Raw genomic sequence first — 57671 nt, 5'->3', positions numbered from 1 at the left:
TCAGCTCCACGTAAATTCTTCCAAACTCTTTGGTTAGAATCACCTTTGGATAAGGCTTAATCATTTCTTTTACATGACGTAGTACCGTTTTCTCAAATCTGGCACGGTTCTTGCCCTTTAATATAAACTCTCCGAAACGCAAAAGCAGCATATCGGCATAATCAATACTATTGGCACTGCCTTTAGCAGATTCCTGATTTATCACACTCATTAGTTACTTCATACCTCCTTCAGCAATCTTTAAAGCTCGTACCGCAGTAATTAGTGCTTTCTCAAGCGCCGCGACATCTTCTTCAGTATGACTATCACCGAAACTGATGCGGATGCCTCCTGAAGCTACAGAGACATCTTTCCCCATAGACAATAGAACACGACTAGGTTCTGCCAGCCGGGAGGAGCAAGCCGATCGGGTAGAAACAGCCATCCCCAGTTCCTCCAGCTTACGGGCGAACACTTCCCCTTTCATGCCAGGATATGAGAAATGCACAATATGAGGGGCTCCATCCTCTCTGCTGTTTATAACAAATTCAGGAACGCTGTGCAAGAAGCGTAACAGTCGATTTCGAAGTGCCAATACTCGGGCATGGAAGGATTCGCGTTGTTCACCACTCATCCGCACTGCTTTGGAAGAGGCAACAATTGCAGGTACATTCTCAGTTCCGGCACGTAGTCCCTCTTCATGAGAACCACCTGAAAGTAAGGGAAACAGTTGAATTCCTTCTTTAATATAGAGAAGCCCCGCTCCGCGAGGACCTCGGATTTTATGAGGAGACAAGCTGTAAAGATCCGCTTTCCATCCTTTAAGGTCAACAGCAAGCTTACCATATCCCTGAACGCCATCCACATGAAATAGAGTTCGTGGATTTACGGATTTAATCAGCCTGCCAATATCCATTAGCGGCTGTACTGTTCCAATTTCATTATTTACATGCATTACACTTACGAGTACGGTATCACGCCGTACTGCAGCAGCCACTCGCTCTGGATCAATCATTCCAGTGCTGTCAGGCGCTACAAAAGTAATCTCCCAGCCATTTCGCTGCAGCTGCAGACAACTTTCATACACAGAGGGATGTTCTATTTCCGTAGTTATCAGATGACGTCCTCTTGACTGATATTGCAAAGCAGCACCTTTAATGGCCAAATTGTTACTCTCCGTAGCCCCAGATGTAAATAGGATCTCCTTTGGTTGTACAGATAACGCAGCCGCGCATACTTCTCGTGAGCGCCTGATCAGCTTTGCCGCCTCATTACCGGCGCGGTGTAAGGAGGAAGGGTTAGCATAATGCAGCTTCATAATTTGTTCCATCGTCTTCACCACGTCTTCATAGGGTGGTGTGGCGGCGGCATAATCCCAGTAAAGCATATATCGATTGTCTCCTTTACTTCTTTAAAGTACAGAATCATTCTTTTTTAAATTTTGAAAAAGGATCAAACGGTGATCCCAAATACCAGCATGTGGTTTAAGGGAACTACCCGTTTGATCCTTTTTATTATACAGCGTATTCCGCGCGAGCGCGTTCTATTTTAGTGAGATAAGACTGCGTCTCTTTTGGGAGCAGTGTAAGTTTCTCCAATAATTCCTGATCATTGCTTACCCCTAGATTAATTACCCTTCCAGGCCCTGCATTATAAGCTGCTAATGCCATCTTTTCCTGTCCGTCAAATCGCTTCAACTGATAAGACAGATAGCGTACACCACCATCAATATTTTGAGCAGGATCGAATGAATCAGAAACCCCTAAACCACGCGCTGTTCCATCCATTAATTGCATTAATCCTTTAGCACCAGCCGAAGAGACAACATTTGGATTAAAGGAAGATTCTGTATCAATCACAGCTTTTATCAAATCGACTGGCACCCCATACTTAGCACTTGCCGTTTGAATCAGATCATCATAGCTTGTTGGTTTAGTATCCGTTATTTCCCCGGAAATTACACTGTCGATGTTTTCAGCTGTTCCGCCGATCTGTTGCCATAACAGGCTACTTACAGAGGATGCATCCGGAAGTGACGTCAAGAAGTTTGTATCCCCGTCATTAGAGGAGTTAGAAGATAAAGCTTGAAGCATAGCTGCAAATTGAGAGGCCGACGCGCCCGATCTTTCCGTTTCATTCGCTGAGCTACTTTTGTCGGTTGCACTCTTTAAGCTTACCCATTTAAGCTGCCCTAACCCATTGGTTACAGCGGGATTAATCTCCATACCGGCGCACTCCTTTGATCCTGTTGAATCATATCTATTGGTCTAACCTTAGATTTCGATGAATTACGGCTTAATATTACATTTTATCCGAGATTATTGCTATATGCTGGAATGAAAAACAGACTTCAGACCCTGATATTTAGGTCTAAAGCCTGTTATAATTCAAACTTACCAGTTCATTTTTAACGAGCAAAGGGTATCATCACAAAGTAACTAAGTGTGGATACAATCCCTAAGCCCATCGCCCATGCCCCAAGCGTTTTTTGCTCCTTGGCATATGCATAATAACCAATCACAACTGAAATGGGCCCAAGAATGATGGACCAGAGAAACAAGGAGGCAATACCCATAGCAAGCCCAGTATAACCCATCGCTTTGCTTCCACTATATTCCTCTTCATTCTCCTTAGTTTCACTCGCCACACGTGGTGTTGTATCCCGGATCGGCATCGAAACCGGATTCACCTCTGCAGCATATTCCTCTTGATGTTCTCTGTCCCGGCGTGGATAGTCTACTCTGCGCGGACGCAAAACAACTTTTCTCGGACCGGATGGTCCATTTGATGAACTTGATTCATGTTCCTTTTCTCTGTCCATTAGGGCGGCCTCCTAGGAGTTCGGCTTAAATGTTAAACAGCATGTTGCAGACGATGTTGCGACTTGATCGTGGTGACCTTCATTCGTCATTTCTTCAGCATATTCTTCTTTAAATCCACTACCTGCGTGCTTGTCGATCTCAATAATGATTTCTTCTGCCCGGCATAAATTATGCTCGCCCCAATAATGACAATTGCTTACACTGCATTTGACTAATGGCTTTACACTCGACATATTTATCACCTCGGCTTCATTATGTCCGCACGATTTACCCCCTATTCGACAGGACAGTTTCCAGTTGATGTAACGATGCCCACGCAAAATATCCCCACAAAGTGGGGGGGTGCTTCGATGCGTACTCAGGTACTTTGTGGGGGCCTCAAATATATAAATTCTAAATACGTCAAAAAAGGATCAGCCCTCGTCATTATAAATTGACGAAGTGCTGATCCTTTACAGGAATTAGTTAACTGTTAAACCTGATTTTGCATACGTTTCTCAGTCAAATAGTCGTTTTCATAATAAGTAAGGTCATCGCGTAGCTCTTCATAGGTCTTGGTAATTTCTAGAATGATATCACGAGCCGGACGAACTGGCTTTTTACGGAAACGGATAGCATCCTGTCCAGTATAAGCATAACGTCCATCTTCAGAATAGCTTTCGTTCTTTGGATAGAAGAAGTTATTCACGCCATAGTGATATACATTATAAAGCGCTTTCTGCGCAAAAGATTCATCGAATGTAGCACGACGCAGCGCAACTCCCAGCTTCTCATAAGACATTTCCGAGAACACTAACAGATGACGAACATCGGACAGAAATCCTTGATAAAATTGTACAGTTTCTTCATCATCTTCTGTTACAAGCTGAGGCAATGCATGCTCGTTCAGAAAAATCTCCATCTTATCAATTACATCTTTAAGTTTGTCTCTCGTCGATTCACATAATTTCTGCACATTGGCTGCTGACATGGCGGTTGCTCCCCCTTATTATTCCCTGCTCTTGTAGTCAATAAAGTTAATCTTATGAAGAAATAGTCTTTAGACATATCTCTTTATTCTTGCAATATCAGGATGCAAACACAGAGAAGTCTAACCTTCTGAAAATTAAAAGAACATCTATCGACGTATCTCCTGCAATATCAGGATGCGAACTCAAGATGCTTATTCTCTCTGATATTATCATAAAAAACGTTTGGAAGGTATCCTTTTCTAAGATGCATAAAACATACGCTCTCTTCTAAACCTATAGCCATTACAATGCGTAGAGGAGCGGAAATCATGTCACGTAAAAATCTAACGGTTGCAGGTTTGGTAACAGCTGCGTTCACAGTTGTATTGTTTACCTTTGCACTACGTCCTGCCACTAATGGGACGACGACCAGAGAAGTCGCTAATGTTGCTGTACCAAATCCTGCTCCAACTTCAGCCCTACATTCAGCACCAAACCCATCACAGGAAAAATCATTAAAGAAAAGCTCCTTATCTCAAGATGTTGATGCGACGGATCATCTGAATAGAGTGGATGTCAGCAGACATTTGACTAAGCTCCTCTCTGAAACGGATGGAATGTCTTCGCTTCATGATAAATCAGTGTATGCGAAACGGTTGCAGCAGAACCACGGATTTATCACTATGCTTATGTGGATTGATTTTCGCAAGCATAAAACGGAAACCTTTAAGTCCTCTTCATTACCTCAAGGAACCGAACAGGAGAATCAGCAGCTGCAAAAATATCTTAAGACGGCGAAATCAGCGATCCATGGTCATCAATCCTATGAATCTCCAACCTTTACAATCGGTAAAGAGAAATATTACTTTATCGCTCAGCGGAACAAAGAAAAAAATATAGGCATCATTGCACTTATTAACCAAAAGGTGCTTGGTCGTGTGGCAGACCATCAGCTGAAGAACCTTCGGCTCATCCCTTATCCAAAGGAAGGGAAGTACCGTGTAGAATCCGTCCATACCGATAATTTAAAAGATATTACCGTTAAGACCGGTCATGATAACGAAAACGCCAGCCATTTTTATGAGAATGAAATTGTCGTCCGTTTCCGCAATAACTCCCCTACGCCGGGGCAACTTCAAACAATAACCGCTGATATCAACGGCAAAAAGCCACGTAAGCTTGGGTATGCCTATATTTTCCGTTCAGAGAAGCTGACTTATTATGAGCTCAAAGACTATTTCACCAATAAATGGCACCCCGAATATACGGAGCCTCACTATATGTATTTAACCAATGACACGATATCTAAAAACGCAGAGGGAACCGTTACTCCAAATGACATGTTATTCTCCACCTATCAATGGAATTTGCCGGCGATCGAAACGGAGCTGGGCTGGAATCTCTCTAAGGGAAGTAAAGAAGTGATCGTGGCCGTAGTGGACACCGGAGTCCAGATCAATCATCCTGATTTGAAGGGGAAGCTTTTGACAGGGTATAACGCGATTACCAATGGTTCCACTCCAGAAGATGATGTAGGACATGGCACACATGTATCTGGAATTATAGGCGCCCTGGTCAATAACGGAGAGGGAGTAGCTGGAATCAGCTGGTATAACAAGATCCTTCCGGTAAAAGCACTTGATAATTCAGGAGCAGGTACCACTTATTCTGTTGCAGAAGGAATCATTTGGGCAGCGGACAACGGTGCGAAAGTCATAAACTTAAGTTTAGGGAACTATGCGGATTCCCAGTTTCTTCATGACGCGATCAAATATGCCTACGACCGAGATATCGTCCTCGTATCTGCTGCTGGCAACGATAATACAGAACGACCAGGATTTCCTGCTGCGTATCCCGAAGTGATTGCAGTAGCTGCAACAAATGCTTCAGGGGAAAAAGCTTCCTTCTCCAACTACGGCGATTATATTGATGTCGCAGCGCCCGGAGAAAGTATAGCAAGCACTTACCCAGATAGCCAGTATGCCGCTTTATCCGGTACATCGATGGCCAGTCCTCATGTCGCTGCGCTAGCGGGTCTGGTGCGTTCACTAAATCCGAATCTGACGAATACGGAAGTTATGGATCTTATGACCAAAAATGCTGTTGATTTAGGTACTCCCGGGCATGACAAATATTTTGGCTGGGGTCAGGTCGATATCTACAAAACCCTGCAAGCCGCTAGCGGCAATCAGGTTCCCCTTCAGCTATGGCCACAGCATGTACAAAAGCAAATGAATCATTTGAAACAAAGATTAAGTAACTCTAAGTAACACCTAGCCACCACTCTGCAAAAATCTACCAAGCAAACGGAGAAATAATCGTAAGCCTTCCTCCATATCTGTTTCATTCATTTGTGAATAACATAAACGGATATACCGGGAAGGGGTCTCCGCGGAGTAACAAACATCACCCGGTAAAAAAGAAATGCTCTCCTGTTCGGCCAGCTCATGTAGCCTTCCGATATCAGGGGAAGCCGGCAACTCCAGCCAGAGGTTAAGACCACCCTCTGGGAGAATATATTTTACTCCAGGCGGCGCGTAAAGCTTTAGAAGCTTCGCCGCCTTTTCCATACGTGCACGGAGTGTAACTCGTAACTGAGCAGCATAGGCTTCATACTTGCCCGCTATGAATGGCAATACCGCCCTTTGTGTGAGCAGCGGACTCCCTAAATCACTTGCGGACTTCGCGGCGATAAGCCGTGACAGAATATTCCCACCAGCGGCTACACAGGCAATTCTGCAGCCGGGTGCAATAACTTTACTGAAACTCTTCATATAAACTACATGCCCTTCGGAATCCATCGATTTGATCGTAGGCGGCGGAGGCGCATGGAAATATAAATCACTAAATGGATCATCCTCAACAATAAGACAACGGTAACTGCGGGCTAATTCCAGCAGACGTTGTCTTCTTGCTATACTCATGGTTACTCCGCTAGGATTCTGAAAAGTAGGGATTGTATAAATTAGCTTAGGCGGTCTTTGATCACACATTCTTGTAAGAATATCCACCCGCATCCCTTCACTGTCCGTAGGTACAAAAATCATCTCTGCACCTCGTCCTGCAAAAACATCTATAGCCCCTGTATAACTAGGAGCCTCAAGATACACGGTGTCCCCAGGTCCGACAAAGGTACGAGCCACCAGATCAATGCCTTGCTGAGTTCCGCTTGTGATCATAACATCAGAGGAAGTAAGTGCAATTCCACGTGTTTTTAAATGATCGCTCATAATTCCTCGCAGCTCCAGATCACCTTGGAAGTTCCCATAGGTTGCCATAAGCTCCGGCTGCTGCATAACTAAAGATGCGAAGGAGTCACCAATATTTTTTAGAGGAAGTAACTCACTATGAATTGCAGCTATATGAAAGGGATACTTTACTTCAGAGTAATCAAAATTGCGCCAAAGCTGAGCTCGCGGCAAATAATCATCATATATATCCTGCCAGCGGCCATCTTCCTGACGTCGGGTGTGTTCAGGGTCGGCTACAAAGCAGCCTTTTCCTTGCCTGCAATAAATAAGTCCCCGCTTCTCAAGCACATTGTATGCCTTGCTTACTGTAACCTGGCTTACTCTCAAAGCTGTAGCCAAACTTCTTACGGAGGGCAGCCGGACACCTTGCTGGAGCAATCCTGATGAGATCCGCTGACTTAGGGTTTCACTGATTTGATGAGGCAGAGATTTACTGCTATTGCGAATCAAATCGATGTGCATGAACCCTCCACCTCCACTGTTATATTCAACGCTTTACTGTTATACAGTACTCCTATTATGATAGCACCAAATTGAAAGGTGGAGAACTCATTTATGGATATCAAATACTCGACCGCAGCCAATCATCTAGGATCATCAGCCGTTCGTGAGATTCTAAAAGTTACACAGGGCAATGACATCATTTCACTTGCAGGCGGGCTGCCTGGGGAGGATTTGTTTCCCTTGGAGGCCGTACGAGACGCTTATAACCGTGTACTCTCCAGTGACACCTCAGTGCTTCAATACGGATTAACCGAGGGCTTTACTCCACTACGTGATAAAATCGCCGAAAGACTTACTCGGCAAGGAATCCCTGTTACAGCATCTGAGATGATCTTGACTACAGGTTCCCAGCAAGCCATTGATTTATTATGTAAAATACTACTTGATCCCGGTGATGCTGTACTTGTTGAAGCCCCCACTTATTTAGCAGCTTTACAGGTACTCGGCTCTTACCGGGCTGATATTCATACGATAAATAATGACGAGCAAGGCATGCTGCCAGATCACCTGGAAGATCAAATACAAAAATTACGGCCCAAACTCCTATATGCAGTTCCGACCTTCAACAATCCTTCAGGAGCAACCTGGAGTAAGGAACGCCGTGAGAAAGTGGTGGAAATCTGCCGCCGCTACAATGTTCTTATCTTGGAGGATAATCCCTACGGCGAAATAACCTTTGAGGAGAATAAAGATCTTTATCCACCCTCACTAGCATCCATCGACAGAAGCTATGGCGGCGATTATTGTGTCGCTTACACTGGAACTTTTTCCAAAATCGTAGCCCCTGCCCTGCGTACCGGCTGGATTATTGGCGATTCCAATCTAATCAAGACCATCGCCAAAGCAAAGCAAGCCGCTGATCTGCATTCTAGCACCATTGACCAACGGGCTTTAGATGAACTGCTGCTGCATTTCGATATTGAGCAGCATATCCGCGTCATCTCACGAGAATATTATTCTCGAATGAAGCTCTTATCCGCGGAACTCCGATCGCAGAACTGGGAAGGCGCTCATTTTCTGGAGCCACGAGGCGGTATGTTCCTGTGGCTAACACTTTCCCAAGAGATCAACACGAAGGAATTACTTCCTCTAGCAGTAGAGAACGGTGTTGCTTTTGTTCCCGGTGAAGTGTTCTATTCATCACAGCCCCACAAGAATAAGATGCGTCTGAATTTCACCCATACGCCACCTAAGCTTGTACCCGTTGCTGTTCAGCGTCTGGAGAAGGCGTTGGTACAATGGCGGGAGAGTCAGGCCGGCATTCGTTCATAAGCATGACAAAACCCGGATTCTTCATCCTGTATGGGATTAGGAAGCCGGGTTATTTTTATTTCTCAGCCATGCTTAGCGTAATTTACTTCTTAGATACTTCTATGCTATCTTTATTGAGCCTAAAATATCCATTTTCAACGAAAGACATGATTCGACTGACACTTACCCCTGTTTGAAGGGATATATTTAATACCATCGTGTCGGGTGAAGTCTCTACGATACGCCTGATTCTCTGATACATCTCATCACAACTATTGCACATCCTCTTATTGTTTCGTTCATATAAATGTCCGCAGAACCCGCAAATCTGATAATTACCCATGTTATACATTTCCCTCTTTCTACATATCTTCTTGCCACGAGCATAAACACCTTCGGCGTCCTTATAAGGATGGTAAGCGTTGCGAGAAATATAAGGATAATGTATAAAATGAATCTTATACTTTCTTATATTTTAAAAAAGCGACGTGATCCGGTTTCCCGAGATACGCCGCCGCTTGTATGGTTGTTGTTGTTTATCATAACGTTGCAGTTAGGAAAGTTTGCCGTAAGCCGGGTTCTGTGCTCGTCGTGGTTCAATCGGGAACTACCCTCCCACCATAAGCGACAATCATCTATCTAGGCCGTACATTACTGCACAGCTCCAGCGACCAACCTAGACGCGCCTCAGGCTAAGGCTGCCTATTCCAATACAGGAATTTGCTGCGTCTCATTAGGTCTTGCTCCAGATGGGGTTTACCAGGAACGAAGTCACCAGCGTTCCTCGGGGTCTCTTACACCTCGGTTCCATCCTTGCCTGTGCCGCCCTAAGGCGGCCATCGGCGGTCCATTTCTGTGGCACTATCCTTCGACTCGCGCCGACTGGACGTTATCCAGCATCCTGCCTTATGGAGCCCGGACTTTCCTCCCGTGACGTCTACACGTCACCGGCGATTGTCTGTCAAACTTTCCGAACAACATTATATATTATACAGACATCGCATGTCTGGCACAAGCATTATTAAATGGAATTTTTATAGGAACTTAAATGGCTCCGTATTCACCTGCGAAGCATGTACAGCTGTATCATACCTATGCTCCACCAGTTTCCCAGTCATCCACGCTGCTACTTTCTCTTTCATGATCTTCTCCGCATTATGTCCTGGATCAATCAGAGTGATCCCAGCGAGCACGGCATCCTGTGCTGTATGATAATCAAGATCTCCTGTAACCAGCACATCTGCACCGCGGAAAATAGCACTGTTATAATACTTTCCACCCGAACCGCCGAGAACAGCGGCTTTACGAATCGGACGATCCAAATCACCCACAACACGTACATGGTCTACTTTCAGACCTTTTTTTACCGTCTCAACGAATTGCCCAAGTGTTGTAGGTTCTTTGAGCTTTCCAACCCGCCCAAGCCCTAAACTGCGGCCTTTAAGATCCATCGTGTACAAATCATAGGCAACCTCTTCATAAGGATGAGCCTTGAGCATAGCCTGTACCACTTTATTGCGGATACTGTGTGGCACGATCGTCTCAATACGGATCTCCTCAGCACGCTCCATCTTCCCTTTTTCCCCGATATAAGGATCTGTGCCTTCTCCCGGAATAAAAGTCCCGTATCCCTCAATATTGAAGCTGCAATGACTATAGTTGCCGATTGCCCCTGCTCCTGCATTCAAGATGGCATCTAAAACCTTCTGATGATGATCCTTTGGTACAAATACCACCAACTTAGACAATTGCTCTGAATGAATGTCTTTGATGGGTACTCCGTTCTCTATGCCCAGAGCTTCCGCCATCCAATCGTTCATTCCACCTTCGGTAACATCCAGATTAGTGTGACTGATGTATACCGCGATGTCATTTTTAATCAGTTTTTCATACATTCTACCCATTGGAGTGTCTGTTTGAATCCCTTGCAGCGGAAGGAAAATAATCGCATGGTGGGCAATGATTAGATTACAGCCGAGACTTATTGCCTCTTCAACGACTTCATCATTAACATCCAGTGCAACCAGCACATTGGTTATCTCTTTCTGTAAGGAACCTAGTTGAAGACCGACTTTGTCCCACTCTTCGGCTAAATGCTTCGGAGCCAGCTGCTCCATATATTGAATTACTGTTTGTCCTTTGGCAAGCATTGCAGCACCTCCGTAATCTCCTTGATCTGATCTCGAATTAATTTCCGTTTATTCTCCGCAGATTCGAGCTCTGAACGTGACAATGATGTCAAAATGCCTTCCAATTTCTGTATCTCCCCTTGCCACTTGGCAAAAAACACAGCATTCGGTGCTTGTAATAGAAATGGTCCCATCTGTAGCAAGGTATCCTGACCACGAACCATAGCGGAATCACCTAACGTTACCTCTCGATATACATGGGCATTCGTAATTCCGGCACTCGCATCCTCTGGTACAGCCGTTAATACTTCATATAACTTCCCATCTTCTTCGAGAATACTTTCAGCTATAAGAACCCAATTATTAGCTAGTAGCCAGCGACGCAAAATATCCTCGCCCACATTCGGCTGAAGGACCAGTGTTGTAACATCCTTAAGCTTACCTTGGCTCTGACCACGGTCTAAAATCGAGGCAATTAAAGCCCCTCCCATACCAGCGATCGTGATACAATTAACTTCACCAGGTTCCAGTACCTCAAGGCCATCCCCTCGCCGCACCGAGATCACCTTTCCTAATCCGGCCTCTGCAACGCCTTTACAAGCAGCATCAAAAGGACCTGGGTTTACCTCACCTGCTACTGCGAATATCGCCTTACCGCTTTCTACAGCAGCTACAGGAAGCAGCGCATGATCAGAACCGATGTCTGCCAACCTGCTTCCTTGCGGAATTTGCTTCAGCAATTGCTGAAGTCGATCTGATAATTTCACATTGTTCATGTTGCCACCCACGTTATCCATTTTTTTCGAAACAAGAACAGCAGGGCTAAGCCTACCGCAATTTTAAAAATTAGCATAAACGAAATCCACTGCGGGAAATTTTGTCTCAATAAAAGAGCATCGAGCTCAGGCATAACCCATAACGATACGCCCACTGCAAAAAATACATTAGCGGCGCCTTTTACTCTGTGATGTAAAAGCCAGCTTAGCCACACCATCATTACACATAATGGAAGCCATAAGAACTCAAGCTCTAGCATCGAGGCATCAGGCCGTCTTCCACCGAAGAATCCAGCATATAGTAATGCCCAAAAAGCATACCCGCAGTACTGCAGCAAGCCGATCCGGAGCACAAATCCCAGAATACACCATAACAAGCCGCAAGCTCCAATCAGAATCGGTCTCCAGAACTGAGGATCAAGATCATGCAAAGCAATCAGCCATAGCCCAAAACCAAGCGATAACACGCTACCCAGCCCCGCCAGAATAAGACTAATAACATGATTTCGGTTCTTGTAAACCGCTGAGTATCCATAACAAATAATTAATACGGATAGTGCTGTTGCAAGTTGCAAAGGCCAGGGAAAAACGCTAAAATAAAGACTAATCAAGAAAATCAAGGAAATAATTCCAAAACCAAACAGCCAAATTTTGATGTTTCCCTGCTGTAGATTCTTCAGCGAAATCGGATTTTTATCCTTCGCCGCAGCTTCATCATCATACAGATTGGTTAAGAAGTCGCAATATTGCTCTGGTAGCAATCTGTTCTTTCTCCAATACTGAATCTCTTTTATAATAATTTCGCGTTTTTCCAAATTCACTGGCTCATCCTTCTTTCCAGATACACAAGGTCAGCACTTTTAGGGTCGTAATTCAAATAAAAGAACCTCCTGCTACTGAGCAGCAGAAGGTCCAGTTCATGAAATACTATTCAAGGAAATCCTTAAGCCGTTTACTGCGGCTAGGGTGACGAAGCTTACGCAATGCTTTAGCTTCAATCTGGCGAATCCGTTCGCGGGTAACGCCGAACACTTTGCCCACTTCTTCAAGTGTTCTCGTCCGGCCATCATCTAGGCCAAAACGCAGACGAAGTACATTCTCTTCACGCTCCGTGAGCGTGTCCAGTACATCCTCCAGCTGTTCCTTCAGCAGTTCATAAGCTGCTGCATCCGCAGGAGCCAAGGCTTCCTGATCCTCAATGAAATCTCCCAGATGTGAATCGTCTTCTTCACCGATCGGTGTTTCGAGCGATACTGGTTCTTGGGCAATCTTCATGATTTCTCTAACTTTCTCAACCGTCAGCTCCATCTCAGCCGCAATTTCCTCTGGCGAAGGTTCACGTCCCAGTTCTTGCAGCAATTGACGAGAGACACGAATCAGCTTGTTGATCGTCTCAACCATGTGTACAGGAATACGAATCGTACGTGCCTGATCCGCAATCGCGCGGGTAATGGCCTGACGAATCCACCAAGTTGCATACGTACTAAATTTGAACCCTTTGTTATGGTCAAATTTCTCTACCGCTTTGATCAGACCCATATTACCTTCCTGAATCAAATCAAGGAACAGCATACCGCGTCCAACATAACGTTTAGCAATACTTACTACAAGACGTAGGTTCGCTTCAGCGAGACGACGTTTGGCTTCCTCGTCACCATTCTTAATACGCATAGCAAGCTCTACTTCATCGTCAGCCGACAACAGCGGAACGCGTCCAATTTCTTTTAGATACATACGAACAGGGTCATTAATCTTAATCCCTGGCGGCAGTGACAAATCATCATCAAAGCTGAACTCATCGCCCTCTTTGTCTTCATTGTCCTCATTTGGCCGGAGGCTGTTAACCTCCTCATCGTTCTCGTTTACAACTTCAATCCCCAAATCACTGAGTTGTTCATAGAACTCCTCCATTTGCTCGGGGTCTTGATCAAACGGCGATAATTTCTCCATAATATCTTTGTATAGCAATGATGATCTTTTCTTGCCTTGCTCAATAAGCTGATCCTTAACCTGATCCAAAGTAAATTCTGCTTCCAATTCAGTATGCTGATCGTTCGCCATAATTCGACTCCCTCCTCCCTAGGTACATCCTGTCAACATTTCATTGTCTCTCTAGGGCTATAATCTCACTTGCTATTTGTGCCGCACGCAAAAAGTCACCTGACTTTTCCGCCTGAATCATCTCTTCACGCTTCTGATCCATCTTGCGCTGCAGTGGGTATTTCCGTACTTCACGGATACAATCATCCAGCACCTGCATATTCCAGTCCGGAGGTGTATCCATCATGGAAATTGATGTTGCAGTTTTCTCTAGACGATCGTCCTGAAGCGATGATAGAAACCGACTAATGCCGGGTGGTTTGCCTTGCGCGTAATAGGCATATAGATAAGCGGCAATTGCCGCATGATCATCGATGTTGAAATCTTCTCCGAGGCGTTCGCCCACATACGTGGCGGCTTCCGGGTCCTGAATCATAAAGGACAGTAGACGCCGTTCCGCGACATGATAAGCGGGCAGCAAAGTTGGTGTCTGCACTTGCCCTTTTTTATGCCTACCATTATTCCACCTTTTGTCGTTATTATCCCCTTCAGGGATGTTTTTTTGCATCGATGCCCTAAGTAAATTACAATCCTGCTTCAAACTATCATATGAAAGTTCCAGCTCAGAAGCGATTTCCCTTAGGTAAACCTCTCTCTCAGTCGAGGAATGTAACGAAGCAATGACCTCCAAAGCTTCTTTGACGTAGGCAATTTTGCCATCTTCCTCTAGGAGTATATGGTTTTTTTTCAGATATATAAGCTTAAATTTTATGGATGAAACCGCTGAATCAATAACCTGATCCATAAACCTTTCTCCACCATGCTTGGAGATGAATTCATCTGGATCGAGTCCGCTTGGCAGTAAGGCAACTTTCACACGCAGGCCACTGCCTTCAAGCATTGGAATAGACTTTATAGCAGCTGCTTGTCCTGCCCGGTCACCGTCATAAGACAGTACAATTTCATCCGCCAGGCTCTTCATCAGTGCTACATGACTTTCAGTTAAAGAAGTTCCCATTGTTGCTACGCCGTTATGCACACCTGCTTCCCAGGCCGAAATGACATCTCCGTATCCTTCAAAGAGGACGATTTGCCGCGTTTTGCGGATGGATGCTTTGGACTGGTGCAAATTGTATAAAATCCGGCTTTTGTTAAACAGTCTACTCTCTGGAGAATTTAAATACTTAGGTTGTCCTTCTCCATGAATTCTTCCGGCAAACGCAATCACCTTGCCGGTGCGGTTCGCAATCGGAAAAATTATCCGACCACGGAAACGGTCTATATAGCCTTTACCCTCACCCCGGGCAGACAAGAGTCCGCCTTTCTCCATCTCAGCAAGGTCAAAATTCCGTTTCTCCAAAAATTGTAGCAAAGTATCCCAGCGGTCCGGAGCATATCCGATCTGAAACTGGTCAATCATTTTATCGCTGAAGTTCCGGGCTCTTAAATACTCCATTGCGGCTTTGCCGTGTTCCGTATTCTTCAGCAAGTAATGATAAAACTTTGCAGACCATTCATAAGCTTGAATCAACCGATCGCGTTCCGGATCAGGAGGAGACATTAGGCCTCCCTTACCTTCAGGAACGGGAATATCACTTTCTTCAGCCATTATTTTGACGGCTTCGGGGAAGGTTAATCCTTCGATTTCCATCCTAAATTTGATGGCATTTCCACCCATGCCGCAGCCAAAGCAATGAAACACTCCCCGGTCGGGGGTAACTGTAAAGGAAGGGGTTTTCTCCGAATGGAACGGGCAGAGGCCCCATAAATATTTCCCCTGCTTGGACAAATGGACAACCTTACCGACTGTATCGACAATATCATGACGTGCAAGCACGCTTTCGATAACTTCTTCCGGAATATTCCCGTGTCCGCTAGCCACTTCAACCACCTTCAATTCTTAACAAATAAATATAATTCGCTATTGCTCTACATTCTCCTGCAAAAGTATTAAAAGTTTTGTCATTTTATGTTGAAAATATATTTTTTCTTCTGCCGTTATAGGTTTTGGACCCTTCGAGTATTGTCCCCGTCTTCGTTCCACGGCCCTGGCATGCCTGCCTTCCAACATAAAATCCATTTTGGAATCATCATATTCCTGACCACGAAAAGAAAGCACACTGCAACGTTTTCCGAGCGCAAGTGCCGCGAGACCATAGTCTTGAGTCAACACCACATCTCCAGCAGAAATATGATTGGCAATATATAGATCGGCACTTTGATCTCCCCGGTCCACCTGCACAACCGTAACACCTTCTTCAGCTTTCAGTGCATGGTCATAAGAAGATACCATCAGTACCGGCACGCCAAAAGCGCGGCCTACTTCAGCAATCTCTTTTTTGACCGGACAAGCATCCCCATCCACGACTATAGTTCTAGACCGGGACTTCTTCTCCATGATCATCACCAATTTCCCGTGTAATATATATACGCCCTTACCGCAAGAAATCCTTCTTTCTATGCATAAATACGGAACGGATGTCAAATGACGCATTGGCACCGTTCCGTATATTTATACCCCAAACCAACATTCTATACCATAAGACACAAACTTTTCTTATAGATGTTGTTCGAAAAGCTGATCTTTGATCAAATGTCGAATCTTGAAATTCAGCCGGGAACTCCGGTGCTCAGCCGTTTACCAAACCAGCTTGCCAAAATCAGCAAACGCCTTGGAGTCAGCATCAATCCCAGCAAGCAAAGCTAAACGGTTAGCACGTATCTGCTCATCCTCTGCCATAACCATAACAGAATCGAAAAATGCTGTAACAGCATCTTTTAGACCCGAGAGAATTCGGAGTGCTTCTTCGGCATTGTTCGCAGACATCGCTTCAAGATACGGTGTGTGTAACTCCTGCCATGTATTATACAGCTCTAGCTCAGCATCTTCTTTAAGTAAAGAAGGATCAATCCCTTCGCTGGTTGCTTTAGCTGCCAGATTACTAACCCGAGTAAGTGAATCCACGGTGATTTTGAAGTCTGCTTGGTCTAACACAGCACCCATAAGCGCACGGCTTCTACCTACAACATCTACCACGTCGTCAAAGCCAGCTGCTGTAACAGCATCCACAACATCATAGCGTACATTGTCGGATAAAAGTCGTTTAACACGCAGACTGAAGAACTCGTACAGGTTTATACGTAGTTCATCGTCAGAATGTTTCGAATTCCCTGAATTTTTATGAATTTCAATCGCAGCTTCAAAAATTTCGCGTAGCGTAATCGGCAATTTATGCTCAAGCACGATTTGAACAATCCCTGCAGCCTGTCGACGCAGTGCGTAAGGATCCTGAGAACCTGTAGGGATGATACCGATGGAGAAGCAGCCTACAATTGTATCAATCTTATCTGCAATGCTGACAACCGATCCAGCATCCGTCGAAGGTACTGCATCTCCTGCGAACCGTGGCTGATAATGTTCGAAGATTGCTCTTGCCACAGTTTCAGGTTCTCCTGCTTTGCGTGCATAATCTTCGCCCATGGTGCCTTGGAGTTCTGGGAATTCATAAACCATTTGAGTGACAAGGTCGAATTTACAAATATCAGCAGTCCGACTTACTTCAGAAAGGGCCCTATCAGACAATCCCAATGTTACAGCAAGACGATCGGAGATTTGGCGAATACGACGCACTTTATCTCCAACACTGCCAAGTTCTTCATGGTAGACGATATTCTCTAGTTTGGCTAGTGCATCATCAATCTTCATCTTTTGATCTTCTTGATAGAAGAATTTGGCATCTGATAGACGAGCACGGAGTACCTTCTCATTTCCCTTAGCAATTACATCCAAAGATACTGCATTTCCGTTACGCACCGTTACGAAGAAAGGCAGAAGCTTGCCTGCTGCATCAAAAACTGGGAAATAGCGCTGATGCTCACGCATCGAAGTAATCAGCACATCTTGCGGAATGTTCAAGAACGATGGGTCAAAGGTTCCAAATAGCACGGTTGGTGTTTCAACTAGAAACAATACTTCCTCCAAAAGATCCTCTTTGATCGCAATCGTCCAGCTTTTTTCTTCAGCCAATTCATTGATTTGTTTCAGGATCAGCTCTTCCCGTTCCTTCACATCTACAAGCACATGCTGCGCACGCAAGCTCTCCACATATTGTGCAGGCTCCGAAATTACAGTCTCTGTTCCCAGAAAACGATGTCCACGGCTCACATTCCCTGCTTTTACATCTGTAATTTCCAAATCAATAATATCTTTGCCGAAAAGAGCAACTAACCAGCGGATCGGACGCACGAATTTAAAATCGTAAGCTCCCCAACGCATGTTTTTCGGAAAAGTCATCGCATTTACTATCCCTAAAAGTCCTTCTGAGAGCAACGAAGCTGTCTCTACCCCAGCACTATTTCTAGTAGCATAAATATACTCTACTCCTGCTAGCTCTTTGAACGTAAATTGCTCTGGGGATACACCTTGACTCCGGGCAAACCCTAATGCAGCTTTGCTCCAGTCTCCGTTTGCATCCAGTGCGATCTTGCGTGACGGCCCTTTGACCTCTTCGCTAATATCCGCTTGCTTCTCAGCCGCATCCTTAACAAAAACAGCGAGACGACGTGGCGTTGCATAAGCAGTAACTCCAGCATGGGTAATCCGTGCAGAATCCAACCACTTGGACGTTCTATCTTGCAGCTGTTCCATCGCAGCGCGGATAAACCGTGCAGGAATTTCCTCCAGACCGATCTCAAACAGGATATCTTTAGACACGGTCAGCACCTTCTTTCTTCAGCAGCGGGAAGCCAAGCTTCTCGCGTTCCTCAAGATATGTTGCCGCTACAGAGCGGGCAAGATTACGCACACGGGTAATAAATCCAGTCCGTTCTGTAACACTGATGGCTCCACGTGCATCCAGCAGATTAAAGCTATGTGAACATTTCAACACGTAATCGTAGGCTGGGAACACAAGATTTTTTTCCATCGCTCTACGCGCTTCTTCTTCGTACATGTTGAACAGTGAAAATAGCATTTTTACATCAGATACTTCAAAGGTGTAAGTAGAATGCTCGAATTCCGGCTGATGAAAAACATCACCATAAGTCATGCCGCTAACCCATTCAAGATCGAATACATTTTCTTTATCTTGAATGTAGGAGGCTAACCGCTCCATACCGTAAGTAATTTCTACAGCAACTGGATTGGCTTCAATCCCACCGACCTGTTGGAAGTAAGTAAACTGAGTGATTTCCATACCATCCAGCCATACTTCCCATCCTAGACCTGCACAACCGAGTGAAGGGTTCTCCCAGTTATCCTCGACAAAACGGATATCATGCAAGAGCGGATCAATACCGAGTGCCTTTAAGCTATCCAAGTAAATCTCTTGAATGTTATCAGGCGATGGTTTGATAATGACTTGAAATTGATGATGCTGATACAGACGGTTCGGATTCTCGCCATAACGACCATCGGATGGGCGACGTGAAGGCTCTACGTACGCAACTCTCCATGGTTCAGGACCTAGTGAGCGTAAAAAAGTCATAGGGTTCATCGTGCCGGCGCCTTTTTCTGTGTCATAAGGCTGTACGATAATACAGTTCTGTTCAGCCCAGAACTGCTGCAGCGTCAAAATCATCTGCTGAAAGTTCATAATACCGTCTCCTTCGCTTTACAAGTTTTTAACTCCATTTGCTTAAAACTTCTTACCATGGAGGCGGCACTTTTCGCTCCTGACAGCAACAAAAAACCCCCGCCCCCATGCCTGATTAACAGACATAGGGACGAGAGTTTAACTTATTCTCCCGCGGTTCCACCCTACTTGATTTCATACCTTGCTTCAGCGATATTACGGCTAAAGACAAGAACGAAATCCACTTTCATTCGCCATATCCGTACTCCCGGGTGCCATGTTCATGAACGTTGTCCCGCCAGGCTCTCACTACCCCCAGCTCGCTGAATCGCAACAATGTCGCTCACTACTTTCCCGATCAATGCACGCTCTCCCGAAATGGAGCAAAACGGCGATCAGATAATCTTATAAAGAAACTGTTCCTATAGTAACGGAAAAATCAGATTTCGTCAAATCTTGTACTTGTCGAGCTGGTCCAGGAAATTCTGTGATTTCAGCTTTAATCCAAGCTGCATATCCATAAAGGCTCGCATAATTTTTTTCAATTCATCTCGGCTGCTTTCTTTGACATCCACATTCCCTAATCTAGTTAGATCAAGTCTGGCGAATAAGCGTAGCAACTTCAACGCACGAGCGGAGACCTCCATTGCTGGAGGATCATTATGTTTACAGCTGCGGCAGAGTGCTCCACCAAGGCGAGGGCTTATCAGCAATTGTTCATCAGGCTTTTCAGCTCCACATATCACACAGGTGTCGAACTCTGGACCATAACCGGCTGCTTGCAAAATCTTCATTTCATAAACATTTATGATAACTCCAGGTTCCTTATCTTCTTCTAGTGCGTTCAAGCAGGCCGTAAGCTGGCGAAACCAGAAGCTTCCCGTCTCCTCATCATGCAGGACTTTATCAAGCAGTTCACAAGCGTAAGATGCATAAGCAGCTTTGATCAAATCCTCACGTAGAGGGTGGTGAGACTTCGTGATTTCGCCGGAATTCAGCGTCCCAAGTCCTCCGTTATTTCTAAAAAAAACAAATTCACCGACGGTGAACAATTGGATCAGTGCAGCATGGCGGCTTTTGACCTTCTTTGCGCCACGCACCAGAACTCCTACTTTTCCCGCGTTCTCGGTGCAAAGCGTAATGATTGCGTTCCCCTCGCCGTAGTCCATGCTGCGGATGACGATCCCTTCCACCCTGTGTAGCATGCCTCTTCCCCCAACCATTCGGCAAGCAACCAGTCCTTATTGCGCTTCTTCATCACAGACCTTCTCTTCTTCCACTAGCTGTAATCCACTGTCTTCAAGTGGATAGCCAGCTTCCTTGTATAGCAGGTAAGCATCGACGTCTCCTGTCATTGCAAAATACTTCCACGAAAAGTTTCGCATTCGTATTCATCCTTTCTTGGGAAAGACGATGTCTCTTCAAGAATTAGGATGTGCGATGAGCCAGGTTCTATCCTTGCAATTCCTGCCAAACGAGGAAGAACGGATATAGATCTTAAAGGTCTTTATGGAAGCCCAAATCCCGCAAAACGCGATCCTGATTGCGCCAGTCTTTTTTCACTTTTACCCATAGCTCCAGAAAAATCTTCGAACCCAAAAGGTTCTCAATATCTGTCCGAGCACGTCTTCCAACCTCTTTCAGCAGCGCACCTTGCTTACCGATAATAATCCCCTTCTGAGAATCACGTTCAACAAAAATAACGGCAGACACATGGACCACACCATTCGGCTCAACCCTCATATCTTCGATGGCCACGGCAATGGAATGCGGTACTTCTTCGCGCGTCAAATGCAGAATCTTCTCACGGATTAGCTCTGCGCACACAAATTGCTCAGGGTGATCCGTAATTTGATCTTCTGGGTAGTACTGCGGACCTTCCGGCAAGTACTTAGCGACTTGCTCTAACAGCGTGTTAACATTGCTTCCCATCTTAGCAGAAATTGGAATGATTTCAGCAAAGTTATGCAGCTTGTTATACTGAGCCATAAGTGGGAGCAAGGCTTCCGGCTCTATTTTATCGATCTTGTTGAGTACAAGAATAACTGGCGTCTTAAGTCCGTTTAATTGCTCAGCAATGTATCGGTCTCCACCGCCCAAACCATCTGCAGCATCCACAAGGAACAGCACAGCCTCAACTTCACCCAGCGTGCTCATTGCAGTTTGGTTCATGTAGTCGCCTAGCTTGGACTGTCTTTTATGAATACCTGGTGTGTCCAGGAACACGATTTGCGAATTATTCGTTGTATAGACCCCATGGATTTTGTTTCTAGTGGTCTGTGGCTTATCCGACATGATTGCAATCTTCTGTCCAATAACCTGGTTCATGAGTGTCGATTTGCCTACGTTCGGTCTGCCGATAATTGCGACAAAGCCTGATTTGAATTTCATATTATCTTCCTTCCATACTTTCCTTCTAGTTCAATCTTTTTCAATCATTCAATCTTTTTTTAAAGCTTTTCGATCCCCCTAAATCCCCCTTAGCCAAGGGGGACCCCAAGGGCCCCGGCCCTCTGGACACCCGGAAATAGGCGTATCTGCAACGTTCGGCGGGATTAGAGGGACGGTTGTGCATGAGCGCTTTCGTCCCCTATCGGGGACACGCTTCACTGTCGCTTATTCACACGGCTCGCTTGAAGCTCGCCGTGGTAAGCAAAACTACTGAAATGAGCGACTATAGGCAGGTTTACAATTTACATTGTGCTAGGAATCGCTGGCGGCTACGCCGCATCGCTTATAGATGTTACTCCTATAACACATAGTTTGCACCAGTTTAACCTAACTTGGAAGTGCTGGAACACTTTTAAGTGTATTTTGTACAACAAATTTGAGTTTGAGTTATGTTTTTGGCGTTTTAGTTGCATTCTGTGCAATTAAATACTGTCCAACAAGCCAAATTCGAATAAAAGCATAGATTTAGTTGTACATTCTGCAATTAAATTAAACTTAGTGCACAATTGTGGCAGTTCAATTGTACAAAATGCAACTAAATTAGCTTAATCCGCAATAACATGTTCCAATTTATTCCGGAGCTTGTCCTTGCTTCAGATCGACAGGACCAAAAGCGCCGGGAAGCAATTCTCCCACCGTGGTCTCAACAATATCGCCTTTCATGTTTCCAAGGATAACCTTCATGTCTGGTGAACACAACTCAATCAGAACTTGGCGGCATACACCACAAGGAGATACGGGGCCATCGGAATCGGCAACAACGGCAATTGCCTTGAAAGAACCGATAGCATGACCGTCGGCGATGGCACGGAATAAAGCGGTTCGCTCCGCACAGTTGGTTGGGCCGAAAGCAGCATTTTCTACATTACATCCGTGATGAATATGACCATCCTGATCAAGGAGGGCGGCTCCAACTCCGAATCGGGAGTAAGGAATATATGCCTTAGCACGTGCTTTAATCGCTTCTTGCATAAGAAGAGTGGAATCCATATTGGGGTCCTCCTAAAGTTTTGTTTAGCGTTACATCATGGAATTACTTCATACAAAACTCACTTCGAGAGCATCCACTTAGTTTTGTTAGCGTCTCAACCTGGAATTACTTCGTACAAAACTCGCTTCCTAAACATCCAGTAACCAAAGAGGCGGAATCGCAAAACGCGGGTCCGCCTCTCCCCTAAATTGAATTGTAACCTGATTATGACATAAGTCCGCTAATCCAGTCCATCACCGGGTGGTAAAAAACATAGACCCCGACTAAGACAGCAAACACCGCCGTAAGAAGCACAGCTCCTGCGGCGGTATCTTTTGCTCTCTTAGCCAGCGGATGAATCTCCGGCGAGATCAGGTCTACCGTCGCCTCGATTGCCGTATTGAGCAGCTCGGCAGTTAAGACAAGCGTAATGGAGAAGAGCAGCAGCATCCAACTGGCCAGAGGAAGTCTGAACACGGCAGCGGCAACAAGTACAACCACAGCCAAACAGCAATGCACCTTCATGTTAAGCTCCGATTTGAATGCCGACACGATGCCTTGCGATGCAAACCGAAAAGAGTGCCAGAACTTCTTGTGTCCTACCGCCGTGTTCTTCACCATTAGCGAGTCAACCCAACCTGAGCTAGTACCTTCTCTTGTTTAGACATCATCTCTGCCTCTGAAGCTTCATCCTGATGATCATATCCTAACAAATGCAGAAATCCGTGCACAAAGAGGAAACCAAGCTCACGCTCCAGCGAATGACCATATTCCTGCGCTTGCTCCTGAGCACGAGTTACGGAAATGATGATATCTCCCAGTACATCCGGAACATCTTCCAGCGCTTCGCCCTCTTCTACTTCGTATATAATGTCCAGCTCGTCCTCTCCGCTTTCATTCATCGCAAAAGAAAGTACGTCCGTCGGACGGTCAATTCCCCGGTACTCCAAGTTCAACTCATGAATACGAGTGTTATCGACAAAAGTAAGCGCAACCTCCCCCTGATCGATCCCTTCCGCTTCACCTGCTTTTTTCAAAATACTCTCCAGCAGTGCAATGAGATCGTCCTTTATCTCGTATTCTTCTTGCTCGTTATCCCAAACGATCTCTAAACTCATGGGTTAGCTGCCCCTTCCTCTTTTTTCGGCTTACGCACATCTTCTGGGTATTCGATCCGTGAATGAAAAATCCCCATGACCGTTTCTTTCAGCGTCCGTGCAATAATGTCCAATTCTTTAATCGTTAAATCACATTCGTCAAACTGATGATCATCCAGTCGACTTTTAATAATTTTCTCAATCATCGTTTCCACCTGAAGGACGGTTGGTTTGCGTAAGGATCGCACCGCAGCTTCAACACTGTCGGCGATTCCTACAACAGCCGATTCCTTCGACTGAGCTTTCGGGCCAGGATAACGGAAATCTTCCTCGGTAAAATCAGGCTCAACACCTTTTTCTTCCGCCAGCTTCAGAGCCTTATGGTAAAAATAATGCAGGAACGTAGTGCCATGATGCTGCTCAGCAATATCACGAATCGGTTTGGGCAGCTTATATTCCCGTTGCATTTCCACCCCATCGCGGGCGTGAGCTACAATGATAGATTTACTAAGCTTCGGTTCAATAGAGTCATGCGGGTTTTCCATATTATTCTGATTCTCAATAAAATAAAACGGACGTTTTGTTTTGCCTATATCATGATAATACGACCCCACACGGCACAATAGGCCATCTGCTCCAATCGCTTCTGCGGCCGCTTCTGACAGGTTACCTACCATGACGCTATGGTGATAGGTTCCTGGTGTTTCCGTAAGAAGCTTGCGCAATAAGGGATGGTTCGGATTAGACAACTCTACCAGCTTCAGGGCAGATAGAATACCAAAGGTAGCTTCAAAGAAAGGCATCAGACCAATCACAAGCACTGCGGTCAAAAGTCCGCTCGCAAAAGCAAAACCAACGGCATACAGCGTGCTTACATCTTTCCATTCACCACCAGCTAAGAGGGTCAGCATAAAGACGGTCACACAGCCAAAAAGGGATACCATAATCCCGCCTTTTAATAATGTGGAACGCTGGCCTGCACGATGAGTGGCAAAAATAGCTACATAACAAACAACAATTGAAAAGAAGCCAAAGGTAAAATCAAACACCGAATTCTGCTGAACATTCAAAATGATACTGGCAAGTATACTGATCAGGATAGAACAGAAATATGCTAATGTCATATCCAGAAGCATGGTAATCAGCATAGCACCAATGGCTACTGGAGCCAGATACCCGAGATAGGAATGGACATCCGTCTGCAAAATTGCGGTCAACCGCATGGAAATGATCGTAATAACAAACACAAGCACCAGCATTAATAACTGGGAATTGTTATACTTGAAGCCCGCGGTTCCACCCGAGTAACGGATAAACACCATCAGACCCGCAGATAGCATGGTAGAAAGTAATAGTAATCCAACTTGAGGCCAATAGTTGACCTCATTACTTAGCAGGCCATTCTCATCCAAAAGGGCGTAGAGCTCAGGGGTGATTTTTTGACCTTTAGCGACGAGGACGTCGCCTTGCTCAATAAACACATCAGGTGTGTTCTCACGAGCCTGCACCTTTGCTTCCTTCGTTGCATCTTCGTCATAGAACTTATTGCTAGTAATAACAAGCCGGACTAACTCCTGCACAACCTCACGCGCCGTGCGCTGACTCAGAGAGCTGATACTGACCTGCTCCGCCACTTTGGCGCGCGCAGTCTGGGCATCCGTGATTTGATCGTTCATCAGCCTAGTCACAATATCACGAGCGACAGGCTTCATTTCGATAATGTCCTGAGAGGTCAGTCGCGGAATCTTAATGTAAGTTTCATCTGGAATGACATAGGTCTGCTCTTTTATGACAGATTGCATTTCCTCCAAAAGATGATCGGAATAAGTGCCTCCACCCCGATTGGAGGCTATGAAATTCAAAATAAAATCATTGGCTCTCTGCGGGATCTCATCACGATAAATCTCAGTCTTATCGCTTTGTGAAATCAAATCATCCTGATTCAGGCGATCAATCCGGTCCAGCAGCGATGTCACAAGATTATCAGCCCTCATCGGGATAATTTTATACTTAGGAGATACACCTTCGGCCGCTTCTTCCGCCGCCTTTAGTGTTGCCTTCTTGTCCAAAATTTGCTTGGGCGCTGTAATCTCCTTCGCGCTTAGCGTATTCTCTTTAATATCGTACCGCTTAGGCAGTAGATCGGGCGACAGACTAAAGTAGAACACAAGTCCGAGTAACAGGAAAAGAGCATAGCGTGTCGCCGCGCTATACTTCCATCCGTTGTTCGTATATACAAATCCGCTTAATTTAGATGGTTGCTTTGAAGCCATGAAGACAATCCCCTTTATTGGAGGTTTTCGGCAGAGCGGTCATAGGCAACGATAATTTTCTGCACCAGGGAATGCCGTACTACATCCTGCTCCGCAAAATAAACAAAACCGAGTTCTTCTATGCCGGATAAAATCGCTTTAGCCTCAATTAAACCGGATTTCTTGCCGCGAGGCAGGTCAATCTGGGTAACGTCACCCGTAATCACCATTTTGGACCCGAAGCCGAGTCGAGTCAAAAACATTTTCATTTGCTCAGGCGTTGTATTCTGGGCTTCATCCAAAATAATAAATGAATCATCCAACGTACGACCACGCATATAAGCGAGCGGAGCAATTTCAATTAATCCCCGTTCAAGCGCCTTAGCCACCTGATCTGGCCCCATAACGTCGTATAAGGCATCATATAACGGACGGAGGTATGGATCTACCTTTTCTTGCAAATCCCCTGGGAGGAACCCTAGACTCTCTCCTGCTTCTACTGCTGGGCGCGTAAGAATGATACGCTTAACAGAACCTTCTTTTAGTGCCGTAACTGCAAGCACTACCGCCAGGTAGGTCTTACCCGTTCCTGCAGGACCGATTCCGAATACAATATCACGCTTCTTGATCGTTGTCACATAATGTTTCTGGCCAATCGTTTTGACACGGATAGGCTTTCCACGAAAAGTTGTTGTAATTTCTCCCTTGAACAAATCGAGCAATTGATCGACTCGAAAGTCTTTCGCCAGCTCCACAGCGTACTGCACATCACGTTCAGTAAGTATGTAACCGCTCCGAATGAGGGACAGCAACACATTAAACAATTGTCCCAGCATGTCTACTTCCCGCTCCGCACCACGTATCGTTAACTCTGCTTCACGGGAATCAATAATAGCAGGAATTTCACTCTCGATGATTTTTAGGAATCCATCTTGCGGGCCGAACAACGATTGCGCTTCTCCCGCATTTTGCAAAGTAATACGAATGCTTGCAGTCTGTTCTGACAAGTAGCCTCATTCTCCTCAATTGTTTACTATTGGCAGTTCTTCGGAAATTTTCTCTTCTACTTCAAAGATCACTTTCATATAAACTTTACCATTCTCTTTCTTCTCATGCAAAACTTTTTGACTTTTGATGACGCTATCAACGCCATAACGCGCCAAAATATCATTCTTCGCTCGCTCTATTCCCTTTTCAAATCCAGCCTCTGGAGTTAATGTCTCACTTGTTTCACTAATCTCCATTTCTTTCTCAGTCATTAGGCCCAGCGGCAGCTTAAAGGACCGCCAGGATAGCGGATCGTGCTCAATAAGCGTTCGTGATTTCTCAAAAGGAGAATCGCCATAACCCCATAGCTGGATAGCCCATTTGCCAAGCACCAGATAGGTTCGATCCTTACGATCCCCTGTATATGAACTATTTGTTGTTGTAAGAGGCACCTCTATATTGTATTCATGCCACACTAGACCCTTAACTTCACCTTTAGCCACCACGTACTGTACATTCTCTTCGTCGCCTAAAGCACCCGAAATCAGGATATCCCCTTTTTTGACCCGTGAGTTACGCGCTACAACCGGTCTGCCCTGCTCCGCATATATTTCAGTTACCACCGCATCTGTTCTGCTAATCAAATGCCGCTGGCTAAGAAGAGGTTTAATATCCGGCTGTTTAGATTCTACCACCTGAATTTTAATGCTCGTCCCCGTCCGCTGCACCCCTATCCATGAAACGCCGGGTAATTGGGCTAGGAGCCCCTTAGAGAGCTTGTCCGGCTCATCCAGACGCCATATCCATTGAAAAGGATACACCCCCTCCTGACGAGCAGCTGCCAATATATCCTCAGAAGCAATTTTTTCATTCCCCTCGACTCTAATGCTCCATACCATCGTGGATAACATAAAGAGCATAATCCCGAATACCAATATTCCCATGCCAAAAAATTTACGTTTCCAAAGCCGCGCCATCAAAAAAGGCAGTCCGCTTCTTCCTGTAACGTGCATCCGACAGCCTGTCTTCTTTAAAATCGGACGGAGGACATAAAAATCATTCAGAAGCAGCTTAAGGGAAGCGCCGCCCTCAGCGGGCCTCACATCCCAAATCACTATACCTGCTTCAGAAATGACATTAATGAATCTCTCCACCTGAGGCCCCGTCACATGCAGTGTAACGGATCCCCGCAGTGATGAAAGAGGTGGTTCCTTCATGATTTCCCCTCGCTTTCTTTATATCTGATCTCTCCGATAATGCCTTCTACCGCCAGCTCCTGGCCAAGAATATTGCGAATGACAAGATCCTCGCCCGTGATTTCAAGCGATCCATTAGCTAACGCGAGCTTAAGCTGGCCTGATGAAAAATGCAGCACGCCGCGATGATTCTCGATATACAGTTCTTTATTGCCGATCAGGGTGATCCGGGGCATTTCCTGTAGTAAGTCCTGTGGTAAATCGAGCACCCCGTTTGTCCATCCCCGCAGCCTGCGGCCAATACGGGTCATAAGTAGACGTTCCCCCTTCCTGCCTTCTGTACACCTTATGCGGCAACACTTTTGTTTATGAGAAGAAGTAATAAAGGAGCAGCATTCAGGTATAAAAAACATAAAAAAAGCCTCAGCTTTCCTATCGTTAAGATAAGAAAACTAAGGCTTAAAATTGTTACTTTGACCGAAAATTACGATCTTCGGGTGGAATGCGGCTGGCGCGCGCGCGGAGGTCCTAGAATCTCCGCCCAAACCACACCATTGCGCAGCTCACCCCTATTCGCTGTTCTATTTGACTCGACAGCTGTGTCAGAGGATGTGCTCTTCGTCTTCTCCGATTTAGAATCTGCTCCCGCGATTCCATCAAAAGCAGCTTGAATACGCCGCACCTCTTCTTGCATTTTTTGCGTGCGCAATTCAACTCCGTCATCAGCGTGCTCCAAAGACATACCTTCTCCAGTAGAATAATCTGGTGTCGGGATGTACGCAGGCTCTGGAAAGGCAGGTGATGCATCATACTCGCGGGAGGATGTAGTCACAGGAGTTGGAAACCCACTCCTAGACTGTTCAGGGTGGTCTCCGCTCCCATCCACATCCTTATTACGACGTAAAGGATTCTCATCTCCTCCACCAAAAGTGGGCATTCCTCCACGTGTAGCACCTTTAGGTTTGTTCTTCGCAGCCTTGTTCACATTGGATACAATCGCGAAGATAATTACCGCAACGATATAGATCCAGCTCATGGAGATTCACATCCCCTTTTATTTATTATTGTTAGGACGGTTATTGTCGTCCTGATCATTCATTTTGCCGAGGGAGCCTCGCATTTGTGTATCCGCCTCGATATTTTTGATGTTCATGTAGTCCATCACACCGATTTGACCATTTCTGAGCGCCTCTGCCATCGCCATAGGCACCTGAGATTCAGCTTCCACAACAAGCGCCTTCATTTCAACAACGCGTGCCTTCATCTCTTGCTCATGAGCGACAGCCATTGCTCTGCGTTCTTCAGCCTTAGCTTGTGCAATACGTTTATCCGCTTCTGCTTGTTCGGTTTGAAGATAAGCACCGATGTTCTTACCTACATCGATATCCGCAATATCAATGGAGAGGATCTCAAAAGCCGTACCGGAATCCAAACCTTTGGCCAAAACTGTACGTGAGATCGAATCTGGATTCTCCAAAACATCTTTATGCGAATCACTCGAACCTACCGTAGTTACAATCCCTTCACCGACCCGGGCAATAATCGTTTCTTCACCTGCACCACCAACGAGACGGTCAATATTAGCACGAACAGTAACCCTTGCTTTTACTTTAACCTCAATACCATTCTTAGCTACAGCCGCTACAATAGGTGTTTCGATCACACGTGGATTTACACTCATCTGAACGGCCAGAAGTACGTCACGTCCTGCGAGGTCAATTGCTGCTGCGCGAGTGAATTCCAAAGGAATGTCTGCACGCTGAGCGGCAATCAGGGCATTAACCACCCGGTCTACATTACCACCAGCGAGATAGTGACTCTCCAGTTGATTAATGTTAAGTCCAAGACCAGCTTTTGTCGCTTTAATCATAGGATTAACAATCCGACTTGGTGTTACACGACGCAGTCTCATCGCTACTAACGTAATAATACTAATTCTAACCCCTGACGCCAATGCAGAAATCCAGAGCATGACCGGGAAAAAGCTTAAAAAGACACTCAACAAAATGACTACGACTACCGCAATCAACAAAAAAGTAATTAAAGATGCTTCCATAACTTTACAACCTCCAGTAAATTATTGTGGAGCTACTATTCGCCATACCTTTTATCTTTTACCTTATTCCTTAATTTCCTTCACCACAATCCGTCCGCCCTCAACTTTTACAACAGAGACCGGTGCATTAACGCTAATAAAGCTGCCTTCAGTAACGACATCTACCCGCTCGCCGCCAATCATAGCCGTTCCGGATGGACGAAGTGGTGTAATACTGTTTCCTATAGCTCCAACTAAGCTTAACTTCTCTTCAACAGGTACAAATCCCTGATCTTTGGAGAGCGTATCCTTCAAAATAAACCTATTCCAAATTCCACGTTCTTTAAATGCGACAGCCACAATCACAATGACTACTGTTGCAGCCGCGAATGCGATACCGAGACTAAACAATGCATGTGTGAAGCTGTATGCTGCGCGTACGACACCTGCCACAAGGCTGACGGAACCTAGTATCCCCAATATCCCAAAGCTCGGCACGAACAGCTCCAGCACAAGCATGACAAGTCCGATGATGAACAAAAGCCAAGTCTCTGATCCGGCAAACCCTGCTACAGAATTTCCGAAAAAATATAAAACGAAGGCTAATGTCCCAATAATCCCAGGTGCACCGAAGCCCGGAACGATCAACTCAATCACAATGCCTGTAATCCCGATGAATAGCAGAATCGTCATAATAATCGGATTTGTCAGAAATTGCGACATTTTCTCGGCACCCGTATGCTCCACACGAAAAATATCATCTGTAGTATAACCTAACCAAGTAATTGCCTCTTCTGGAGTGGTTGTAATTTGATCAGCATAACCAGCTTTTAATGCTTCGTCACTAGACAAGGCAATAATTTCGCCCTGCGCTTTAGATACGCCTAGATCTGGCTTATCCACAACCAAATTACTATCGACCATTCCCGCAGCAATATCAGGATCACGCTCATTTAAAGCAGCGGCTCCAATCATTTTTGATTTCCAGTAGGACACCATCTTCGCGTCTTCTACTTTCTGGCCGCCACTATCTACTAGAGATGCAGAACCGATCATGCTGCCCGGCTTCATGATGATTGCACCTGCGTTAAGTGCTATGTAACTGCCTGCGGAAGCGGCATCACCTTTAATAAAAGCTGCGGTAGGTATGTCACTATCTCTTACCATCGTCCCAATCTGTTCTGCTGAACTCACCAGTCCCCCCGGTGTATCCACCTCCAGTACAATTAGAACCGCTCCATAATTAGCAGCTTCTGCGAACCCTCTTTCCAAAAAGCTTTGCAGACCTCTTTCAATTTTTTGATCAACCGGAATAATAAACACCGGGCCTTTCTTCATCTCACCATTCGCAGCCTTTGGTGCTTTTGGCACGGTTACATCAGCGCTTACATTCGGGATAAACGGCGTTAAGAGCAGTAGCAGTAAAACAACCGGAATGCTGGATAACATAATTTTCCGTAATCTTTTCAATGTTTTTACCTCCCTTCTTCAATTTGACCCGGGACACATACACTTTATTACGTTGTAAGCGTAATTACGTTTCAAAACAAAGAAAAGCACCCCTTTTGCAAGGGGTGCTGGCGCTATATTATTGCAGAAATTGCTGAACCGCTTGGTTCACGAGTTTACCATCGGCGCGACCTTTGACCTTAGGCATCAGTGCGCTCATGACCTTACCCATTTCACTTTTCGAAGAAGCACCGGTTTCCTGGATGGTCTGCTGTACAATTGCTTTAATTTCTTCTTCGGAAAGTTGCTCGGGAAGATACTTAATAATAATCTCGATTTCTGCCTTCGTACTCGCGGCAAGCTCATCGCGACCCGCTGATTCAAATTCTTGGAGGGCATCTTTGCGCTGTTTGATTTCACGACTAAGGATATCAAGCACTTCGTTGTCGTCCAATGTTCTCTTCAAATCTATTTCAAGATACTTTATTGTAGAACGAACCATTCGAATCGTGGAGAGCGTGAACTTGTCCTTACTCTTCATCGCTTGCTTCATATCTTCGTTCAATCTCTCGCTAAGATTCATGCGTGGGTAATCCTCCTAAAACTTTCTCTTACGAGCAGCCTCAGACTTCAGCTTTTTCTTAACGCTTGGCTTTTCGTAATGTTTGCGTTTCTTCACCTCAGCCAAGACACCATCTTTTGCGATGGAACGTTTAAAGCGACGAAGTGCAGCATCAATTGTCTCGTTTTTGCGAACTTTCGTTTCAGACACAGTTTCCCCTCCCTCCGACCATACCGTCCAAGAGCATAACACGGTTTATCAAATTCCATTATAGGTCAAACGGAAATAGGGTGTCAACCTTCGTGTTATTCTTTTTTTCTGGCAAGTTCTTCAACATTTAATGATTGTACTATGCGTGAGAAGCTGAGTTTCCTGTGAGAGCTCCCAGCTTGGCCCCACCAAGCAAGTGATAATGAAGATGAGGCACAGCTTGTCCACTATCAGGACCACAATTATTGATCAAACGATAACCAGACTCGGCAATCCCAAGGTCGATAGCGATCTGTTGCGCTACACTGTGAATTTCCGCAATTAACGGAAGATCCTCAGGTGTGACATCATTCATGGAAGCAATGAACTTCTTTGGAATGATCAACACATGTACCGGTGCAGCCGGCTCGATGTCGTAGAATGCAAGAATACGTTCGTTCTCAAATACTTTTTTGGAAGGAATAGTACCCTCAATAATTTTGCTAAACACGGTCTCCATAGAGTGCTTGCCTCCTAAAAATTGGTGAAATTTCACTTCATCATAAGATAATCATACAGGATAATCACCAATTACGAAAGACGCTAGAAGATTCAACATCCGCACGCTAGAGCTGTATCTATTACAGAATGAAATCCATTAACCATTGAAGTGGAGCTATATATACACCCGTAGGGTTAAAAATGGCAAAAAAAAGAGAAACACCCTTCACAGCTTATAAAGCTGATTCGGCGGCGGACGTATGAAAAGGATTAAATTCCCGGTCATACGTCCGCCGAGGTGTTTCTAAAGTAATGTCGGCTTAGCTGTATTATAACAGTGCGTTGATGCTGTATCTGTGATATCGATCACACGGTTTAAAACACTTCACATTTTTTCCAAAAGGATACGAGATCCCCCTCCACCTTGTTCAGCAGGAACTACCACCAGCTTGCGTGGCAACCTTGCACGAAGCTCTGGAACATGGCTGATAATACCGACAGACAGCTGGTCATTATGCAACCTTTCAAGTGAAGTAATCACTGTATCCAGCAGCTCTGGGTCGAGAGTACCAAAGCCTTCATCCAGGAAGAAAAATTGCAACGGATATTGCCCACGCAGCTGGATCTGAGCTGAAAGAGCAAGTGCCAGCGAAAGGGATGTTAGGAAGGTCTCTCCACCAGACAGGGTTGAGACAGGTCTTCTCACCCCGCCGTTCCCGTCATCACGGATCACAAAGCCGCCACCCGAATCAACCTCCAATGCATAACGCTGCTTACTCAGGAATCGAAGCCGCTGAGAAGCGGACTGACACACCTGCATCAATTGTTCCTCAGCAATGTACTCAACAAAGGCATTCCCGCGTAAGACCGTCTGCAGTTTGGAGAGTTGATCTTGCATAGAAGCGTGCTCAATCCGCTCTGCTTCAAGCTCCATCCAGCGGATATGCCGATGCCGCAGGTCCTCCAGATCACGCTCTGCACGTGCTCTTGCCTGAAGAGATATTTCATCCTCCGCCTTGCTTTCTCTTAAGGTCCTTTGACTTTCTTGCCATTCTTCTTCACTTAAGCTGGCCCCGTCAAGCTTCTCTTCAATGTTACGCAGTTGCAACGAGACCTCAGTTTCTTCGGCACGATGAGCACGTACGCGGGAAGATGCCATTTCCCGTTCTTCAGAAGTGAGCGCTGCTCCTTCAACCTCAGCGGCTGAACTAAACATTGAAGAAGCCAAGCTTTGTTCCCAATGACTGGAAGCTGCTACGTAATGTTCACGCGCAGATTCTGCAGCCTGGCGTGTAATTGCTGCTTCCTTAACCTCATGCTGAGCCTTCTCCGCCGCCGCGAGATGTAACTGCTTGCTTGTCTCCAGAGCAGTTAACAATTCCTGCAGACGTCCTTCACATTCCGCTAGAAGAGGAGCAGCAGCACGGCCATTCGTCCACTCCAGTAAACGCTGATCTTTTTCACGCTGCAATTCTTCCTTGCCTTCGATCTGTGTGATCGATTGAGCCAGCTCTTTATCCAGCCCCGTTATGGTCTCTTGAAGGTTCTGCACTGAAGCATTTTTCTCCTCCAGAAACTTGACGCTGATATCAAGACGAGATCTAATTTCTTCAGCTTGTGCATCCTTCGCTAACAGATCACGATAAGCTTGTTCCACTTCTCCAGGTGCCAGATCCGGGAACTGCTGTGTCCAGTTCTGCCGCATAGCCGTTAGCTGGGCGCTTAGTTCCTCAGCTTTGGCAGCGATTCCTTCTACCCAGCTCCGTTCACCTGTGACACCTGCCGCTTCTTTGAGGCACAACTGCTGGACCTCCTGCATCGATTGCTGCCACTGTACCGCAATTCGGCGTAGCTCGCCTGACTGTCCTTTTAATGCCAAAAGTGCAGCTTCAAGTTCTGCCAAGGCTTTTTCATCTGGAACGGACACATCGGTTGAGGAAACCTCAGTAGTGCTGACTTCTGAACCAGCAGCTGCAGGGTGATTTGCCGCTTCGATGACTTCATTTCCAAATACCTGCTCCAGCCATATTTGATCCTGTTCACGAAGACCGCGGAACAAATGACGAGCTTCCAAAGCCCGTCTGGACAATGTGCGAACTTGCTGAAGCTTCATTTCCAGTTCCTGTTGCTCTAAGCTATCCTGCAATAATGCAGGTGCAGGATGATGCTCGCTGCCGCATACCGGGCAGGGATGTCCTTCTTCCAGCTCCTTAGCTAGCGCTAAAGACAGTCTGTGAAGCTCTTGATCCTTCATAGCTGCTTCCAAAGCACTGACATGTTGCTCCAGGTGCTCCGCTGCGGCACGCGCAGCTTCTTCTGTCGCCAGCAGCTTCTCTTGATGTACCGCCGCCTCGCGGATCAGTTGCCCGCGAGCAGCTTCCTGCAGTTCGCGACGGCCCTCGGCCTCCGCGAGTCGCGCCTGCGCAGCCGCGAGAGCAGCGGCACGCTCGCGGCGCTCCTTCTCCGCCTTATCCCACTGGGATTCGGCGGAGTGCAGCCCTTGCAGTCTCTGCATCGCTTCTTGCAGAGACTGCCGCTCCTGGGAGCGGACACCGAGCGGCTGCAAGCTCTGCTGCAGCTCTTGCTGGCGCTTTTGGCCCTTGGCCAAAAGCTCACGCTCCCGGGCCATGCCCTCCCGCAGCTCCGCCAGCTTGCGGGAGGCCTCTTCGCGGCGCTCGCGCAGAGCCGCGAGTTCGCGCCGTAGCGCGCTGAGCTCGGACTCGAGCTCCAGCGCGCGGCGGTAGGTGCCGGCCCCCTCCCGGAGGGCCGGCTCTTCCGCTGCAAGCGCGGCCTGCGCAGCAGCCGCGGCAGCAGCGGCATGCACCGCCTTCTGCTCGGCGGCGGCGGCCAGCACCTCTTGGCCCTCCGCGCGGGCCAATCGGCTCTTAAAGGCTTCTTCCGCGCTTCGCCATGCTTTCAGCGCAGGAAGCCTAGCCTCGGCCTCGTCAGCTTGGCCGAGCTTCCGTTCAAGGAGGAGAATCTCCTCCTCCTTGGCGAGCAGTCCCTGCCGCTGTAGCTCGCGGCGGGTCCGTTCCTCTTGGAGCTCGCGTATACGCGCGAAACGCTCCGAGACCTGCAGCGCCGCCTCCAGCTTCTGGCGGCATTCCGCAGCATAAAGGGTGGCCTGCTCGAGGCGCTCCGCCGCTGCCTCTACATCCCCTTTGCCTGCGCTGCCAAGACCCTGCTGCTCAGCAATCAGCGCGCGGAGCGCAGCCTCATTCTCCTTCACCCGGCGGCTAAGCTTGATTGCCAGCTGATCGCCATACTGTTCCAGATGGAACAGGCGCTGCAGCATTTGCCGACGATCTACGCCACGAAGTGATAAGAATTCGGCAAATTTCCCTTGCGGCAATACAACTGCTCTCGTGAAGTCATCCATTTTTAGACCGATATGCTCCTCCACACAGCGCGTAACATCTGCGAGCTTATCCGCCATAACGTTATCTCCGTCAGCTGTAATTTCGATGAAACGGCTAATCGTGTTGCTGACGGTTTGCTCTCCCGTACGTTTGAATTTACGTTCAACCCGATAACGACGTGCCCCCGCGGAAGAAGTGAGCTCAAAGGTAAACGCTACGCTGAGTGAATCTTCAGAGTGGTTCATAATCCCCTGTGTTCCATTAACGGCACGTTCCACTTTCCCGTACATCGCCAAAGTAATAGCATCCAGCAAGCTAGACTTGCCGCTGCCCGTAGGTCCAAAAATCCCAAACAGACCCGTCTCACACAGACTTTCAAAATCTATTTCTTGCATTTCTCTATAACTCTGTAATCCTGCAACTTTTAATAGAATAGGTTTCACCTTAGTTCTCCTCTCCTTCCTCTGGCTGACGCCGTTCTTCTTCAGTTAGCTGTAAGAACAGCTCTATCAAACTATCTTCCGGTTCCGCTCCACCTGTCTGACGCTGATAGAATTTACGGAATAATTCTTGCACCGGCATACGTGAACGGGAAGTCTGTTCAAGCTCCATCTCCATTTGCGGATAAATGGGACGAATATGAATAATTCCCTCGCGCGACTTGCGCAGGCGCTGTATATCATTCATCGACATGGCTTCACTAAGCCGAATCTCCAAATCTATAAAAGCAGAAGCATCTCTGCCTTCATCCAGCCATTTATATACCTCCTGCAATCCACCTGTGGAGCTCCATCTTACAAGCGGACGCCCACAGCGAAGGTAAATTTCTTCGAAGATTGGCTCACCGCCCGGCGCAACATCAATCAGCGTCACCGATTTGGCCTGTCCCGCTTCAGAAAAACTGTATGCCAACGGAGATCCACTGTAACGGATCATTCCTTCCCCTTTGACACGCTGAGCGCGATGAAGATGTCCTAGTGCAGTATATTGCGCTCCACAAGTCAAAGCAGAAGGATCAACGGTATACGCTCCTCCTACCTGAATCGGACGTTCCGAATCACTTTCCACACCACCAAGCACATAAATATGGCTCATCGCTAAATTTACGGTCTGCGGCGTAAATTCCCGTCCCAACAGCTGCATGAGCTTGCCTACCCGTGCGCTATAAGCCAGTCGAAGCTCCTCTTCTCCGCTATCTCCTGCAAGTAGTTCACCGAGACGCGCTTCGGAGGGATAAGGAAGAGCTGCGATTTTGGCGATCTCACCCGTTCGTGCAGCATGAACAGTCACTGGCTCTGAGGTAGGAAGCCCCACTAATGTAATCCCCTGCCTTAATACAAGCGGTGAAACTGAAGATACGCGCTCCGGTTGATCATGGTTTCCGGCGATCACAACAAGGGGCCTGCCCCCTGCAGTCAGCCTTGCGGCAGCCTCATAGAATAGTTGTTCTGAAGCCGCTGGTGGATTAACGGAATCGTACACATCTCCCGCCATCATTATCAAATCCACCTTATGAAAATCGGCGATTTCCACCAATTCATCTATGAACTGCTCCTGCTCCTTCTGCCGGCTTCTTCCTTCCAGCGTTCGGCCGAGGTGCCAATCTCCCGTATGCAATATCCGCATCTTCGTCCTCTTTCCCCGCTCCTATGCGGTAATGAATAGATTTATAATTTCACAGCATGTCCGCCGTCAAAAAAGTACAGCCAAATCTCGCTGATCGGTTCTCCCAAAATATCATGTAATGCCTTGCTGTATAACTCTAGCTGAAAACGATATTTTTCTTTAAGCGCTTCTAACCCACCCTGATGTTCTAAAACAGAGTCCGTCTTATAGTCTAACAGAATCATCCGGTCCTCTTCGCGGAACAGGCAGTCAATGACCCCTTGGATCAGCACTCCTTCACTAAAGCCTTCATTATTATTTCCATGGCTTAGCTCTGAGACGGCTTTATTCATATAATCGAGCCCTCCATAAGCCTCGCCTGCGGGAAGCATATAACTGAACGGCATTTCTCTAAGCTTCCAAGAAGAATCTATTAATCTACGACCCAGTTCATTCGTATAAAAAGTCTCTATCTGATCGGGGGCAACCGCCTCCACCTGCTCAGCAGTTAGAATAGCCAATCTCTGCAAACGGGCTAATGTTTCTTCCACAACTTTAGAATCAACAGAACCCTCCAGCGGAATATGCTGCATAACCGTATGGTAAGCTGTCCCGCGCTCCGCTGGGGTTAGACTGCGCTTTTCCATAAATTTCGGACGCCGCAAATGCAGACTGTCTGCTCCTGCCACATCTGAACGCTTATTGTTTTCTGTTGAGGTGACAGGATAACTATCTTCCTCTAAGAGATCATAAGAAGGCTGATCCTGCATCGACAACAAAGATTTTAACTCTGTAACAGAGGTTTTGGCAGGAATACCAGAGGCAGCCGCAAACGGATAAGGCCATTCTAGTCTTCTAGCAATTTCATCGCTATCCACAGATCCATAGACACTTACAGATTCACCTTTTTGCAGCGCCTTGAGTACAGATTGACGTTCTTCTGCTTTGTCCTCTGAGTTATCCGAAGGAAGGAACGCCCCGGAATTCAGTTCGGAAGCATGCTGCACACTGATGCTCCAGTTCGAGACGTCGCTGTGCAGCACTGTCGAGACGGTACCTTCAGAGCCGCCTAGCTTACGAAGAACAGCCGCCGCCGGATGCCGGATCAATGCCGGTCCAACCCAGTCCAGATAGCTGCGACCGCGGGCTAGTAAATGATCAGCAAGCAGTAGCTCATCCCGATTCTGTACACTGCTCCAGCCCGCAATTTTCCGTGGTATATCTCTTACGGTACCGACTAGAATCATCTTATCTCTCGGACGAGTTAAAGCTACATATAATACCCGCATTTCCTCAGCCAATAATTCAAGTCGTGTACGACGATTAATAGCCAAATAAGGAAGCGTCGGGTAGCTGACCCGTGTTTCCCGCTCCACAAAACGTGGCCCGAAGCCAAGCTCTTTGTGCATCAGGAAAGGAGAATGCAAATCCTGTCGATTAAACTGCTTCGCCATACCCGCTATAAAAACAACAGGAAACTCTAAGCCTTTGGATTTATGGATGGTCATAATTCTGACCCCATTGCCCTCTTCGCCGCCACCACCAGCTACACCAAGATCTCCGCCATTCTCACGAAGCCGTGAAATGAACACCAGAAAACGGAACAACCCACGCGCCGCAGTATCATTCTCAAATTGAACAGCCCGATCATACAAAGCTTTAAGATTGTTCTGTCGCTGTGAGCCTCCAGGCAAGCCTCCAACCCATTCCAGATAGCCGCTCTCACCATAAATACGCCAAATCAGCTCACTGAGACTGCCTTGTCTAGCCGCATCTCTCCAGCTTTCAAGCCGTTCCAGAAAATTCTTAAGCTTATGCTTCAGCTTTAGGCTGATTTGCGGTAAAGCTCCACTTTCAGATTCCACCTCATTAATGATTTCATCATTATTATTATCTGAGGTGACTTTCTCTTCCGCTGCACTTGCTGTTTCTATCACATGAGCCGAGAAAAGATCGTATTCTTCCTCAGCTTCCTTTATATCTTGCAAGCTCGCTGCCACTTGTACAGCATGATAGAAAGAACCATGGCTGTACATCCGAACTGTAGCCAGTTCCTCTTCCGTTAAACCAACGACAGGAGAGCGGAGCACGCCGGCGAGTGGAATGTCCTGCTGAGGATTATCGACTACTTTTAAAAGTGAGAGTGCAATTTCTACTTCAGTGGCTTCAAAATATCCTTTATTCAAATCTCCGTAAGCAGGGATTCCCTCCATCCGAAGCTCCTCGATAATCAAAGGGGTCCATATTCTCGCCGAACGAAGCAAAATCACGATGTCCCCATAAATCACTGGGCGCATAATCTTAAGCCCTTTATCATAAATCAACAACGGCGATCCGCCGTTCAGGCCAGTCATCTGTAATATACGCCGGGCAATCGCCCTTGCTTCCAGCTGCGCGGTCTCACTCTCAATAGCTTCGCTTTCCTGAAGTGGCAGCTCACCGTCCTCAGAAGTCTCTTCTATTTTACCTGATGCCGCTCCGCGATCGATCAATAATAGCTCTGGTGCAAAAAAAGTATCTGGCCCCTTCTCTGCTGCACCCGGGAAATTCGCACCATACACAAGCTCAGCGCGTTCGTCATAATTAATCTCAGCCACCGTCTCATTCATAATCTGCCGAAAAATCATATTTACGGCATTTACAACCTCCATACGACTACGGAAATTACGGGCTAGATCGATAACCGAACCGCCGGAAGATTCATTAGACTTCTCAGATAACTCACTTAACTCGGATTCGCCTATTGTATTACTGCCACCTCCGGCATTCTTAGAGCCAAAGCTACGGTATTTATCCAGGAACAGCCCCGGCTCTGCCAAACGGAACCGATAAATACTTTGCTTCATATCTCCGACCATAAATCGGTTACCAGGTGTTTCGCGGGAGATCAGCCGCACAATCTCTTCTTGTACACTATTCGTATCCTGATATTCATCTAGCAGAACCTCATCGAATTGGGCGCGGTACTCCATCGCTGCATCAGAAGGCATGGAAAGGCCTGGTAGAGAATCAGGATGGCGCAAAATTTGCAGACAATAATGCTCCAAATCACTAAAGTCGACGAGACCCCGTCCTGCTTTTTCCATTCGATAACGTTCACCGAACGCTATCACCGTCTCCGCAAGCTCTGCCATAAGCGGAGCCGCCTCGTTCAGTTCTCTCAAAAAAACATCTGCTGGACGGCCAAACAGCGCCTTCTGAAGATCTAAAACACTCTTCTTCACACTATCGCGCAGTTCTTTAACCATTTCCTGCAGTCCAGGATCTGTCGAATCCTTCTTACAAGCTTTCAATTTTCCAAAGTATACTTCCATGAAAATATCATATAATTCTGCCCATGGCCGTTCATTCACAGCCTCCTGCAATGCACTTACCATCTCAAGGTCAGTCGTCAAATTCTCGGCATAAGGCGCCGGACCACCCGGCTGTAGCGCGATCTCCCTGCCTTGGATAAGCTGACTGGCTGCACCCTCAAGGGTCAGCTTCGCTTCTTCAAGAATACTTAGCACCCAAGGAGTTCGACCTAAGCTATCTGTGTCTGGTAATGAGAAATCAGCTGCGGTATCCCGAAGCCACTGCTCTGGCCAAGGATGGCTGCGGGCATAGTCATGCAGTCGCTGTATGAGCGCATGTACCGCATCATCGCTGCGTTCACCACTGAACCAGTCAGCAAGCTGCACAAATATGCTATCCGCGCCATCTTCACCTGCTTCACCGTATTTTTCCTCCAATAGCTCTTGAAGCAGCTCCTGCCGCATCATCTCTGCTTCATGTTCGTTCAGGATACGGAAGCCGGGGTCTATCGGAATGATCTGATAATAACGCCGGATCACTTCCAGACAGAAGGAGTGTAGTGTTGTAATCGAGGCTTTCCCGAGCAACGACAGCTGACGGCGTAAATGGTCATTCTCTCCATTCTCCTCAAGCTCCCGGTCTAGTGCTTCCCTAATCCGCTGGCGCATCTCGGCAGCAGCAGCTTTGGTAAACGTAGCTACCAGCAATCTATCTACGCTAAAGCCATTCTCTTCCTTGCTGATTTTGCGAATAATACGTTCTACAAGTACCGCTGTCTTACCGGAACCTGCCGCCGCAGCAACGAGGATATCATCACCGCTCTCAGCGATGGCGCGCCACTGGTCATCACTCCATATGCTCCCTTCCGGTTTCGCTTCTATTTCAGGCTTCATACTCACGGTGTAGTTCCTCCTTTGCGGGACAGCAGATCCCAGATAACGTCCTTCCCTGGCTTACTCAGATTATTGTAGCCATTGCCTTCCACGGCTTCATCGAACTGGCAGACGGGTCTAAAGGAACAGAATGTGCAGGCTGTCTCTTGCCCAATCCGGTATGGCTCAATCGCCACATCACCTTCCGTAATGCGTGTCCCGATATCTGAGATCGTTCCCCGAACGGATGATAATAAGTGCCCCCATTGCTCTGGTGTAGCTACAGAAGCACTACTATAAAAACTTCCATCAGCTTTTACTGCTACAGGCACGATAGAAGAATACCCTTTATCTAAAGTCGTATCCATCAGGGATACAACCTCGCGGTCTGCTGTAAGCAGTCCCTTCATCTTGAAGCGTTTCAGCAATTCTTGTTCTGCTTGTTCCTTGTTCATCCCGTTAGATGAGGTTAACAGTGGGTCATGTACATGGAAATACAGTGTCCCTGCTGGAAGCGCCGGTTGCCCGAGCCATTGCTCCGAATACGTTAGCAGTACATCCAGATAGGTCAGCATCTGTAGCGATAATCCATAGTACACCTCGTGCAGCTTGAGATCTTTTTGACTCGATTTATAATCAATGACTCGCAGAAGAATTCCATTCTCTCCACGGGCCATGTCTACACGGTCGATCCGTCCTACAACCTCCATCACACAGCCATTCGGCAGCGTAATTCTTAAAGGTGGCAACTCCTTATCCGGTCCAAAATCCAGCTCTAGCCCTACCGGCTCAAAGCTGCCTCGGCGGGCATGCTCGCCCAGAATTACAGAAGCACGTCCAACAATATTTTTTAGCTTGCGTGAGATGTATCCGTAACGTTTAGAGCTCATCAGAATTTCACCCTGCAGCATCGGTGATAAACGTTCTACAGTCTCACTTGCCTCACGCCGACATTCCTCTGGAGACAAGCTTCCCCAGCCGCGGCCCTCTTCTTTCAGTCTTACAGCCATGTCACTTAACGCAGCATGAAACAGTTGTCCAATATCAGGTGCTTGCAGCTTATATAGCTGGCGTTCCTTCAGTCTAAGTCCGTAAGATGCAAAATGGGAGAAGGAGCAAGCAACAAACTTCTCCATCCGGGACACACTGCCTCGCAGTGTCGATCCACCGTACAATTTAAGGCTTGTTCCACGCTTTAGCTTCGTTCCCACGTTACGATAGAACAAGGAACTGAGCAGACGTTTCAATTCGAGACTACGAATATCATCAGCAGCGAACCAGTTATACACATCCCACCATAATTCAGGTATCTCCGTCCCCTGGCGCCACTGGCGAAGCTGCATAATCAATGCACGAAGACTTTGTTCTGGATGACCAATGTAACCGAGGTGAATGGAATTCCTGACTTCTTCTGGTAGTCCTACTGGGGGAAGTGCTGCCAAGCTATGCTCTTGCACCCTTGGGAACATTCTATGCAAATGACGGATTACCTCAGAGGGAAGAAGCGCCTTGCCCTCATCATCAGCAGTGGCGTAGCTAATCCAGAGCTTTCGACTTCCTGTCGTTAGCGCATTATAGATCAAAAACCGCTCGTCCAGCAGTTTACGAGAAGCACCAGGAGCAAGCTCCATACCGGCGTTCTCAAGCACGGAGCGTTCGCCTTCCGAGAGAATTCCATCTTCCTTAAACTGCGCAGGCACAACACCTTCATTAAATCCAAGCAAAAATGCGTATTTAACTCCCGTTGGTCGAGTCCGATCCATGTTACCAACCAGTACTTGATCGAGCGCGGGAGGAACAAGTCCCATCTTCAGCTCAGCAAGTCCTGTCTCTAGGACTCCGGTGAACACATCAAATTCAAGTCTCTCGTTGCCCATCATCTCGACGATCTGATCTAGCAGATCAAGCACTGCACCCCACAGCTGACTATGTTCTCTAGCCTTCTCGGGTTGCCCCTTCTCCATAGAACCGACACTAAGTTTCTCCAGCTTTCGAGCAACATCCGTTTCATCCAGCAACTTGTACACTGCGGTACATAGTTCAAGACCGCTTTTACTCTTCTGTATCCGTTTCTCAAAAGCAAATAGAGGACCCGTTATACTAGCACGGCATCGCTCCATTGTAGCAAGCAGTTCTTCATCCATCTGTCTGCCGCCTTCCAGCGACAAGCTAGGAATCCCTTTCCATGAACGGCCATCCGTCCAGCGATACCCTTGAATCCCACAAGCCAGCACATAATTTTCTAAGGCATCCATATCCTCACGCGTAATACTACCGTCCAGCGGTAGCAAAAGCTCCGTCTTTACACAGCGGAATACATCCTCAAAGCGCCAGCGTCGACGCACCACATCCAATGCGGAACGTACAAACTCTACCAATGGATGGTGCAGCTCATTTACCTTCTGGTCCAGAAAAAAAGGGACTCCGTAATCCTGGAACAACGGTTTAATCAGCTGCTCGTAATCTCCAATATTACGCATCAATACGGCCATATCACCATATTTTGCACCTTCATCTCGCGCCAGTCTAATCATTTCACGCAGTGCTCCCTCAACCTCTGCTCTGTGTGAAACTGCTGCGCCTATAGATATCGCTTCATTTGCCAGTTCATCTGCACCCATCCAGACCTTTCGGCGGTCATATCCTCTTTCGAGATGAGCAAGAACAGGACTTTCTTCAAAACGCGGAAGAACCGCTGGCTCCAGCAGCTCGTCCCACACATCAATGCCCAGCTCTTCAGCTATTCCACGCAGTTTAATGTAAGTGACCGCAGTTGGGTGAAACAATTCAAGCTCATTTAATTGATCTCCATAGGGATACGAACGATCAAGAGTAAGGGACACGGTCAGCTTCGATGCTTGCTGCATTAATTCTCGAAGCACTACGAATTCCTGCGGGGTAAAGCCGTGGAACCCATCTACCCAAATCTGCGCCCCGCGAATGTAAGAGGAATCAGGAATATGCTCAGCTAGTTCCGCTAAACGATCCTCTTCATCGATATAGAGGCGTGACATCTCCTTCTCTAAATCACTGAATACCAGCTGTAAATCATCCAGCTTGCCTTCAAGAATTGGACTTCTTGCAATAGCGCCTCGCATTGCGGATAGCTGCTCCTCTAAATCAGAGGAAGCCAAACAGCAACGCTTCATCTCCGTATGCAGCTGATTGAGCCGTTCCACAAAACCCGGTCTGTCTGCAGAGGCACCGAACAACTTCAGTTCCTCTTTACGGCGACTGATGATTTTGTAAATCAACATCTTTTTACCTTCTTCACTGATCGGCAGACTAGCGCTACCTCCAGTTTCCTGTTTCACTCGATAGGCAAGCCGAGAAAAGCTCAGTGTCTGCGCCCGAATGCTTCCCTTCACATTCCCTACGGTCAGAAGCCCCCGTTCTGCTCCAAAGGAGCCTTGTTCCGGTACAAGAATAATGATTGGCGCACCAAGAGGCTCCTTCTCTAATGAAGTTGAGATAGACTCCCATATTTTCGTTGTCTTGCCACTGCCCGATCGGCCTAGTAAAAAGGTTACCGACATAAATGATAGACTCCTTCCGTAGCGGAGAAAATGTATAAGATACAAGGTGAAATACTCACCGTTTGATAATGTTCAAATGAAAAAGCTCAGTCGTTCCTCGTCCCCTCAGTATAGCATAACTGCACAAATCAGAACATGCGTTTGCTAGTATTTTCTAATGATTTACAATCATAATCTTGTAAATCCCGAATTCAGCTCTTTTGAGAACATAGCAAAAAACCCGTAAAAAGAGGCCTCGATCGAAGACTCCTTTTACGGATTAAAATCCATTACTTATATAAACAGCCAGCTTATTTCTTACTCCGCACTTCAAAAATCGCAAACTTCAGATAGTGTCCTTCGTTAACACCTAGAATCTGCGGATGGTCTTTGCCTGCGGCACGCCATTCCACAAGTCTCAGTACTTTACCAGCATCTTTAGCTGCGTCAGCAATCGTCTCAAGAAATAGATCCGGTTGCATATGGTATGAACAGCTTGCGGTAACCAAATATCCACCTTCGTTCACCAGCTTCATGCCATGCAGATTGATGTCCTTGTAACCACGGCAAGCGCCTGCTACTGCACTTTTAGTTTTCGCAAACGCTGGAGGGTCTAGGATAACTACATCCCAAGTTCTACCTCCACCTGCTGTCATAGGCTTGGAGGTGTCCGTTTTGGCGGCTTTGCCTCCGGATTTAGCATTTGTAGTCGTTACTGTTGATTCCGTTCCACTGGCAACCGTCGCCCGCTCCGAACGTTCCTCCAGCCCCTTGACCTGATTGCGAAGGTAGGCAAAAGCATCGTCCACTACAAATTCCACTCGATCAGTAAAGCCATTTAGCTCCACATTAACCTTAGCACTCTCTATAGCATGAGCGGAAACGTCAAGGCAGGTTACTTTTTTCGCGCCATACTTGCAAGCATGCAGAGTGAAGCTGCCTGTATGCGAAAAGCACTCCAGCACTGTAGCACCATCCCAATAAGGGAAGGTTACGTGTTTACCACTCTTATTTACCGGCAAAGTTTGTAACGAGCCATCTTCTGCTTCTATTTCTTGCAGTGTAATTCCGCTTCGTCCACCCCAGCCTTTCATGAGAGGCGCAATGGATGCTCTATTCTCACGCTGATCAAAGAAATAACCGGTCTTCTGGCCCTCTTCGATATCTACTACCAGCTTCAGATCATTTTCACTTACAGTAACATGTCTTGGGCATTCCCCGTACAGCACACCTGTAGTCTGCTCCAGCCCTTCCAGTTCACGTACACTAACATCACTGCGTTCATAAATACCACGCGGTGCCATAACCTGTACAAGTGCTTCAACAATCTCTGTACGACACTTGTCCATTCCGAGTGTAAGTAGCTGCACAACCAGAATATCGCCGAACCGATCCACAATCAGACCTGGCAAAAAGTCCGCTTCACCATAAACCAAACGATAAGCATCCGCCCCAGGCAGGAAACGTTCTCTATGTTGCAGACAATTCGTAAACCGTTCTGCGAAAAAGGCGGTGTCCATGATAGCCAAAGGTCCCTGCGATACAATTCTTACCCGAATCTGCGACGCTGGATTGTAATATCCTACCGCCAGAAAACGGCCTTGATGATTAAGAACATCAACTAATCCCCCTGCTTCCGGGTTTCCTTCTACTGATGCAACTTCACCTGCATAGACCCATGGATGGCCCTGTTCCAATCTTTTTTTGCGATTGCGTTCTAATCTAACCGATGCCAATGACTTCAACTCCCTGTTTTTCTAAAAATGATTTTATACATGTCCTACTCGTTACTTTCATATATTGGTGTACAACCCTCGTTCAAAGGAGTATGCCCTATGTTCCGTGATCTGCTTTTTCCTATTATATATGGTTTGGTTATCTTTCTGGCTGGCATGAAGCTAATGGAGACAGCATTGTCCAAGCTTGCAGGCCCTCTGTTAACAACAAGTCTGAATAAGGCAACCTCTACACCTATCAAAGGCTTGATCGCAAGCAGTGTACTGTCAGCCCTGCTTCAGAGCAGCACGGCTGTAACCGTACTAACGATCGGCATGGTAAATGCCGGTCTGCTCACCTATGCTCGTACGCTTGGCATTATCTTAGGTAGCAACATCGGCACCACTCTGACCACCGAACTCATCGGACTTCAGATCAATACTATGGCTACACCATTGCTGGCTGCCTCGCTGAGTTTGTGGGCAGCAGCTGTTATAGCAGGCGAGTTACCTCATACGTCACGGGCAGCAGCACTGTGCCGGAAAATATCAGAGCCGCTGCAATTCATCAGCCTGGCTATATCAGGATTCGCCTTAGTCTTATGGGGAATCGCAGTTATGCAGTCCATCGGCGGGACACTTCAGGAGAGCGGCCTATTCCTTTGGTTCTTGGATCATGCGGCCACAAGTGCCTTGTGGGGAATCGCCGCTGGCGCCTGCTTAACAGCCCTGCTACATAGCAGCGCTGCGGTCATTGCCATGGCTATGAGCATAGCTGCGTCGGGTGCCATGCCCACAGAGCTTGGCATAGCCATCGTGCTCGGCGCCAACGTCGGCACCTGCCTCACGGCAGTCATCGCTTCCATCGGCGGCTCGTCTTCTGGCGTCTTCGTCGCATGGTCGCATGTTGCACTCAATGTTGGCGGTGCACTACTGTTCCTGCCACTTATCGGACCCCTGCAAGCAACCGCTGCTTGGATCGGCGGAGGCCCCTCTTCACAGATCGCCCATGCCCAGACTATTTTTAATATAATCTGCTCGATAATCGCACTGCCATTATGTTACCTGCCTGTATGGTCAAGACTGGAGAAACGTCTTCTATCGTAACGAGTTACTGTAACGCCTGAACCCAAACTTTCCACAACTGTACTATTATACTTCAATCGAAAATATTATAAAACCGCGATCCATCATAAAAAGTGATTATCGTCGTAGTGATTGCAATCAGAGCGAATAAGATCAAAGCAATATAATCATTTCTTGAGAAAGGACGACTGCTGTACCAAGTCCGTTTATTCTGTGTTCCAAAGCCACGTAATTCCATAGCCGTACTAATATTCTCAATGCGTTCAATGCTGGTCAGAATCAAAGGCATAAGAATTGAAATAATATTTTTAAGCCGTTTAGGCAGCTTTTCTTTTCGAGAGATGTCTATTCCCCGTGCCTGAGCGGAGAACGAAATATTCTCATAATCTCTTTGGATATCCGGAATGTACCGCAGCGCAAGCGATACAGAATATGCAATTTTATAATTCACACCAATCCGGTTTAAAGACGCTGCGAATTCACTAGGATTTGTCGTTAGAAGGAACAACAGTGCCATGGGAATGACCACTGCATACTTAAGGGCAATATTTAATTGATAGAATAGCTGCTCATATGTTACGGTATACCGACCTACAAGATGAACAATATCATGCCGTGAACCGTATACCTTTACACCTTCCAATGGAGAAAAAATAAAGATAGCTATATGATTAAGCACAAAGAAGAGTAATATAAAATATAGGACGAAGGCATAATCCTGAAACTGAACTTTAGAGACTCTAAAGGCGATCAAACTAAAGAGCAGCATCACTATTAGACATCTTGTATCGTATGTAATCATGCCTGTCAACGACCACACTATAAATAAAATCAGCTTAGTGGCGCCTGTAAGACGGTGAACAGGTGAATCCTGCTTCGTAAAAGTTAACATTGTGGCCTTCATCCGCCCCGGCTCCTCCTGTCGTATGCAATAAATCTTCTTACAAACTCTTCTGGCTGATCCAATTGGACCTTCATAGCCAATGTAAATAGTGAGGTCTCTTTCAAATTAGCATTCCTCACTACTTCTAAATTGGTTAGCACTCGTTCAGGGCTATCATCAGCAAGCTTAACACCATCAGACAACACTACAGCTCTATCGGCATACTCCAGCATAAGATGCATATCATGCGTAATCATAATGACCGTCATTCCCTGTTCACGAAGCGTCAAAAGAAATTCCATCATTTCGTTATAGTGCCTATAATCCTGTGCTGCAGTCGGCTCATCTAATATGATCACTTCCGGCTCCAGGATCATAATAGAAGCAATAGTCACACGTTTCTTCTGACCGTAGCTGAGCGCAGAGATGGGCCAGCTACGAAAAGCGTATAGACCGCATATTTTTAAAACATGATGCACTCGCTCACGAATAAGCTCCTCAGACACCCCTCGTAATTTAAGGCCTAGCGCAACCTCATCATATAAAAGCGTCTTAGAAATCATATGATTAGGATTCTGCATCACGAAACCGATCCGCTCTGCCCGCTCCTTAATCGTATCCTTGGCAATATCCCTTCCGTTCATCAATATCGAACCGGAAGTGGGCTTATAAAAGCCACAGATAAGCTTAGATACCGTGGATTTCCCAGCCCCATTTCTCCCAGCTATACAGGCCATTTCTCCTTTATGAATAAGAAGGTTAAGTTTATGAAGTACTGGTCTGCTCTTCTCATAACCGAATGAAACATCACGTAGCTCAAGGATAGGTAGACTCTCACGTTTATCCTGCTGCGAATTATTGTTATCATACCAGTACTCAAGCTTGCTGGAGCAAGAGTCCAGCTGAATTTCATCTATATGCTGCGGATTCATATCTGATGCAATCGTACATCCTGCATACTTTAAAGCCGTTAAATAGAGAGGTTCCCGAATGCCTGCTTCTGAAAGTAAGCCCGTGCTTAATAGCTCAGCGGCTGGCATATCCGCCGCAAGGCGTCCGTCATGGATCACAATAATGCGGTCCACCGCACGGTGAAGTACTTCCTCGAGCCTGTGCTCGATAATAATAACCGTTTTACCGGTCTCTTTTTGCACTCGGTCAATAAGCTCAATTGCTTTTGTGCCGGTATATGGATCTAAGTTTGCCAAAGGCTCATCAAACAACAGGATGTCCACATCACCAACTAGAACGCCAGCTAAGGTCGTTTTTTGCTTCTGACCACCTGACAATTCCTGAGGTGACGCTCCTAAATATTCGTGGATATCCACGGCTGTTGCTGCAGCCACTACCTTTTCTATCATTTCGGCCTGTTGGACCGCGTGATTCTCCAGACTGAAGGCGATATCCTCTCCAACCGTTAATCCAACAAATTGTCCATCCGGGTCTTGCAGTACAGTCCCTACCTGATCCGACAATGCTGCAATACTAAGTTCTTTCTGCTCCAGACCCATAATTCGCAATGATCCAGACATTTCACCTTTATAAGCAAAAGGGATGAGTCCGTTTATACAATGAGCCAGTGTACTTTTCCCAGAACCAGAGGGTCCCACAATAAGTACCTTCTCCCCTTCGGCAATCGTTAAGTTAATATCTGTGAGTGTAGGCTCCTGCTGTGCTCGATATTGAAAACTAAAATCCTTAAATTCAATCACTGCTTTTTTCATCCTTGACCTTCCTCTTAGCTTCGTTTGAAGAATTTCACTTTCATTATATGTTTTACAGCCATAAAAAAGCCGGTGATCTCCACCGGCTTTTGGTTTGGATTATATGCTACTCAGGCTTCTCTGGTCAAGCTGCCTTGCTTCGTTCTTGTCTTTGCATATGCTATTGCCAGTAGAGAACCAATCACTGCCACAGTGACTATATTGGATGCTCCGGCGATAAGTCCTTGTGTGAATACTTTATTCGCCGGTTCCGCATAGATTAGAATATCCAGTACAGGTGCTACTAAGAACCAGGCGATTGCGTTAGCGACAATCTGGGCCAGATTAAAACGAATCAGTTCCTTTCGTCCGAACTCCCCATCATGAATCCCAATTCTAGCCACAAGCAGCCCAACAACGAGCCCAACAATTCCAGAAGCGATCACCCAACTGAACCAAGGGGAACCATAAAAAATCGCATCCTTCAGTGTATGTCCGATCAGGCCAATGAGTAATCCGGCAAACGGACCGTATAATAGTGCAAACAATGCCAGTAAAGCGTATGTAGTCTCAATGTTAGTGTTTGGAATTCCGGATGGAATCGAACCGAACCTGCCCAAAATAACGAATAAAGCAGAACCGATACCAATCGCAACAATCGTCTTAATCGATAACACCTTTTGTTTTGCCATATTTTCATCTCCCCCAACGCTTCTTTTTATTTTATTTAATTATACATCGGAATAGTCGGAATTAATATAGATTAAAATAAAAAAATCTGCAAAGCAACATTAATGTTGGCTTTGCAGACCCAGACCACTTATAGAGTTATTATATGATTTACTTCATCTATTTCACAGTAACGGTAACCGTCACTGTCTTGGTACCAATCTTTCCTTTAATGGATGCCGTTCCTTTGCTCACAGCTACAATCTGACCGCTAGCAGATACTCTAGCTACAGAAGGCTTAGAGCTAGTCCACGCCGCACTTCCAGTAACAATAGCGGTCTTCCCCGTATCATACTGCGCAATCACAACTGCATTCTGAACAGCTCCCGGAGCCATCTTCAGTCTAGTCTCGTTGACAGTCAACTTCATTAGCTTAGGAACTACATTAATTTTGACACTAGCAGCGAGCCCTTGGTAAGAACCTGATAACGTCGCAGTTCCTTCTGTTATGGCTTTAACAGATGTACTTTTAACCGTGGCAACAGCTTCATTCGAGGACTCCCAATTCATGCTGCTGGAGATATTCCCCGTCTTACCATTAGAGTAGTAAGCCGTTACCTTTATGGATTTAGAACCTTTAATATTCAATTCAATCGCATTCGGTTCTACAACAATTTTAGTAACTTTTTGTTCAATAGTAACCGGGATACTAATAGTCTTATTAGCGTAGGTTCCCTTTAAAGTGGCAGAACCCTTCACCAGTCCTTTGATTACCTTGCCTGAAGAGGTTGTCTTGATAATTGCATTCGTACCGGTAATCTCCCACTCCATAGTACCTGTAGCATCGAGTTCATTCCCATTTTCCATCACAGCTTTGACTTCAGGAACAGCCTTCTCTTCACCAGTAACAATCACAACGTTTTCCTCTGGTCCGAGCAAAATATGAACCTTATCTTTAACTGTAACACTCACTACAACACTTTTTTCCCGGATAGCCGCTTTGGAGGAGGTAGGATTCTCTGATTTTATTTTGCCGACAATATTAACAGTACCAGCCTTTTCAGCAACGAGCTTGCCATCTTTGATGGTGGCAATATCATCATTGGCAGAAGTCCACTCAATTTCTTGACTGAGATCCAGCTTCGTGCCGTCTAGCTTAGTTCCGTTTACCTTTGGCAAACTTACGGAATCCTCTGTGTACATGTCCAGTTCCGTTTTATCAGCTTCCAACTCTGTAATCGTAGGATATACCGTCAACTTAAAGCTTTTACTAATCCCTCTGTATTCTGCTTTAATAACCGATGTTCCCACTGCTTTTGCGGTGATCGCTGCAGCATCAGTACCCGCAGTAACCGTCGCCGCGAGTTGGTTGTCCGAACTCCATACTGCACTACTGGATACATTCGGAGTGGAATTCGCAGCATCTCGAACTTCTGCTTTAACGTTCAAGCTCTCACCCATAAACAAGAATTGATCGCCTGATGGAGTAAGCAATAACGCCTCGTAAGGAGCACGTACATATACATCCACAGTTTGTGTAATCCCCAGATAAGATACTGTAATTACAGCTTTTCCTGCGGACAGTACTTTGATTTCTCCCTTGTCTACAGTAGCGACACTTGTATTAGAAGAAGACCATTCCGCTTTCTCTGAAATATCATTTGGGGTCGTCTTTGTAGTCTCTTTGGTAAACGCAGTTACTTTCACCGGATTATCACCAACGAGCATTTCAATTTCCTTAATTACGATGCCCTTATCATTTTTAAGCTCAATTTCAGAATAAGGCAATTTCACTACCGCTTTAAAGGTTGCTGTTAAGTCCTTGTATTTGGCAGTAATGGTTGAAGTACCTTCACCCGCTAGTGTGATCTTACCTTCTGCAATCGTCAATACGCTTGTATTGGAGCTGCTCCAAGTGGTATCAGCCGTTACATCCTTGGCAGAAGTCGCTGTTTCGCCACCAATCGCATTGGCTTTGACCAACAGTTTATCCTCTTCGTCACCCAATTTATAGTTCCCTTCGGAGCTATATTCGAGCTTCAATTCTTTGATCGGATGTGATACCTCTACTTCTATAGTAGCGAGTGCATGATTATAAGTAGCTGTAATAATAGCCTTTCCGCTATCTATCGGAGTCAATAAGCCATTTACTACTTTTACAGCGTTAGTGTTAGAAGAATTCCATACCACTGCACCCGTCACATCTCTTTTGGAGGAGGACCCTTCTACATTCGCATATATCTTCAGTTGCTTTGGCGTTTGTCCAACCGTAAGCTGCAGTTTGGCTGAGCTTTCAAACTCAATCGAGTTGATATCGCCGGCAGCTGCAAAGACACTTACCGGAAAAACCGCAGTAGCTAACAATATCATGATGAGGAGCATTTTCGTCATTTTCCTGTACACAGTCATTTGTTCTCTCCCTTAGGTTATAATGTCGTTTGGTGGTTTATCCCCACACTCTTTTACTTATATCGACAATTGTACACCAAGTGTTTACCCTATAACTCCATAAAGCCAAATTCAGGACTTTCAGACTAGATAATCAGGTGTAGGGTTGATCAATATATTAGGAAGTAATATGCTAGCTACTACATTCTTTTTTTGAACCAAGGGGGCTACGATGAGTATAGAGAACTTTCAACTAGAGACAATCCCTACTCCAAAAGAGGAAGATAGCTTCCTTAAAGGGGTAAAAGATTGCATTCCCACACTACTCGGTTATTTGAGCATTGGACTTGCAGCAGGTGTTGTTCAAAAGACCGCCGGGCTGAGCATTGCTGAGATTGCCTTGATAAGTCTGATGCTTTATGCCGGTTCAGCACAGTTTATAGCTGCTGGAATGATAGCTGTAAGCAGCTCGCCTGTTGCTATTATCGTTACGATATTTATCGTGAATCTTCGTCACATTTTGCTTAGTGCAGCTCTTTCACCTTATTTCCGGCATCTTACCCCACTGAGAAACATGCTGGTTGGAACCCTGCTGACAGATGAGACCTTTGGAGTTGCTATTAATCAAACAGTAAATAAGCAACAAATCAGTGAAAAATGGATGCATGGCCTTAATCTCACTGCCTATTTAAATTGGTTTATTGCGAATATAGCAGGAGCTTTTTTGGCACAGTGGATTTCTGATCCAGATCAATTCGGTCTACAGTTTGCTTTACCTGCCATGTTCATTGGCATCCTTGTTATTTCCATGATTGATCGTAATAAAATAAAACTTGATTTAGTTGTCGCAATCCTAGCAGTAATCATCGCTGTAGCTAGCTCCTTCGTATTCTCCGGTAGTGTAGGTGTCATTGTTGCAACGGTCATTGCGTCAACAGTAGGGATGGTGCTTGAAAAATGGAAGTGAGATGGGCTGTATTTTTGATTATTCTAGGGGCGGCTTTGGTAACCTTCATTCCAAGGGTGGTTCCATTAATGATTCTAAGCCGATTCGAATTGCCTGAATGGGGAATGCGCTGGTTAAATTATGTTCCTATCTCTGTTATGGCGGCACTAATAGGTCAGGAGATCCTCTTAAATGATGGAAAATTCTCACCTATAGCTAATAACGTTGAGCTTTTTGCGGCAATCCCTACTTTTTGGATCGCTATAAAGACCCGGAGTTTGCTAGGAACTGTGCTGGCGGGGATTGTTTCGATTATGATCCTGCGAATGTTTTTTTGATCTACTCCATACCCAGCAACAAAAACACAGAGCAGCCATTCTCCACTAACGGAAGTTGGCTGCTCTGTTGTCTACTTACTTCTGTCTATTACTTAAAGGACAGCCTGCTTAAGACCGCTCTGACTAACCCCGACCAATTCGCCTCGGCATTCGTTCACACCAGCTTCGGTGATCTTCACCTCACAAAGTTCTCCTTGAAGTGAGTCCTCTCCATCAAAGAAGACCTGCAAATAGTTGTCACTGAATCCATGCTGGATATTACGGCCCGGAGCTCCTTTAGCGGATCTTTCCGGAATCACACTAAGCGTCTGTCCTACAAACTTACGGGCATATGCTAATTGCATTTCTTCGGATAGATCAATCAGCTCCTGAACACGTACATTTTTGATCTCTTCATCAATCTGATTGTCCATCCGTGCTGCAGGAGTACCTGTCCGCTTGGAATACGGGAATACATGCATCTCCGAGTAATTTACAGCCTTCATGAAATCGTATCCGGCACGGAACATCTCATCGGTCTCACCCGGGAATCCAACGATAACGTCAGTGGTAATCCCGACATCTGGCATCGCCTGGCGGATCAATTGCATTTTGGTGTAATACTCTTCTGTCGTATATTTACGGCGCATCGCTTTCAGCACATCATTATGACCGGCTTGTAACGGAATATGCAGATGACGGCACATTTTGGAGGAGCGGTTCAGCACCTCAAGCAGCTTCTCATCAATCTGACTAGCTTCAATAGAACTGATACGCACCCGTTCCAGACCATCTACCTTATCTAGATCCCACAGTAAATCGGAAAGTCGGTAATTATTAAGATCATCACCGTAACCTCCGGTATGAATACCCGTAAGTACAAACTCCTTATACCCTGCTTCTACCAATTGATGCGCTTGAGCTACGATGCTTTTTGGATCACGGCTGCGCGAAAGTCCACGCGACCACGGAATGATGCAGAAGGTGCAGAAGTTGTTACAACCATCCTGAATCTTCATAAAGGCACGCGTCCGATCCGCAAAGCCTGGCACATCCATCTCTTCGAACTCACGTGTCTTCATAATATTACGCACAGCATTGACCGGCTGACGTGAGGCTTCAATATTCTTCACATGTGTCATGATCTGATCGCGGTCCTGGTTACCGATGACAAGGTCAACTCCAGGAATATCTAGAATCTCCCCAGGAGAGGTTTGTGCGTAACAGCCTGTTACGGCTACGATGGCCTCTGGATTACGGCGCACGGCGCGTCGGATCATTTGACGGCTTTTTTTGTCACCTGTGTTAGTTACTGTACAAGTATTAATCAGATATACATCGGCGGGACCCTCGAAATCAACCTGCTCGTAACCTTCATTTTTAAATAGCTGCCAAATGGCTTCGGTATCATAGAAATTCACTTTACAACCTAAAGTATAAAACGCTACGGATGGCATCTCTTAAGCTCCTCCCATTTCTCCAGATTCATATAATATACAAGCAGCGGCAACCATGCCCGCTGTCTCACAGCGCAGAATTCGCCGTCCCAGTCCTACGGATACTGCCCCGGCTTCTTCTGCCTTGAGGCATTCCTCCGGAGTAAAACCTCCTTCAGGACCAACCACAACCATAACTTTCCCGCCAGATTGCGGTGAAAGTGATGCTAACCATGGAGCAACGCTGCTTCGAAGCTGCAAGCCTTCTTCTTTTTCATAACAGAAATAAACAGCATCATATTCACTAAAAGTCTGTAAAAGCTGCTTCCAGGACAAAGGTGATCCTACAGACGGAACGATGTTCCGATGAGCCTGTTCGGCAGCTTCCTTACAAATTTTACGCCAGCGATCCAGTCGTTTGCTTTCTTTACGCTCGTCGTATTGCACTATTGTGCGTTCTGACAGAAAAGGAACAAAGCCTACAGCACCAATCTCTGTACACTTCTGAATGACAGTTTCCATCTTATCGGCTTTAGGCAAGCTCTGTGCGACTGTAATTTTAATTCGAGGTTCATGCGTCATCTCCAGGGACTCCAGAATGTTCACAGTGACTTCCCCAATTTCAATCTGCGCAATCTCTACTAATGCCTCACGCGAAACACCATCGCTAACAATAAGCTTGTCCCCTGCCTTACCACGCATCACTTTAGCGATATGACGGGCGTCTTCCCCATCAATTCTCACGGTATCCGCACCAAACTGCTCCGGTGTAACGAAATATCGCTGCATCTCATCATCATCCTGTTCATAAATTCAGTAACAAGTATAAACGCCTTCGGCGTCCCTATAAGAACTGTAAGCGTTTAAACGAGAAATATAAGTCATAACCTATAGTGTGAAACTTATACTTTCTTATATT

At 46.3% G+C, this 57671-nt stretch carries 47 protein-coding genes and 1 other RNA gene (1 of these 48 running past the window's edge); 5 read left to right on the top strand and 43 right to left on the bottom strand.

Annotation, left to right across the window (positions count from 1 at the left end):
* From thiI to CA600_RS11700, 6 genes are all read right to left on the bottom strand, one after another.
* A protein-coding gene (thiI, locus tag CA600_RS11725) for a tRNA uracil 4-sulfurtransferase ThiI (RefSeq protein WP_179281598.1) crosses the window boundary here: on the bottom strand, positions 1-211 show its 5' end (the start). Its footprint begins 1076 nt before the window's first position; only the first 211 of its 1287 coding nucleotides appear in the window; it begins with the start codon at positions 209-211; its stop codon lies off the left edge, out of view.
* A 3-nt stretch (positions 212-214) separates the two neighbouring features.
* The gene (locus CA600_RS11720; protein WP_094870332.1) at positions 215-1366 is read right to left on the bottom strand and encodes a cysteine desulfurase family protein; all 1152 of its coding nucleotides are present in this window, start codon (positions 1364-1366) and stop codon (positions 215-217) included.
* A 127-nt stretch (positions 1367-1493) separates the two neighbouring features.
* Positions 1494-2204, bottom strand: coding sequence for a lytic transglycosylase domain-containing protein (locus CA600_RS11715; protein WP_094870331.1), 711 nt, complete (start codon positions 2202-2204; stop codon positions 1494-1496).
* Positions 2205-2386: 182 nt separating this feature from the next.
* Entirely contained in the window at positions 2387-2800 is a 414-nt protein-coding gene (locus CA600_RS11710) for a DUF5353 domain-containing protein (protein WP_256989817.1), read from the bottom strand.
* A gap of 12 nt (positions 2801-2812) precedes the next feature.
* Positions 2813-3034: a DUF1540 domain-containing protein gene (locus CA600_RS11705; RefSeq protein WP_042190912.1), complete on the bottom strand. Its 222-nt coding sequence runs from the start codon at positions 3032-3034 to the stop codon at positions 2813-2815.
* A gap of 239 nt (positions 3035-3273) precedes the next feature.
* Positions 3274-3771: a YpuI family protein gene (locus CA600_RS11700; protein WP_042190914.1), complete on the bottom strand. Its 498-nt coding sequence runs from the start codon at positions 3769-3771 to the stop codon at positions 3274-3276.
* 309 nt (positions 3772-4080) lie between these two features.
* On the opposite strand from CA600_RS11700, the gene CA600_RS11695 reads away from it, so the two are divergent.
* Positions 4081-6021, top strand: coding sequence for a S8 family peptidase (locus tag CA600_RS11695; protein ID WP_094870330.1), 1941 nt, complete (start codon positions 4081-4083; stop codon positions 6019-6021).
* A 3-nt stretch (positions 6022-6024) separates the two neighbouring features.
* Here the strand turns inward: CA600_RS11695 and pdxR are convergent, their stop codons facing one another.
* Complete coding sequence (pdxR, locus tag CA600_RS11690) at positions 6025-7464, bottom strand: MocR-like pyridoxine biosynthesis transcription factor PdxR (RefSeq protein ID WP_094870329.1); 1440 nt, start codon at positions 7462-7464, stop codon at positions 6025-6027.
* Between the two features lie 93 nt (positions 7465-7557).
* Between pdxR and CA600_RS11685 the strand changes: the two genes are divergently transcribed.
* Complete coding sequence (locus CA600_RS11685; protein ID WP_094870328.1) at positions 7558-8778, top strand: aminotransferase-like domain-containing protein; 1221 nt, start codon at positions 7558-7560, stop codon at positions 8776-8778.
* A 533-nt stretch (positions 8779-9311) separates the two neighbouring features.
* Here CA600_RS11685 and rnpB read toward each other — a convergent pair.
* From rnpB to CA600_RS11530, 30 genes are all read right to left on the bottom strand, one after another.
* An RNA gene (gene rnpB, locus CA600_RS11675) (RNase P RNA component class A) lies at positions 9312-9727 on the bottom strand.
* A gap of 64 nt (positions 9728-9791) precedes the next feature.
* The gene (locus CA600_RS11670; protein WP_094870326.1) at positions 9792-10907 is read right to left on the bottom strand and encodes a Nif3-like dinuclear metal center hexameric protein; all 1116 of its coding nucleotides are present in this window, start codon (positions 10905-10907) and stop codon (positions 9792-9794) included.
* On the bottom strand, positions 10883-11653 hold the full coding sequence (locus CA600_RS11665; protein WP_094870350.1) for a tRNA (adenine(22)-N(1))-methyltransferase: 771 nt from the start codon (positions 11651-11653) through the stop codon (positions 10883-10885). Before CA600_RS11665 ends, CA600_RS11670 begins: the two co-directional genes overlap by 25 nt.
* A gap of 5 nt (positions 11654-11658) precedes the next feature.
* Entirely contained in the window at positions 11659-12483 is an 825-nt protein-coding gene (locus tag CA600_RS11660) for a hypothetical protein (protein ID WP_094870325.1), read from the bottom strand.
* Between the two features lie 106 nt (positions 12484-12589).
* Positions 12590-13723: an RNA polymerase sigma factor RpoD gene (gene rpoD, locus CA600_RS11655; protein ID WP_042130309.1), complete on the bottom strand. Its 1134-nt coding sequence runs from the start codon at positions 13721-13723 to the stop codon at positions 12590-12592.
* A gap of 40 nt (positions 13724-13763) precedes the next feature.
* Positions 13764-15584 (bottom strand): DNA primase, encoded by a 1821-nt coding sequence (gene dnaG / locus CA600_RS11650; RefSeq protein ID WP_094870324.1) that lies wholly within the window; start codon positions 15582-15584, stop codon positions 13764-13766.
* Positions 15585-15623: 39 nt separating this feature from the next.
* Entirely contained in the window at positions 15624-16100 is a 477-nt protein-coding gene (locus CA600_RS11645) for a YaiI/YqxD family protein (RefSeq protein ID WP_094870349.1), read from the bottom strand.
* A 240-nt stretch (positions 16101-16340) separates the two neighbouring features.
* Positions 16341-18416, bottom strand: a complete 2076-nt coding sequence (gene glyS / locus CA600_RS11640) for a glycine--tRNA ligase subunit beta (protein WP_094870323.1) — start codon at positions 18414-18416, stop codon at positions 16341-16343.
* Positions 18409-19296, bottom strand: a complete 888-nt coding sequence (gene glyQ / locus CA600_RS11635) for a glycine--tRNA ligase subunit alpha (RefSeq protein ID WP_094870322.1) — start codon at positions 19294-19296, stop codon at positions 18409-18411. The genes glyS and glyQ overlap by 8 nt, the downstream gene beginning before the upstream one ends.
* 428 nt (positions 19297-19724) lie before the next feature.
* Positions 19725-20480, bottom strand: a complete 756-nt coding sequence (gene recO, locus CA600_RS11630) for a DNA repair protein RecO (RefSeq protein ID WP_094870321.1) — start codon at positions 20478-20480, stop codon at positions 19725-19727.
* A 36-nt stretch (positions 20481-20516) separates the two neighbouring features.
* Positions 20517-20660: a YqzL family protein gene (locus tag CA600_RS11625; RefSeq protein WP_076117313.1), complete on the bottom strand. Its 144-nt coding sequence runs from the start codon at positions 20658-20660 to the stop codon at positions 20517-20519.
* Between the two features lie 112 nt (positions 20661-20772).
* A complete protein-coding gene (era, locus tag CA600_RS11620) occupies positions 20773-21666 on the bottom strand; it encodes a GTPase Era (protein WP_042190933.1) in 894 nt (297 codons plus the stop codon).
* A gap of 630 nt (positions 21667-22296) precedes the next feature.
* Complete coding sequence (locus CA600_RS11615; protein WP_094870320.1) at positions 22297-22716, bottom strand: cytidine deaminase; 420 nt, start codon at positions 22714-22716, stop codon at positions 22297-22299.
* A 205-nt stretch (positions 22717-22921) separates the two neighbouring features.
* Positions 22922-23317 (bottom strand): diacylglycerol kinase family protein, encoded by a 396-nt coding sequence (locus CA600_RS11610; protein WP_042130323.1) that lies wholly within the window; start codon positions 23315-23317, stop codon positions 22922-22924.
* Positions 23317-23814, bottom strand: a complete 498-nt coding sequence (gene ybeY / locus CA600_RS11605; RefSeq protein WP_094870319.1) for an rRNA maturation RNase YbeY — start codon at positions 23812-23814, stop codon at positions 23317-23319. The genes CA600_RS11610 and ybeY overlap by 1 nt, the downstream gene beginning before the upstream one ends.
* Positions 23811-26066, bottom strand: coding sequence for an HD family phosphohydrolase (locus CA600_RS11600; RefSeq protein ID WP_094870318.1), 2256 nt, complete (start codon positions 26064-26066; stop codon positions 23811-23813). Before CA600_RS11600 ends, ybeY begins: the two co-directional genes overlap by 4 nt.
* A 14-nt stretch (positions 26067-26080) precedes the next feature.
* Positions 26081-27052 carry a PhoH family protein gene (locus CA600_RS11595; protein WP_042190944.1) on the bottom strand — a complete coding sequence of 324 codons (972 nt, stop codon included), beginning with the start codon at positions 27050-27052 and terminating at the stop codon, positions 26081-26083.
* 15 nt (positions 27053-27067) lie between these two features.
* Positions 27068-28249 (bottom strand): sporulation protein YqfD, encoded by a 1182-nt coding sequence (gene yqfD / locus CA600_RS11590; protein ID WP_094870317.1) that lies wholly within the window; start codon positions 28247-28249, stop codon positions 27068-27070.
* Positions 28246-28539: a sporulation protein YqfC gene (gene yqfC, locus CA600_RS11585; RefSeq protein WP_094870316.1), complete on the bottom strand. Its 294-nt coding sequence runs from the start codon at positions 28537-28539 to the stop codon at positions 28246-28248. Before yqfC ends, yqfD begins: the two co-directional genes overlap by 4 nt.
* 173 nt (positions 28540-28712) lie before the next feature.
* Positions 28713-29264 (bottom strand): hypothetical protein, encoded by a 552-nt coding sequence (locus tag CA600_RS11580; protein ID WP_094870315.1) that lies wholly within the window; start codon positions 29262-29264, stop codon positions 28713-28715.
* An 18-nt stretch (positions 29265-29282) separates the two neighbouring features.
* Positions 29283-30284 carry a flotillin-like protein FloA gene (gene floA / locus CA600_RS11575; RefSeq protein WP_060621995.1) on the bottom strand — a complete coding sequence of 334 codons (1002 nt, stop codon included), beginning with the start codon at positions 30282-30284 and terminating at the stop codon, positions 29283-29285.
* Positions 30285-30347: 63 nt separating this feature from the next.
* Positions 30348-31733 carry an NfeD family protein gene (locus tag CA600_RS11570; RefSeq protein ID WP_256989816.1) on the bottom strand — a complete coding sequence of 462 codons (1386 nt, stop codon included), beginning with the start codon at positions 31731-31733 and terminating at the stop codon, positions 30348-30350.
* Positions 31734-31851: 118 nt separating this feature from the next.
* A complete protein-coding gene (locus CA600_RS11565) occupies positions 31852-32295 on the bottom strand; it encodes a GatB/YqeY domain-containing protein (RefSeq protein ID WP_042190953.1) in 444 nt (147 codons plus the stop codon).
* A gap of 15 nt (positions 32296-32310) precedes the next feature.
* Positions 32311-32484: a 30S ribosomal protein S21 gene (rpsU, locus tag CA600_RS11560; protein WP_036657994.1), complete on the bottom strand. Its 174-nt coding sequence runs from the start codon at positions 32482-32484 to the stop codon at positions 32311-32313.
* A gap of 139 nt (positions 32485-32623) precedes the next feature.
* Positions 32624-32983, bottom strand: a complete 360-nt coding sequence (locus tag CA600_RS11555; protein WP_042130338.1) for a histidine triad nucleotide-binding protein — start codon at positions 32981-32983, stop codon at positions 32624-32626.
* A 366-nt stretch (positions 32984-33349) separates the two neighbouring features.
* Complete coding sequence (locus CA600_RS11550; RefSeq protein ID WP_094870314.1) at positions 33350-36766, bottom strand: AAA family ATPase; 3417 nt, start codon at positions 36764-36766, stop codon at positions 33350-33352.
* Between the two features lies 1 nt (position 36767).
* Positions 36768-37949 carry an exonuclease SbcCD subunit D gene (locus CA600_RS11545; RefSeq protein ID WP_094870313.1) on the bottom strand — a complete coding sequence of 394 codons (1182 nt, stop codon included), beginning with the start codon at positions 37947-37949 and terminating at the stop codon, positions 36768-36770.
* 41 nt (positions 37950-37990) lie between these two features.
* Positions 37991-42115 carry a helicase-exonuclease AddAB subunit AddA gene (gene addA, locus CA600_RS11540; protein ID WP_094870347.1) on the bottom strand — a complete coding sequence of 1375 codons (4125 nt, stop codon included), beginning with the start codon at positions 42113-42115 and terminating at the stop codon, positions 37991-37993.
* A 2-nt stretch (positions 42116-42117) separates the two neighbouring features.
* A complete protein-coding gene (gene addB / locus CA600_RS11535; RefSeq protein ID WP_094870312.1) occupies positions 42118-45630 on the bottom strand; it encodes a helicase-exonuclease AddAB subunit AddB in 3513 nt (1170 codons plus the stop codon).
* A 290-nt stretch (positions 45631-45920) separates the two neighbouring features.
* A complete protein-coding gene (locus CA600_RS11530) occupies positions 45921-47345 on the bottom strand; it encodes a class I SAM-dependent rRNA methyltransferase (RefSeq protein WP_094870311.1) in 1425 nt (474 codons plus the stop codon).
* Between the two features lie 99 nt (positions 47346-47444).
* Between CA600_RS11530 and CA600_RS11525 the strand changes: the two genes are divergently transcribed.
* A complete protein-coding gene (locus CA600_RS11525; protein ID WP_094870310.1) occupies positions 47445-48431 on the top strand; it encodes a Na/Pi cotransporter family protein in 987 nt (328 codons plus the stop codon).
* 52 nt (positions 48432-48483) lie between these two features.
* Here CA600_RS11525 and CA600_RS11520 read toward each other — a convergent pair whose 3' ends face one another.
* The 4 genes from CA600_RS11520 to CA600_RS11505 form a co-directional block, all read right to left on the bottom strand.
* Complete coding sequence (locus CA600_RS11520; protein WP_179281597.1) at positions 48484-49314, bottom strand: energy-coupling factor transporter transmembrane component T family protein; 831 nt, start codon at positions 49312-49314, stop codon at positions 48484-48486.
* Positions 49311-51017: an ABC transporter ATP-binding protein gene (locus tag CA600_RS11515; RefSeq protein WP_094870309.1), complete on the bottom strand. Its 1707-nt coding sequence runs from the start codon at positions 51015-51017 to the stop codon at positions 49311-49313. Before CA600_RS11515 ends, CA600_RS11520 begins: the two co-directional genes overlap by 4 nt.
* 110 nt (positions 51018-51127) lie before the next feature.
* A complete protein-coding gene (locus CA600_RS11510) occupies positions 51128-51688 on the bottom strand; it encodes an ECF-type riboflavin transporter substrate-binding protein (protein WP_042190972.1) in 561 nt (186 codons plus the stop codon).
* Between the two features lie 157 nt (positions 51689-51845).
* Entirely contained in the window at positions 51846-54074 is a 2229-nt protein-coding gene (locus CA600_RS11505; RefSeq protein WP_094870308.1) for a hypothetical protein, read from the bottom strand.
* 211 nt (positions 54075-54285) lie between these two features.
* Between CA600_RS11505 and CA600_RS11500 the strand changes: the two genes are divergently transcribed.
* Positions 54286-55020 carry an AzlC family ABC transporter permease gene (locus CA600_RS11500; protein WP_094870307.1) on the top strand — a complete coding sequence of 245 codons (735 nt, stop codon included), beginning with the start codon at positions 54286-54288 and terminating at the stop codon, positions 55018-55020.
* Complete coding sequence (locus CA600_RS11495) at positions 55011-55337, top strand: AzlD domain-containing protein (RefSeq protein ID WP_094870306.1); 327 nt, start codon at positions 55011-55013, stop codon at positions 55335-55337. Before CA600_RS11500 ends, CA600_RS11495 begins: the two co-directional genes overlap by 10 nt.
* A gap of 92 nt (positions 55338-55429) precedes the next feature.
* Here the strand turns inward: CA600_RS11495 and mtaB are convergent, their stop codons facing one another.
* Together mtaB and CA600_RS11485 are read right to left on the bottom strand one after the other, a co-directional pair.
* A complete protein-coding gene (gene mtaB / locus CA600_RS11490; RefSeq protein ID WP_094870305.1) occupies positions 55430-56773 on the bottom strand; it encodes a tRNA (N(6)-L-threonylcarbamoyladenosine(37)-C(2))-methylthiotransferase MtaB in 1344 nt (447 codons plus the stop codon).
* A gap of 3 nt (positions 56774-56776) precedes the next feature.
* Complete coding sequence (locus tag CA600_RS11485) at positions 56777-57541, bottom strand: RsmE family RNA methyltransferase (protein WP_042190982.1); 765 nt, start codon at positions 57539-57541, stop codon at positions 56777-56779.
* Positions 57542-57671: the final 130 nt, after the last annotated feature.

The organism is Paenibacillus sp. VTT E-133280 (assembly GCF_002264385.1).
Taxonomy (GTDB): Bacteria; Bacillota; Bacilli; order Paenibacillales; family Paenibacillaceae; genus Paenibacillus_AQ; species Paenibacillus_AQ nitricinens.
Note: the sequence above shows the minus strand (reverse complement) of the source record. Positions and strands in the feature narration are given on the sequence as shown.

What these genes read in the sequence shown, in the direction of transcription:
- recO (WP_094870321.1), bottom strand. Translation starts at nt 20,480, where the DNA reads ATGCTACACAGGGTGGAAGGGATCGTCATCCGCAGCATGGACTACGGC.
- CA600_RS11645 (WP_094870349.1), bottom strand. Translation starts at nt 16,100, where the DNA reads ATGGAGAAGAAGTCCCGGTCTAGAACTATAGTCGTGGATGGGGATGCT.
- CA600_RS11625 (WP_076117313.1), bottom strand. Translation starts at nt 20,660, where the DNA reads ATGCGAAACTTTTCGTGGAAGTATTTTGCAATGACAGGAGACGTCGAT.
- CA600_RS11520 (WP_179281597.1), bottom strand. Translation starts at nt 49,314, where the DNA reads ATGAAGGCCACAATGTTAACTTTTACGAAGCAGGATTCACCTGTTCAC.
- CA600_RS11600 (WP_094870318.1), bottom strand. Translation starts at nt 26,066, where the DNA reads ATGGCTTCAAAGCAACCATCTAAATTAAGCGGATTTGTATATACGAAC.
- CA600_RS11510 (WP_042190972.1), bottom strand. Translation starts at nt 51,688, where the DNA reads ATGGCAAAACAAAAGGTGTTATCGATTAAGACGATTGTTGCGATTGGT.
- CA600_RS11700 (WP_042190914.1), bottom strand. Translation starts at nt 3,771, where the DNA reads ATGTCAGCAGCCAATGTGCAGAAATTATGTGAATCGACGAGAGACAAA.
- CA600_RS11710 (WP_256989817.1), bottom strand. Translation starts at nt 2,800, where the DNA reads ATGGACAGAGAAAAGGAACATGAATCAAGTTCATCAAATGGACCATCC.
- CA600_RS11525 (WP_094870310.1), top strand. Translation starts at nt 47,445, where the DNA reads ATGTTCCGTGATCTGCTTTTTCCTATTATATATGGTTTGGTTATCTTT.
- pdxR (WP_094870329.1), bottom strand. Translation starts at nt 7,464, where the DNA reads ATGCACATCGATTTGATTCGCAATAGCAGTAAATCTCTGCCTCATCAA.
- addA (WP_094870347.1), bottom strand. Translation starts at nt 42,115, where the DNA reads ATGAAGCCTGAAATAGAAGCGAAACCGGAAGGGAGCATATGGAGTGAT.
- CA600_RS11715 (WP_094870331.1), bottom strand. Translation starts at nt 2,204, where the DNA reads ATGGAGATTAATCCCGCTGTAACCAATGGGTTAGGGCAGCTTAAATGG.
- CA600_RS11545 (WP_094870313.1), bottom strand. Translation starts at nt 37,949, where the DNA reads ATGCGGATATTGCATACGGGAGATTGGCACCTCGGCCGAACGCTGGAA.
- CA600_RS11580 (WP_094870315.1), bottom strand. Translation starts at nt 29,264, where the DNA reads ATGAGCTGGATCTATATCGTTGCGGTAATTATCTTCGCGATTGTATCC.
- yqfC (WP_094870316.1), bottom strand. Translation starts at nt 28,539, where the DNA reads ATGACCCGTATTGGCCGCAGGCTGCGGGGATGGACAAACGGGGTGCTC.
- addB (WP_094870312.1), bottom strand. Translation starts at nt 45,630, where the DNA reads ATGTCGGTAACCTTTTTACTAGGCCGATCGGGCAGTGGCAAGACAACG.
- CA600_RS11495 (WP_094870306.1), top strand. Translation starts at nt 55,011, where the DNA reads ATGGAAGTGAGATGGGCTGTATTTTTGATTATTCTAGGGGCGGCTTTG.
- CA600_RS11705 (WP_042190912.1), bottom strand. Translation starts at nt 3,034, where the DNA reads ATGTCGAGTGTAAAGCCATTAGTCAAATGCAGTGTAAGCAATTGTCAT.
- CA600_RS11555 (WP_042130338.1), bottom strand. Translation starts at nt 32,983, where the DNA reads ATGGAGACCGTGTTTAGCAAAATTATTGAGGGTACTATTCCTTCCAAA.
- mtaB (WP_094870305.1), bottom strand. Translation starts at nt 56,773, where the DNA reads ATGCCATCCGTAGCGTTTTATACTTTAGGTTGTAAAGTGAATTTCTAT.
- CA600_RS11615 (WP_094870320.1), bottom strand. Translation starts at nt 22,716, where the DNA reads ATGGATTCCACTCTTCTTATGCAAGAAGCGATTAAAGCACGTGCTAAG.
- CA600_RS11610 (WP_042130323.1), bottom strand. Translation starts at nt 23,317, where the DNA reads ATGGTGAAGAACACGGCGGTAGGACACAAGAAGTTCTGGCACTCTTTT.
- CA600_RS11685 (WP_094870328.1), top strand. Translation starts at nt 7,558, where the DNA reads ATGGATATCAAATACTCGACCGCAGCCAATCATCTAGGATCATCAGCC.
- floA (WP_060621995.1), bottom strand. Translation starts at nt 30,284, where the DNA reads ATGGAAGCATCTTTAATTACTTTTTTGTTGATTGCGGTAGTCGTAGTC.
- rpoD (WP_042130309.1), bottom strand. Translation starts at nt 13,723, where the DNA reads ATGGCGAACGATCAGCATACTGAATTGGAAGCAGAATTTACTTTGGAT.
- CA600_RS11485 (WP_042190982.1), bottom strand. Translation starts at nt 57,541, where the DNA reads ATGCAGCGATATTTCGTTACACCGGAGCAGTTTGGTGCGGATACCGTG.
- CA600_RS11505 (WP_094870308.1), bottom strand. Translation starts at nt 54,074, where the DNA reads ATGACTGTGTACAGGAAAATGACGAAAATGCTCCTCATCATGATATTG.
- glyQ (WP_094870322.1), bottom strand. Translation starts at nt 19,296, where the DNA reads ATGAACTTTCAGCAGATGATTTTGACGCTGCAGCAGTTCTGGGCTGAA.
- CA600_RS11565 (WP_042190953.1), bottom strand. Translation starts at nt 32,295, where the DNA reads ATGAATCTTAGCGAGAGATTGAACGAAGATATGAAGCAAGCGATGAAG.
- CA600_RS11720 (WP_094870332.1), bottom strand. Translation starts at nt 1,366, where the DNA reads ATGCTTTACTGGGATTATGCCGCCGCCACACCACCCTATGAAGACGTG.
- ybeY (WP_094870319.1), bottom strand. Translation starts at nt 23,814, where the DNA reads ATGAGTTTAGAGATCGTTTGGGATAACGAGCAAGAAGAATACGAGATA.
- CA600_RS11695 (WP_094870330.1), top strand. Translation starts at nt 4,081, where the DNA reads ATGTCACGTAAAAATCTAACGGTTGCAGGTTTGGTAACAGCTGCGTTC.
- CA600_RS11670 (WP_094870326.1), bottom strand. Translation starts at nt 10,907, where the DNA reads ATGCTTGCCAAAGGACAAACAGTAATTCAATATATGGAGCAGCTGGCT.
- yqfD (WP_094870317.1), bottom strand. Translation starts at nt 28,249, where the DNA reads ATGAAGGAACCACCTCTTTCATCACTGCGGGGATCCGTTACACTGCAT.
- CA600_RS11500 (WP_094870307.1), top strand. Translation starts at nt 54,286, where the DNA reads ATGAGTATAGAGAACTTTCAACTAGAGACAATCCCTACTCCAAAAGAG.
- CA600_RS11515 (WP_094870309.1), bottom strand. Translation starts at nt 51,017, where the DNA reads ATGAAAAAAGCAGTGATTGAATTTAAGGATTTTAGTTTTCAATATCGA.
- era (WP_042190933.1), bottom strand. Translation starts at nt 21,666, where the DNA reads ATGAAATTCAAATCAGGCTTTGTCGCAATTATCGGCAGACCGAACGTA.